Here is a 57,671-nt window from a genome sequence, read left to right as displayed (position 1 = left end):
CGTGGTACAAGGAACGGTGGGGGATTTCCTGGATGATGTACAGCCGGGCCAGGTGGTTGTAATTGACAATGGCGGCCGTGATAACTGTACGGTCTGGGGTGATATTATGGCAAAAACCGCAAAACTCAGAGGGATCGAGGGTACGGTCATAGATGGGGTGTGCCGGGATATACCTGCTGTATTGGAGTGTGGGTATCCGGTGTTTTCAAAAGGCTATTATATGCGCACGGGCAAGGACCGGGTACGGGTGGATGCGGTAAATACACCGGTGCAGCTTTCAGATATCCCCGTGTATCCAGGTGATATCATCCTGGGTGACGATACCGGAGTGGTGGTGATCCCTCAGGACATGGCGGAGGAGGCGGCCCGGATAGCGGAGGAGATCGAGGAAAAAGAGCAGAGTATTTTTAAACTTGTATCCCAGGGCATGGCCTTAAAGGATGCGCGCAGCCAGGTTGGCTACCACCATTTGCAGACAAGGGAATAAGGGAGGATTTGTGATATGAGCAGGTTTAATGAGTTATATGGTGAACGGTTCAGAAAGCTGTCATCCACAAATGTATCAGATGCCCTGGATGCTCTTGGAATCCATGGTTCTACATGCGGTATCCGGCCTATGGCGGAGCGGTGGACAAAGATCGTAGGTCCGGCGGTCACCATGCGGATGACAGCTGCGGGAGAGACAAAACAGAAGACGCACCTGGGAATGAATGCCATTTCTGCAGCGGAAAAAGGCGATGTGATCGTGATTGACAATGGCGGCAGGATGGATACATCCTGTTGGGGCGGTATTCTGGCCAATGCAGCCAAAGTCAAGGGGATTTCCGGTACGGTGATCGATGGCTGCTGCCGTGATCTAAATGATTGCATGGATGCGGATTATATTGTCTATGCCCGCGGAACCGTGGTGTGTACGGCCCGGGGCCGTGTGATGGAGGAGAGTACCAACCAGATGATCCAGTTCGGGGGAGTCCAGGTGCGTCCGGGGGATATTGTGATGGGAGATAACAGCGGTGTGGTCATCATCCCACAGGAACATATGGAAGCAGTCCTTTTAAAAGCAGAGGAACTCTGGCAAAAAGAGGAGGACATGGTGGCGGAGATCCGTTCCGGTGCGGATATTCTGGAGGTTGATGCAAAATACAATTACAATAGAATGCTTCAGAAATGATCACATCAAGTCCTCCGAAAATCAACGGATACCGTGTTGCTTTTCTGCTGCCGGACAGGTACAATTGTTACAGGCTGAAACGTACAGCAAGGTAAAATCCGGGTGTAAGGAGGACTTTTTTGATGAACACAAAGCATTTGATAACCTTTGTTACATTTGCAAAGAAGAAATCTTTTCTGAAAACATCCATGGAACTGCATTATGCTGAATCCACGCTGGCGGAACATATCACATCCCTTGAGCGGGAACTGGGAGTAAAGTTAATAGAGGCAGGTTCCAGGGGCAGCAGGCTTACAAAGGCCGGAGAGGCATTTCTGCCCAGGGCAGAGGAAATCCTGGGAATGTGGCGGGAGGTGCAGCAGCAGATGGCCAAGATGAGCGGTATCCAGAGCATACGCATCATATCGGCTGAATCCCTGGCGCTGAACATGATGCCGCCTATCTATCGGGAATTTTTACAAAAGTATGAGAATATCCCCCTTTCCATATCCAACGGGCTGCCATCCACGTTCTGCGATCAGCTGAAAAACCATGATGTGGATATTGCCTTTGGTTACTATTGGGGGAAACTGCCCAAAGATAAGTATGAGTGCATCCGCATATGCCAGGATGAACTGGTATTTTTTGTATCACCCAGCCACCGGCTTGCACGCAGGTCATTGGTGAAGCTGGAGGACTTTGCGGATGAGATGTTTTTATTTACAAAAAGGGATTCTGTTTACTATGAGGAGGCCAACAAGCTTTTTAAAAGTTCGGGAATGAATCTGAATACCAGCTTTTTTATTGACAGCGCGGAGCTGATCAAAAAATATGTTTCCGACAGCAGGCATATCGGATTTCTGGCCAGGAGCACTCTTAAGAATGAGATCGAGTCGGGAAGCCTGGTCTGCCTGGAATTTGACGGGCCGTCCATGATGATCGACATTGTGGCCGTGACATTGCTGAAAAGCAATCAGGAGCCTATGATACAGGAACTGATACATATTGCCGGGAAGTATGCCCTTTGAGGGTATGATCTGTACGATACCGGAAAACTCGTATGGCAATTTGCTGCAGAAAATGGTATGATATGAATCATTAAGGATAATCCCCTGCAATCTACAGGGGGTTATATAAGAGAGCTAATAAGGAGAAATAAATAAGGAGAATCAAATACTTAATGGATAAATATCAGGTATTAAAGCAGTATTTTGGCTACGATACATTCCGGGAAGGCCAGGAGGCGCTGATCGATGGGATCCTTGCCGGACGGGATGTGTTTGGGATCATGCCGACAGGCTCAGGAAAATCTCTGTGTTTTCAGATACCGGCGCTTATGATGGAGGGGATCACCCTTGTGATCTCACCCCTGATCTCCCTCATGAAGGATCAGGTGTCAACCCTGAATCAGGCAGGTGTCCATGCGGCCTATCTCAACAGTTCACTGACCGCGGGCCAGTATTATAAAGCCCTCAGCCTTGCAAGGGAAGGGCGCTATCCCATTATCTATGTGGCTCCGGAGCGCCTGGAGACGGAAGGGTTCCTGGATTTTGCCCTGCACGCAAAGATCACCATGGTGGCCGTTGACGAGTCCCACTGCGTGTCCCAGTGGGGACAGGATTTCCGCCCCAGCTATCTGAAAATAGTGGATTTCATAAAAAAACTCCCAAAACGCCCGGTGGTCAGCGCGTTTACCGCCACAGCGACCAAAGAGGTGAGGGAGGATATCATAGATATTCTCATGCTTCAGGATCCGGTGGTGGTTACAACCGGATATGACCGCCCCAATCTTTATCTCGGCGTACAGTCCCCCAAGGATAAATATGCAGCCCTTAAGAATTTTGTGGAGATCCATCCAGGACAATGTGGGATCATCTATTGTCTGACCAGGAAACTGGTGGAGGAGGTCAGCGACAGATTGAGGGCGGACGGCATTTCCGTAACCCGGTACCATGCCGGTCTCAGCGACAAAGAGCGCAGGCAGAACCAGGATGATTTCATCTATGACCGGTGTCAGGTGATGGTGGCCACCAATGCGTTCGGCATGGGGATCGACAAATCCAATGTCCGGTATGTCATACATTATAATATGCCCAAGAGCATTGAGGCGTTTTACCAGGAGATAGGACGCTGCTCCCGTGACCAGGAACCGGGGGAATGCATCCTGTTTTACAGCGGCCAGGACGTGGTCACCAATCAGCTGTTTATTGATAACAACCAGGATAACCAGGAACTGGACCCCCTGACCCGCCAGATCGTGCAGGAGAGGGACAGGGACCGCTTGAGAAAGATGACGTTTTACTGTTTCACCAATGAGTGTCTGAGGGATTATATCCTGCGGTATTTTGGGGAGTATGGCTCCAATTACTGCGGCAACTGCCAGAACTGTATTTCCCAGTTTGAAAATGTGGATGTGACGGATATTGCCGGGGCATTGATCGGCTGTGTGTCGTCCTGCCGCCAGCGGTATGGGGTGAATGTGATCATTGACACGGTCCGCGGAGCCAATACGGCCAAGATCCGCCAGTACCGGATGGACTCCAACGCCTATTACAGCGCGCTGGCCAAGGTGCCCGCCCACAGATTGCGGATGGTGATGAACCATCTCATGCTCCAGGATTTTCTCACCGTGACCAATGATGAGTATGCCATTGTAAAGCTGACCGGGAAATCCCTCCAGGTTCTGGAGGAGGGGGAACCGGTTGTGATGAAGATGGCCAAGGAACAGGATCATCCCGCCAAGATAAAAAGTGAGAAAAAGACCAGGAAGAATAAGACCGCAGGTGTTTCCCTGTCGGATGCGGATGAGGGATTATTTGAAAAGCTGCGGACCCTGCGTATGGAGATCGCCAGGGAGGAAAATGTACCGCCTTATATTGTGTTTTCAGATAAGACCCTGGTGTCCATGTGTATGGTAAAGCCAAGGACAAAAGCCGAGATGCTGACCGTGTCCGGGGTTGGGGAATTCAAGTTTGAGAAATACGGAGAACGGTTCCTGGCCTGTGTCATGGAGGAGGCGGGGGCTATTGGCAGTGAGGGTGATCCGGCGGATGAGCCATATGAAACCGGCGGGGATGACCTGTACTTTACCAGTGACAGTGATGAGTTTGACGACTGGAACCTGGAGACGGCCATGGATGCCTGGGAGAATGGAAGCCAGGAAAAGCCGGAGCCGGACAAAAAGAAAAAGGGTAAGAAGACCAAGACCGAGTTCATCATGACACAAGAACTGGCGGAACAGATCCATTATTCAGAGAAGGCATCCCTCAGTGACTTGATAGGCCAGATCAATGATTTAAGGGACGGGGAATCCATGAAGCGCCTGACCATAAAGTCCGTAGAGCAATGGCTGAACGACATTGGGAATTTTGAGATATGGTTCCTTAATGGAACACCCCGGAAGCGGCTGACAGAGGAAGGGGAAGAGTTTGGGATCCAGGCGGAAAAGCGGCTCAGTGATAAGGGAAATGAATATGATGTGTTCTATTATTCCAAGAAGGCACAGAAGCGGATTGTGGAGTGGCTGCTGGGAAATGGCGGCTGACAGGCGGATTTCATTCCGGAGCACGATCCCTTGACATGGCACGGATCTTTATGCTATACTGTCAATACTAAAATTTTGGTGTGGACTTTTCCAGTCTGACTTTTTTCGCCACACAATCATCCCATGGGTGATTGTGTGGCTTTTTGTGTATTTGGGAAAGTGAAATGCCTGAAATAGCTGAATTTTAATATGGAGGGAAAAATGAAAGACAGTTTTATGAAAGAAAAACCCGTGCTGCCGCTGCTGGTATCCATGGCTTTGCCCATGGTCATCTCAATGCTTGTGAATTCCCTGTATAACATAGTGGACAGCTTTTTTGTTGCACGGATCAGCGAACAGGCCATGACGGCGCTGTCCCTTGTCTATCCGGTGCAGAACCTGATCAATGCGGTTGCCATCGGATATGGCGTGGGGATCAATGCGCTGATAGCGTTTTACTCAGGGGCTGGCGACAGGGTAAGCGTGGACACGGCCGCCACCCAGGGCTTTTTGTTTGCCGCCATCCATGGGATTTTGATTACGGTTGGAAGCATTTCCATCATGCCGGCTTTTTTACATATGTTTACATCTGATGAAGGTGTCATTGAATTGGGAATACAGTATTCCACTATTGTGTTTATGTTTTCCCTGGTGATTATGATAGGTCTTTCCTTTGAGAAAATGTTTCAGTCCGTGGGCAGGATGGGGATGACCATGATCAGTATGCTGTGCGGATGCATTTCCAATATCATACTGGATCCCCTGTTGATTTTCGGAATCGGATTCTTCCCCGAAATGGGGATCGCCGGTGCGGCCTGGGCCACCGGGATCGGACAGGTGATCACATTGGCAGTGTACGTTTTCATGTATTTGGCGCGTCCCATTCCCGTGCGTATCAGGCGGAATTATTTGAAGTTCAATAGGAGCATGGATCTAAAGCTTTATTCCATCGGCATACCCGCGATCTTAAACCTTGCCCTTCCCTCTCTGCTGGTTTCGTTTTTGAATGGGATTTTAGCCCTGTATTCACAGAGTTATGTTGTGATTTTGGGGATTTATTATAAATTACAGACATTCCTCTATCTACCGGCCAATGGAATTGTCCAGGGAATGCGCCCTATCATTGGATATAATTACGGTGCCGGAGAACATAAAAGGGTCAGAAGGATATATGACATGACCCTTTGTATGAGCTGTATCATCATGGTTTTGGGAACCGTCCTGTGCCTGACGGCATCGAAACAGCTTATCAGCCTGTTCACCAGTAATCCTGAAACGGTTTTATCCGGACAGAAGGCCCTTCGCATCATCAGTGCCGGTTTTATTGTCTCATCTGTTTCCGTCACGTCCTCGGGAGCGCTGGAGGGACTTGGGAAGGGAACGCAGTCCCTTATTATCTCACTGTTTCGGTATGTGGTGATCATTATTCCTGCCGCCTTTATCCTGTGCAGGATCTGGGGGCCTGTTGGGGTCTGGAGCGCTTTTTGGATCACGGAATTTATCACAGCGGCAATATCAGCGGTTGTTTACCGCTTATCAATTAAATTGAAACAGACAAATTAAAACAAGGATTGAGCACTGGCAGCCCAAACAGCCGGTGCTCAAATTTTTTGCCGGTGCTATTTTTAAATAAAAGAATTTATAGGTTTTTCCAGTTTTCCTCCACATATTTTTGTGCCAGCTTTACCAGATACTTATGGGGCGGTTCCATGATCAAGTCTTTCCTGAACAGGATCGCATGGATCCGGTACATTTTGGGTTCCAGGGAAAAGTAAGTGATCCTGGGGGAATCCACCGCATAGCCCGTGGGAATAAAGCCCACGCCGATGTTGCTGGAAACCATGTCGCAGATGGACTGGGCGTGGCTGGTGCTGCAGGCAATGATGGGATTAAAATCCTTGCCGAAAAATGCATCCACCAGATAACGGATGCAGGAACCTTTGAGCTGCAGGATAAATGGTGTGTTTTCAAAATGTTCCAGAACCTGTCTGCTTGTCAGGCTGTAATGCTTTCCCGGCTCCAGGGACTGGCAGTATGGGTGGCTGATGGGGGCGGCAAAGACCACCTCCTCTTTTTTTAGCTCCAGGCTTTGCCCCTTGTGCTGGTCCAGGGCGTTGGCTGTCACAAATGCAATATCGATCTCACCTTTGGCCGTGGCGTTCCTCATGGCCCTCAGATTATCATCGGACAGGGCCAGCTCTACCCGGGGATAATATTTGCGGAAATCCACCAGGATAGAGGTCAGCATCTGCAGCGCGCGGGAGGCAGAGGTGCCGATCCTGATGCGGCTGGCAGTGGAAATGCGCTGTATGTCTTTTTCCAGAATGTCGGTGAGGGTGAGGACCTTCCGGGCATAATCCGCATACAGATGCCCTACCGGGGTAAGGGTGTATACACCGCCGGTGCGCTGGAACAAAGGGGTGCCCAGTTCCTGTTCCTGCTTGGACAGAAACTGGCTTAAGGTGGGCTGGGAAATATAAAGCTTGCCGGCCGCCCGGGTCATGTTGCCTGTCTCTGCCAGAACCAGTATGTACTCAAGATAACGTATATCCATTGTAAGCCTTCTTTCGTAATGAGTATTATTACTATTATAGTCAATGCTTATAATAATGATAGGAAAGGGTCATTGGAAACTATGCACAATATAATATATAATTAAAACATGCAAATGGTAATAATATACATAATTATGCAAATGGGTCAAAAGATAAAAGGATAAAATAACCATTTCACCATTATAACAGAGTTTGTCAGTAATGAAAATGGCAAAAGTATATAAACCGGAGGAATAGGCATGGAATATAATGTGCGTGATTACGGAGCTGCCGGAGATGGTGCCTCAAAGGATAGGAATGCGATCCAGAAAGCCATAGATGCATGTTCTGAGGCAGGGGGAGGCCGTGTGGTGCTGCCGGGCGGGGGAACCTATATGTCAGGCTCCCTTGTTTTAAGATCCAATGTGGAACTGTATGTGGAAAGCGGAGCGGTGCTAAAGGCAAGTACCGATCCCTCCGATTACCAGCCTTTGGATCCCCAGGACCCTGAAGGTTCCGTGGAGCATGAGGAAAGCCTTCCTTCCTATATTAATTGTGAGTATGACGGAAAGCCGCGCTACTATTTCATCTATGGCCGGGGCGGAGAAAATATCAGGATCACAGGCTTTGGAACCATTGACGGATCGGAGGAGATCTACTATGGAAAGCAGATACGGTACCATATCGAGGGCGCCTATTATCCAAGGATCCCCATGATCCTCATGGAGGATGTAGAGCACCTGACCGTGAGGGACGTCACACTTACACGCTGCGCCTTCTGGACCCTTCATATGGCAGGCTGCCGGGATGTGCTGGTGGATTCGGTCCGCATCCTCAACAACCTGAGAATGGCAAACTGTGACGGGATCGACCCGGATCACTGTCAGGATGTGCGGATTGTGAATTGCCATGTGGAATGCGCGGACGACTGTATTGTCCTGAAAAACACAAAGGGATTTGAAAAATATGGTCCCTGTAAAAATATCCTCATATCCGGGTGTACGCTGATATCCACCAGTTCAGCGGTCAAGATCGGAACAGAGAGCGAGGATGACTTTGAAAACATAATCATTGAGAACTGCTGTATCAGCCGGACCAACCGGGGAATCTCCCTTCATCTAAGGGATAAAGGAAATATAAGAAATGTTCTGGTCTCCAATGTGACCATTGAGACAAGAAGGTTTTCAGAGCAGTGGTGGGGACGGGCAGAGCCTGTTTACATCACGGTCATGGACAGAAAGGAAGGCGTCACGGCCGGACAGATCAGCAATGTCAGATTGAGGGATATAAACTGCAGGGGAGAAAACGGCATCTTTATCTGCGCAAGTCCGGACCATGTTATCAGGGGGCTGAAACTGGAAAATGTTCATGTGACCCTGGAAAAGCAGTCCAAATGGCCGTGTGACAGCTATGATATCCGTCCATGCCGGGAGAATGGGATCCTGCATTCGGGGCTTTATGGGCTGTATGCAGAAATGGTGGACGGCCTGGTATTGTCCGATCTTCAGATTGAATGCTGCAAGAGTATGGAGCCATATGTGGCCGGGGAAAGAAATCTCCGGGGGGTAAACGGTTTGAAGGAAGATTAGCAGATCATAAAACAGATACAGGAAGGGAGGAATATGGCAGGGGGGAGATTCCTGCCGTAGAAACAAGATGAAGACATACATAGTAAAGCGTACAGGACAGATGTTGCTGATCCTCATACTTATTTCCATTTTTACGTTCATGCTGGTGTCGTTCATTCCGGGCGATCCGGTATACGCAATGCTGGGTGAAGAGGTTTCCCAGGAGGAATACGACAGGGTCTATCATGAACTGAAGCTGGACCAGCCTGTGATCAGGCGGTATTTCAGCTGGCTGGGAGGAGCGGTGCAGGGGGACTGGGGGCAGTCCACACAGTTCCATAAAAGTACGCTGGAGGTGCTCAATGAGCGGATCCCCATTACCATGTTCTTTTCCCTCAGCGCATTTGTCATAAGTATCCCTCTGGGGATTCTATTTGGGGTCATCAGCGCTGTTTACCGGGGGCGGCCCGCGGATACGGTGGTGACATTGATCGCCAATATTACGGCCTGTCTTCCCCAGTTCTGGATCGCCCTTTTAGTCATGTATATATTTGCAATGAAGCTTGGATGGCTGCCCTCCTATGGCTTTACCTGGTTTTCACAGGACTTGTCCATGGGTATACGCCAGACCATCATGCCGCTGTTCTGCCTGGCGCTGGGAGGCATTGCCACCACCACAAGGCAGACGCGTTCCAGTATGCTGGAAGTCATCCGCCAGGATTATGTCAGGACAGCTAAAAGCAAGGGACTCTCCAGCCGCAAGGTCATTTACATCCATGCCCTTAAAAATGCCCTGATACCGGTTATCACCATCCTGGGAATGCGCCTGGGCTCCATGCTGGCAGGCTCCATGTTTGTGGAATCCGTATTCAATATCCCGGGCATGGGCTCCCTGTTTGTGAAGGCGATCCAGTCCCGTGACATTCCGGTGGTACAGGCCTGTGTGCTGGTAACCGCTCTTGTATCCTGTATCATCAATCTTTTTACGGATATCCTGTATGCGGTGGTGGACCCCAGAGTCCGCTATGAGTAAGGAGGCAGCGCGATGAAAAATAATGGAAGATGGAAGAAAATAGTTAAGACATTGTTTGCCAGAAAGGTGGCAATGGTCAGCGCGGTTGTGGTAGTTCTGTTTATCGCAGTGGCAATACTGGCGCCTGTAATCTCACCCTACGATCCCAATTATGCTGACTTTGCGTCATTTCTCCAGGGACCCGGCAGCGCCCATTTGCTGGGCACGGATAATTACGGAAGGGATGTGCTGAGCCGTATTATTTACGGCACAAGAGTGAGCCTGATCATTGGTGTGTTTGCCGTTATGATCGCATGTATCATCGGTACCTTTTTCGGCATGATCGCCGGTTACTTCGGAGGGATCGTGGATGATGTGATCAACAGGATCATGGAGGCTATCAGGGCGATCCCGCAGATCATCCTGGCCATGGCGCTGACTGCTGTGTTTGGCAGCGGCATCCGCAACCTGGCGATCATCCTGGGCATCTCATCCATGGCAGGATATGTGCGTATGATGAGAGGCCAGGTGCTGACCATCAAACAGGCGGATTACATTATGGCGGGAAAGCTTCAGGGCAATAAGAATTTCAGGCTGATGTTCAAACACATCCTGCCCAACAGCATTTCCCCTATCATTGTTATGATGACCCAGCAGGTAGGCCAGACCATCCTGGCGGAGGCGGGCTTAAGCTTTTTGGGGCTGGGGATCAGCGCGCCTACTGCTTCCTGGGGAAGCATGGTCAGCGAAGGGCGTCTTTTCCTTTTGCAGAACCCGGTATTTGCCCTGACACCCGGTGTCTGTGTGGCAGTGCTTGTTATCTGTCTGAACATGTTTGGTGACGGTGTCCGCGATGCTCTGGACCCAAGACTCAGAGGCGAAGTTTAGGAGGAGGCCAAGGATGGAACACTTGTTGGAAATAAAAAATATTGAGACCTGTTTTAAGACAGACGGGCAGATGGTAAAGGCAGTGGACGGGGTTTCCCTGTATCTGGATCCCGGCGAGATCATCGGTATTGTCGGGGAGTCGGGGAGCGGAAAATCCGTTACCATGATGAGTATGCTCCAGCTGATCAGTTCTCCGGGAAAGATCACAGGGGGAGAGGTTTATATACAGGGCGAGGAGCAAAACATGCTGGAACTGGGCGTGGACAGCGAAAAGATGCGCCATATGAGGGGCGGAAAAGTCAGTATGATCTTCCAGGAACCCATGACTTCCCTGAATCCGGTGCTGACCATTGGGTATCAGATCCAGGAAAACATTATAGAACACCTTAAGATGAGCAAAGAGGACGCGAAAAAGCGTACCATTGAAATGCTTAAGCTGGTCAATATCCCGGATGCGGAGCAGAGGTTTGATTATTATCCCCAGCAGTTTTCCGGCGGCATGCGCCAGCGCATCATGATCGCCATGGCTATGTCATCGGAGCCAACGGTCCTGGTGGCGGACGAGGCGACCACGGCGCTGGATGTGACGACCCAGGCACAGCTTTTGGAGATGATCCGTGATATTGCGAAAAAGACGAATACGGCGGTCATTATTGTCACCCATAACTTGGGAATCGTAGCGCGGTTTGCGGAGCGGATCTACGTGATGTATTCCGGCAGCGTGGTGGAGATGACGGACGCCAAACGGCTGTTTGCCAATCCGGAACATCCCTACACCAGAGCGCTTTTGCGGGCGATCCCAAGGCTGGATGACCCCAAGGACCGCATTCTGATCCCCATAGAGGGACTGCCGCCAAACCCGGCCACACGCCCGTCCTACTGTCCTTTTTACGAGCGGTGCGAGTACAGGATGGACCGGTGCAGGGAGTGCGCCAAACCGGGGCTTAAGGAGCTGGAAAAGGAGCATTTTGCAGCCTGTCATCTGACTGAGGAGGAAAAGGCTGCCAAGGCAAAGGAGATCGCGGACAAAGAGGTGAAAAAAGCGCCTAAGATCCTTGTAGGGGGTGAACTGTGCCTGAATGTAAAGAATGTAAGAAAATATTTCCCCATTTACAGCGGCATGATGCGCAAAAAGACCGGGGAAGTAAAGGCCATTGAGGATATCAACTTTTACGCAAAAAAAGGTGAGACCCTGGGGATCGTGGGCGAGTCAGGCTGCGGCAAGACGACCCTGGCCCGGTGTATTATGAGGGTCTACAAACCGGAGGAGGGTGAGATCATCTTTAATGGCACGGATATAGCTGGTTTTAATGACAGGCAGATGTATCCGTTCCGGAGAAAGATCTCCATGATTTTCCAGGATCCGTTTTCCTCACTGGATCCAAGACAGACCGCGGAATCTATTGTGGGAGAATCGCTTCTGCTGCACAAGCTGGTTAAGAATAAGGCGGAATACAATGCCAGGGTGGACGAACTGTTCCGTATCGTGGGCTTGGATCCGGCGTTAAAATACAGGGTTCCCCATGAGTTTTCAGGGGGCCAGCGCCAGAGGATCGGTATAGCCAGAGCCCTTTCATCGGAGCCGGATATGATCATCTGCGATGAACCCATATCCGCGCTGGATGTTTCCATACAGGCCCAGATCATCAACCTGCTGGAGGAACTGCAGTCCCAGCTGGGCCTGACTTATCTGTTTATAGCCCATGACCTGGCTGTGGTAAAACATATCAGCAACCGGATTCTGGTAATGTACCTGGGCAGAGTGGTTGAAATCGCGGACTGTGATGAGCTTTACAGCAACACCCTTCACCCCTATACCAAGACGCTGCTCAGCGCGGTTCCTGTGGCTGACCCGGCAGTGGAGGAGTCCAGGGAACGTGTTCCCATCCGCGGTGAGGTGCCCAGCCTGACCAAACGGCCGGAGGGATGCCCCTTCCATGACAGGTGTTCCCATGTGTGCGACAGGTGCCGCAGGGAAGTGCCGGTGCTTAAGGATGTGGGAAAGGGACATGAGGTAGCATGCTTTTTATATGAACAGCAGTTCAACAAATAAAAACTATATAACAGGAGGAATGAATGATGAAGTTATCGAAGAAAGTCTTGGCACTGGCACTGGCCGCTGCAATGACAGCGGGTATGGTATCCGGCTGCGGAGGCGGCAGTAAGACATCCGCCACAGCAGCGCCCTCGGCAGGAAGCCAGGCTGCAGGAAGCGAAGCGGCGGGAAGCCAGGCTGCAGGAAATGATGGGGCAGAGAGCAAGGTTCCGGGTGAGATTGAAGCCGGAGGCAGCCTGACCATTGCCATACCGCAGCTGCACAATACATTTTTTATGCCCCAGTCCACTACCACCAGCGACCGCTTTGGGGCACAGCCCGTTCTGGAATCCCTGGGACGCGCTGATACGGAGGGAAATTATTTCCCATGGCTGGCTGAAGAGTTTGTTACGGATCCCGACAATCTTACGTTTACCATTAAATTAAGGGACGGCGTTAAATTCCACGATGGCTCTGTGTGTGACGGGGAGGCAGTTGCATGGAACATCCAGCAGTACATTGACAACGGCAAGGCAAGTGAGATCGGGACGCCCAGGGAAGTAAAAGTGGTGGATGACCTGACCGTACAGATCCAGTACGATGAGTGGGCCAATAACTGGGACAATGTAATAGGGGACATCTATATCTGCTCCAAGGAAGCCTATGAGAAGAACGGGGTGGAATGGTGCCAGACCCATGCAGTGGGAACCGGTCCATTTATCCTGGAATCCTTTATTGCCGACAACAAGATTACTTACACCAAGAACGAGGACTACAGGATCGAAGGACAGCCCTATATTGACCATCTGGAGATCGACATGATCACAGACACCAACACCATGATGTCCGCCCTTTTGAACAAGGAGGTGGGCGTGGCCATGAAGTTTGAAAATGATGCCATTATCAACGCCATCAAGCAGGCGGGATTTGAATCCGTGGGACGTAAAAACGCCAATGTAGCCGACATCAAGCACATTATCTGGAACAGTAAAAGCGACAAGCATCCAATGGGAGATTTAAAGGTACGTCAGGCCATCATGCATGCGATCCAGTGGGATGATGTTGCAAAAGCATTATCCGGCGGACTGGGAGAGTCAACCCCTCTGTTCTGTACCTCTGACTCCTGGGCATATGCACCGGATGCAAAATTCTATGAGTATGATCCGGACCTTGCAAAGCAGATGCTGGCGGAAGCAGGCTATCCGAACGGATTTGAGACAACCATCTATACAAAGGCGGTTGATAATGACACGGCAACCGCATTCCAGGCCATTTTGGCACAGATCGGTATCAAGGCTGAGGTCAATGTAATGGACAGCTCCGCCCTGGCGGCGATCCAGAAGGAAGATGACATTGACGGATTTATTGCAAACAGGGGAGCCAGCAAGATGGACTTCACAAACAACTATATCCGCCTCTATTCCTCAGAGGGGATCAAGAACCACGGCATCATGCTGCGCCCTGCTGAGTTTGAGGAGCCATTATTTGCAGCAAGGGCAGCTAAGACCATCGAGGAGAAGAAGGCCAACCTTCAGAAAGCTGCCAAGGCGCTGGTGCAGGATTATGTGATGATCACCCCAATGGCGGTGGTATATTATGAAACCTTTGCAGTTCCGGGATTAGAGGACAGCGGCATCTATGATGTGAGTCTGGAGCAGTGGACACCAGAGGCAGTACACTGGACAAAATAAAAATGACTAGAGTTAAAGGGGATTAATTATGCTGGGAGACAAAATCAAGGTTCAGTCAAAAGTAGTGTCTGATTACACGGATGAACAGCTTTTGTTCATCAAACAGATGGGTGTAAAATACGTATATGTGATATTTAAGGATGAGCACACGGACTATGATTCCGTGATGCGGTTCACGGAACGTCTTAGGAAATTTGACCTGACCGTAACGGATGCTGGTAATGTTGGGCTTTACAAGAGCGATAAAATCCACCTGGGATTAGAGGGCAGGGATAAGGCCATTGAGGATTACAACAATTTTAACCGTATCCTGGGAAAAGCCGGGATCCCTGTTGTGTACATGACATGGGAGCCCAACCAGGTACTGACCACCGCGTTTAAGGTGAGCCGGCATACCAGGGGAGGAATCGGGCGTGTGGTTGATATCGGCGAGCTGGAAAAACGTCCGTATACACACGGAAGGCTCTACACAAAGGAGGAAATGTGGGATAACTTTAAGTATTTCCTGGACCGTACCCTTCCTGTTTGTGAGGAGGCAAACGTTAAAATCGCCCTTCATCCCAATGATCCGCCCGTGGACTGCCTGGTTGGGATCTCCAACCTGATCACATCGGCGGAGGATTACAAGCATGCCTTTGAGCTGGCCGGCAACAGCCCCTATCTGGGGATGAAAATGTGTATCGGATGCTGGCTGGAAGGCGGGGACAAGTTCGGCAATGTAATGGAGGACATCCAATATTTTGTGGAGAACAAAAAGGTTCTCCTGGTGCATTTTAGAAATGTAAGCAGTACGATCCCGTATTTTGAGGAGACCCTGCTGGAGGACGGATACATGGATATGTATGAACTGATGAAACAGTTTGTACGCTATGATTATGACGGAGCCATCCATGTGGACCATGTTCCCGTGTGGGGAGAAAGCGTGGGAGGGGAGAACCCGTCCTGGGCCTACTGCACCGGATATATGAAAGCATTGCTGAACTGCGCAAAAGCAGAATTAAACAGATAAAGCAGGTAGGAATATGATCAGGTACAAAATGGATTATAAGACAGAACCCAGGTGGCGTGATACGGATTGGGTGATGGAAAAAGCGCGGGCGGCCTTAAAGGCCCCAGTGCTCCATATCACGGATGTGCAGAGCCCGCGCAGCACAGGCGGACCCCATGATTATTACTCCAACGGCGATTATTGGTGGCCAAATCCCGATACGCCGGATGGACTGCCATACATACAGAGGGACGGACAGACCAATCCGGACAATTTTAACGGACATCGGATCATCATGCGCCAGATGCGTACCAATGTTGTATTCCTCACATCTGCTTATGTTCTCACAGGGGAAGAACAATATGCAGCGCGGGCGGTCCGGCACCTTGGGGAGTTTTTCCTGGACAGGGACACCTATATGGCGCCTCACCTGTCCTATGCCCAGGCCATTCTTGGAATCTGTCCTGGCAGGGGGATCGGGATCATTGATACCCTTCATCTGGTGGATGTGGTGTTTGCCATTGAGCATTTGAGAAAGTCACCTTCCATGGAGCCTGAGGTCTACGAGGGACTGAAAAAATGGTTTGCCAGGTATCTTGGATGGATGCTGACTGATGCCAACGGCATACAGGAAATGAACAAAGACAACAACCATGGGGTGTGCTTTTTTGTACAGGCAGCGGCATTTGCGCGATTTACGGACAATGAACGGATCGTGGATTTCTGCAGGGAATATTACAAGAAGGGCCTTTTAAAACAGGAGGCAGAGGACGGTTCTTTTCCCCGGGAACTGGGAAGGACCAAACCCTACAATTATTCCCTCTTTATTGTGGACAACATGGTGTCGATGTGCCACCTTTTGTCCTCGCCCGGGGACAATCTGTGGGAGTATGAGTCCCCGGATGGAAGAAGCATAAAGAAGGCCCTGGATTTTATAACCCCCTATGTATTGGACAAGAAATGCTGGCCGTATCCCCCGGACGTCATGCATTTTGATGCGTTCCCGGCAAGGTATGGATTTATGATCCTGGCCGGCTGCGCGCTGGGGCGCCGGGAACTTCTGGATCTGTACGACCGGCTTCCGGCGGAATCCACGGATGAGGAGGCCAGGAGAAATATTGCATCACGGCAGCCTATGCTGTGGGTGTGAGAAAAACTGTAAGTGTGGAAATGCAGGTGTGAAAAAATGCAGGTGTGAAAAGGCTGCGGATTGTAAAATAAGGACGTTGTTTTGAACAAATAACGTCCTTATTTTTTACCCGTTTTTACAGTATGATAAGTATAAGGGTCAACAAGGAGGGGACAAAGCATGACCAGGAAAGGATTTAAGATGTTCCTCTATCCGGGTATGGCAGAGGAATATGAGCGCCGCCACAATGAACTGTGGCCGGAGATGAAAGAGATGATCCGCCGGCATGGCGGGAAGAATTATTCCATTTTTCTTGACAGGGAAACCAATGTTTTGTACGGTTACCTGGAGGTGGAGGATGAAGCCCTCTGGGCCGGATCAGCGGACACGCCCATCAACCGCAAATGGTGGGATTACATGGCTGATATTATGGAAACCAACCGGGATAACAGCCCGGTATGCGTGGATTTCCAACCAGTGTTCCATCTGGATTAAGGATACGGGGCTGCCCCATCTCAATAAAATACCTTCCATGAGAGGTGCATGCACCACTCCATGGAAGGTATTTTATTAAAACATTTAATTACTCAACTTCGATATCTATAACAACCGTGTCCATATTATCCGGGCTGGGAAGGCCGTTGGTGTAGGTAACGGAAACCGTATCTCCGGGTTTGATATCCTTATATGTTTCGCTCTGCTTTTCATCCAGGCCAAAAACATAGGATTCTGAATCTTCATCAGAGATAACGGTGATCATAAATCCTTTATTCACATCCACAATACCTGTGAGTACGCCCTCGGACGTATTGGAGGCGTTTTCCTCCTCCGGGTCGGTATCAGTCTGCTCTTTGGATGCCTGCTCTTTGGATGCCTGTTCTTTGGAGGCCTGTTCCCTGGAAGCCTCTGCCATTGGGACAGTGGTTGTCTTGGTAACGCTTGCTGTCTTGCCGGAGCAGGCGGAAGCGGATAGGGCAAAAGCCAAAGTTGCAGCAGCCACTAAGTATCTTTTTTTCATTATGTATTCCTCCATATCATGTCACTAATTTTGATTACCCTCATTAGACGTGGCAGAAATGGAAAAAGTTGCATGGTTTCTAAATTAATTTCTGAATACACTTCCGGCGTGTCCTTTATTTTGGCCGGAGTTTCGGGCGAAGGGGAAGGTGAACGATACTCCAGATAGTCCAAAAGTCGCTTTACTGCTAATGATGCAGTCTTTTTACTCCTTAGAGCAATCCCTATCTTGCGGTATGCAGGCAATTCCAATTCTTATGGAATGATCCGGTAGAGCACCCGTTTCAGAATCAGTTCCGTCAGGATGCTGATGCCGAGCCTGTTCTTCACCATGGACAAGATAGTGTAATCATCCCATGTTGTAAAATGAACCTTTGGGGTTAGGTGGCGGCGTTCAAAGATTTAGCGATAAACGAGGTGATAATGGATTGCCATTATCATCTTTTTGTGTTTCCAGGGGGGCTTTCTTAGCTCTCTTAACTTATTTTTTTAAAAATAAAGAAAAAATTGGAAATAAATCATGTAAAAATTAATTGTTCTAAAGTGGATATAGATGAAAATGGTAAAAAAGCATATAAAAATGAAAATATTTCGTAAAAAATATTGACATTGCACAATGCATGTGGTAAATAATATATATGAGTTACTTAAGGGAATTAAGTTAGTCCGAAAAGCTACTAAATAAATACAAAGGGGGATAAGAATTTGGATTGGGTAATAGGGGTGGATTTCGGGAGTGACTCTGCAAGAGCTGTGGTGGTAGATACAGAGGATGGACATAAAATAGGGGAAGGCATCTGTGATTATCCCCGGTGGATGAAGAATCAATATTGTAATCCATCTAAGGGAATGTTCAGGCAGCATCCCCAGGATTATATTGAGGCGCTTGAACGGTCTGTGGGAGCGGCGCTTAAGGCTGCAGGTCCAAAGGCAGGAGAGCGGATCAGGGCAATTTCTGTGGATACCACAGGGTCTACCCCGTGTCCTGTGGATGAGAACGGTACGCCATTGGCGCTTCTGCCGGAGTGTTCGGATAATCCTAATGCCATGTTCTATCTCTGGAAAGACCACACGGCAATTGCAGAGGCGATAGAAATAAATGATGCGCTCAGAAGCTTTGAGGGCGAGGATTACACAAGATTTCAGGGAACTTACTCTTCGGAATGGTACTGGGCTAAGATACTCCATGGGGTAAGGAACGATGAGACAGTGAAAAGGAAGGCGTATTCTTGGGTGGAGCATTGCGACTGGATACCTGCACTGCTGTCTGGGAGGACAAAACCGGAGACCATGTACCGCTGCAGCTGTGCGGCAGGACACAAGGCTTTGTGGCACAGCGATTTTGACGGGCTTCCCTCAGCGATATGTCTGGGAAGCGTGGACCCATATCTGGCTACCATGGTCAAACGGTATACGAAGGAACCCCAGACATCGGTGCATCCGGTCGGAAAGATCACAAAGGAGTGGGCAAAGCGACTGGGACTGAACGAGAATGTGGTCATTGGGGGCAGCTCCCTGGACGCACATGCAGGCGCGGTAGGCGCGGGGATTAAACCTGGAACCCTTGTCAAGGTGGTTGGCACATCTACGGTGGATATGCTGGTCAATACAAGGGAGGATCTGAGGGGGAGTGATCTGAAGGACTGCTGCGGACAGGCTGAGAATTCCATTATTCCCGGCTACATCGGAATGGAAGCAGGGCAGGCAGCTTTTGGCGATATCTATTCATGGTATCGCAGGATCCTTTTGTGGCCTGTAAAGGAAATGATCCGCCAGATGGGAATGGATAGCAAGGATGAAGAACGATACATATCCATGATGCAGAAGAACTTAATCAATAAATTGTGTCAGGATGCAGTATCCATAAAGGATGATGAGGACTTGATCGTTCTGGATTGGTTTAACGGAAGGCGCTACCCCATGATCAATGAATCGGTGAAGGGGGCGGTCAGCGGCCTGACGCTGGGGACGGATGCTGTGTCATTGTTCCGCTCCATTGTACTTTCCACTGTATTTGGATCCAGAAGGATTTTTGATTCCTTTATCACCCGGGGGATCAAGATCGATGAGGTGATCACAGTGGGAGGAATTGCCAAGCGTTCTCCCCTTGTGATGCAGATGATGGCCGATGTATTAAAGAGGACCATCAAGGTAGCTAGATCAGAGCAGGCCTGTGCCCAGGGCGCAGCCATGTATGGAGCGGTGGCAGCCGGCATTTATCCGGATCTGCTAAAGGCCCAGGAGCATATGGTGGAAGGTTTTGAAAGAATTTATACACCCGATGTGAAAATGTTTGAAAAGTATGATATTCTATATAAAAAATATCTATCATTAGGACGTCATATTGAGCAGATTCAGGGAGATATGTAATCCTTTTGAGGAAAGAGAAGAATACATATGCAAAAGGGTGACAACAATTTAATAAATTTTACTAATAAAGTAAATGTACTCAACTTGTTATGGAGTGAGCCATCAATTTACCGCGCTGAAATTGCAAGATGTACCAGTCTTTCCATCCCCACTGTCATGAAGATCATTGATGATCTGTCTGCCAGAGGATTGGTGAAGGAAGTAGGAAAAGGGGTTTCCAGTGGAGGAAAACCGCCTGTTATGCTGGAGTTTAATAAGTCCGCATACTATGTCATTGGTGTCGATATCAATGAGTCCTGGACCGAAGTAGTGCTTGTGAATCTTCTTCTTGGTATTGAAGAAAAACGTATTCAGGATATACGAATAACCGATACCGTGGATTCCGTGATCCAAAGAGTCATAAAGGAGATCCATACCATATTGGAGCATAACAGCCAGAAGGCTGACCGGATCTTAGGTATCGGCATTGGAATTCCCGGGCTGATCGATCCAAAACGGGGGTATATATCTTACTCACCGGAGATGAACTGGCGTGATGTTAATATGAAGGAACTGTTCTGTAAGAACTTTGACGGAGAAATCGTAATCGAAGAACGGACCCGCGCCATGGCATCTGCTGAGATGCGCATCGGCAGGGCTCAGAATGTGAAGAATTTCCTGTATGTTAATAATAGCTCCGGCATCGGATCCGCCATTGTTATGAACGGCAAGCTGTATTACGGAAATAGCAAGTCCTCCGGACGTCTGGGGCATATGGTGGTTGAGAAGGATGGACTGCCCTGTAATTGCGGAAACCACGGATGCCTGGAGTTATACGCATCCGGCAACGCGATCGCAAGGATTGCAAGGCAGAGGGTTAAGGAGAATCACAATTCCCTTATCTATGATCTGGTATTCGGGGACTTGGATAAAGTGGATGTCTATATTGTGTTTGAGGCAGCCAGAAATGGTGATAGGACAGCTCTTGACGTACTTCGGGATGCGGCTGAGTATCTTGCGATGGCCGTATCCAGTGTCATCAACCTTATGGATCCCCAGTTGATCATATTTGAGGGGAAGGTGTGCCGGATAGGTGACATTTTTATGGGAATGTTTGAACAGGCACTGAATGAGCGGTATGCAAAATACATTGAGAGTGAGATTGAAATTGTCAGTGGAAAAGGAAGCAGCAATATGGCTTCTATTGGAGCGGCCACTTTTATATTGGAACGGTTTCTTGCCACCGGGGGTGAACTTGGCAGGACTCTGGAGCTTGTGGAGAATGGTATGGGAGAATAGGCGCGGGATTGATTAGATAATGCAAAAACTATGTGATGTACTAAAGGAGGTATTTATGAGAAAGAAATTAATTGCCGCAGTATTAAGTATCTGTATGTGCCAGTCACTACTGGCCGGATGCGGACAAAAAGCAGAAAGCAACACCAAAGCAGCGCCTGGCGCCACGGCAGAGATGGCCAGCCAAGAGGCCAAGACAGAGAAGGCGGAAGAAGGTACAGGTGGGAACATAACGCTGAAGTTCGCAACATGGGAGGCCAGTGATCTGGAGCGTCAGGCCATTCAAAGAGCTATTGACGGATTCGAGGAATCACATCCCAATGTATCTGTTGAATATACGGTCAATTCCTTCAGCGAGCACCATGCAAAGCTTAATACACAGATCAATGCAGGGGATGCACCAGATGTATTCTGGGTAAATCCGGAATATATGAGAGATTTTGTGAACCGTGACCAGCTCATGGACGTGACTGGGCTGATGGACGAAAAGGGCGTGGATGTGACGGATTATCTGCCCTCATCACTGGAAAAAATGCAATATGTTGATGAAAATGGTGACAGCCATATCTATGGTGTGGACTGCTGTATCGTAGGGCCGGTTATTTTCTATAATAAAGATCTTTTTGATGAAGCCGGAGTAGAGTATATTCCCACCAAGAAAGAAGACCAGTGGACCTGGGATGAGTTTGTGGAGAATATGAAGAAGCTTACCAAGGTGGAAAATGGCAAAACTGTACAGTATGGAACCTGTAATTTCGAGGAAAAGTTTTCGTTGTACACAACCCTGGAACTGCTTGGTTCTAATGGGGCTACCTGGTTTAATGAGGACTATACACAGGCAGTGGGAATAGATTCAGAGGCGACCCGGGACACGTTATCTAAGATTAAGGATCTGAGGACTGAATACGGTGTTGCGCCAAATCCAACTGCAGTAGGTGTGGATACCAGCCACTCACCCACCCAGATGTTTATGACAGGGCAGGTGGCATCGATCTTTGTCGGTTCATACGCTCTTCAGGAGCTGTCCCAGTCCGGCATTAATTTAGGCGCAGGCCTGCCTCCCAAGATGGCAGAGGGCACAAAACCCATTGGTTCAGCGAACCTGGACTGCATTTGGAAGGACACAAAACATCCGGAGGAAGCATTTGAACTTGTGCAGTACCTGACAAGCGTAGAGGTTTGCTCCGATGTTTATAAAACAGGACTTTGGATGCCCAACAGAGCATCCCTGTACAAAGAAGAAAACCAGGATCTGTGGTACAATCCCGAGGTTTATCCGGAAGGATGGCTGGATATGACATGGCTGTGGACAGAAGCTTCCTTAAGGCCATTTGACCATTTACGCAATACAGATGAAATTTATGATACATGTACCGTGTACATGGAAGACTATTTTTACAATGATGGGGACCTGAATACCATTCTTCCCGAGTGGCAGGAGGAAGTAAACGCATTGCTGGAGGAATAAAGGATCTGGTATCAGTGGACTGCAGGACAGGACGTGGAGGGTGCAATGAGCAAGGGACGAAAAAAAGTTGTGTATAATGACGCCTTTTGGGCAGGTATATTCCTGCTGCCCAGCCTGATCGGGCTGGTAATATTCACAATCTATCCGTTATTTAAATCATTTTATCTGAGTTTTACGGATTGGGATTTTGTGCACAAGGCAAATTTTATAGGAACAGCCAATTATATAAAGATGTTCTCCGATACAAAATTTATCAGAGTACTGCAGAATACCCTTGCCTACACGGCGGTCACGGTTCCTGTCCTGATCATAGTACCGCTGATACTGGCGGTTGCCCTTAACCAGAAGATAAAGGGCATACGGTTTTTCAGGGCTGCCTACTTTGTCCCTGTGATCGCATCCACGGTCTCTGTTTCCCTGATCTGGCAGTGGATGTTCAATGCGGATTTCGGTATGGTCAACTATATTCTGGGATGTCTGGGGATTTCGGGACCTAACTGGCTGACTGATAAGTCCTATGCACTTCCAGCCGTTATGTTTACAAGTATTTGGAAAAATGTGGGATATAATATGATGCTGTTCCTGGCAGGGCTGCAGAATATTCCCGGTGATTACTACGAGGTTGCAGAACTGGAAAAGATAACCATATCACAGAAGTTTCGGTATATTACTGTGCCCCTTTTGAAGCCAACCACATTATTTGTCACGATCATTACAATCATCAACTCCTTCCAGGTATTTGACCAGGTAGTCATTATGACCGGAGGAGGACCGGCCAGACATTCATCCGTGCTGGTACATTACATTTATCAGAATGCTTTTAAATTTTACAATATGGGTTATGCCTGCGCCCTTGGATGGGTATTGGCTGCCATTATATTCATACTTACGCTGGTTATGTTTGTGCTCAATGGCCGCAGCGACAGTTAGGAGGATATTATGAAAAAGAAGACAAAAGAAAGGCTGATCAAAACTTTTTCACTTATCATTCTTCTGTCCGGGGCGTCCCTGATGCTTCTTCCCTTTTTGTGGATGGTATCCACGTCCTTAAAAGATTTAAGTGATGTGTTCATATACCCGCCCAAGTTTATGGGATCATTTATAAAATGGAGCAATTATGCAGATGTCCTCCAGAGATTTGATTTTCTGCCCATGTTCAGAAATACGGTTTTGGTCACCATTGGCGTACTGGCAACGGAGCTGGTCACCAGTACCATGGCAGGATATGCATTTGCCTGCCTTAAGTTTAAGGGTAAAAACGTGCTGTTTATGTTTTATCTAATCTCAATGATGATCCCATTTCATGTAATGCTGGTCCCTACATTTGAACTGTTAAAGGATATGGGACTTTTGAATTCACTGTGGTCGCTGATATGGCCTGTGCTTACACTGCCCTTTGGAGTGTTCCTCATGAGACAGTTCTTCGGGGATCTTCCTACGGATTTAGCGGAATCTGCAAAGATAGACGGATGCACTCCCTGGGGGATTTTTACAAGAATATATCTTCCGCTTTCCAAGCCGTCTGTTGCCACACTTTCCATTTTTATCTTTATTGCCACATGGAATGATTTTTTAAAACCATTGATTTACCTCAGTGACAGTAAAAAGAACACACTGACGCTGGGAATATACCTGATGCAGGGAACTTACTCCACAAACTGGCCCGTGCTCATGGCGACCTGTACGCTGAGCCTGCTTCCGGCGCTGATACTGTTCCTGTGTATGCAGGACTTGTTTGTAGAGGGGATCGCTATGTCCGGAATTAAAGGGTAGGAGGAGACAGTATGCTTGAGACAAAAGAACAATTGGAACAATTACTGGCAAGAGGTGTGGAGGATATCATAAATGCATCTGAGACTGCGAATCAGGATCCGGTAAGGCCTATGTACCATTTCCATTCCCCTTCCCAGTGGATGGATGATCCTAATGGAATCATTTATCATAAGGGGTATTATCACATGATGTACAGCCTGAACCCCAACACATCGGAGCACCGTGCGGGAATGGTATACAAAACCGCCCACCGTGTCTGGGACCCGGAACACGAGGACTGGACCGGGGGTATTACGGTATGGGGCCATGCCAGAAGCAGGGATCTGATACATTGGGAGCATCTTCCTATTGCCCTTTACCCCGTGATAGAAAAAGGAGAGCATTTTATCTGGTTTGGAACAACTGCCCTAAATGAAAATGGAACCCCTGTAGCAATCTATACAAGCGTGGGCCCTGAAAAACGGCCTGAAGACACGGCGGACCAGTGGCTGTGGTTTGGGGATGAGGATCTGCTTACATGGAGTCCCGCCAAGGAGAATCCGGTGCTGGATTATAGCCTTCATGGGGATGAGATACTCACTGAATGGAGAGATCCCTTCGTGGTAAAGCATAATGGGAATGGATATCTGATATTAGGAGCCAAACGAATCGGAAAGCAAAAAAATGATGCGGTGATCGCGTTATATGAGGCTCAGAATCCGGAATATACAAGATGGCTGTATAAAGGTGTTATTTTCAGCCTGGATGACAACAAGATTCCCAGCTGTGAATGCCCCAATCTTGTAAGAGTCAATGGAAAATGGGTTATCTTGGTATCACCCCATGGGATCGTTCGGTACTATACCGGGGAAATGGATTTTGATAATGCCCATTTTACTGTGGAGTCACATGGAATTGTGGATTGGAGCACTAATTTCTATGCCACCAATGTGTTGGAGGACCACGAAGGGCGCAAGATCATGTGGGGAGCAGTGGAGGGCTTTTGCAATACAAAGGGATGGAATGGATGCGTTTCATTGCCCAGACAGCTTACGGTTTCCGAAAAAGGGGTACTGGTGCAGAGACCAGTGGAAGAATTAAAACAGCTAAGAGGAGGACACACCGGATTTAAGGGATGCATCATGCCAGGCAATAGCCGGGAATTGCTGGATATGAAAAATGGAACATCCGAACTTCATATTCTTATCAGGCAGGATGGTGTGAGTAGGATCACGTTCCCTTCCATAAAAGCAGAGATCAAAATTGAAAAAAACCGTATCAGCGTAGGGGGAAAACAGGCTCTGCTGGAGCCGGCGCTAGAGCGTGAACTGACCATTTTCTTGGACAGAACAGTAATTGAGATATTCCTGGATCAAGGTTCGTGCTTGACCGTGGTCCTGCCTGAGCCATTAGTTGATGGCAAGGTACAGATTTTGGCAGAAGAGGGCGAAGTATCTGTTGAGGCCGATGCATATGATTTGGAGTGTGCTGATCTGTTTTCTATGAAATCATTTTGTTGACCATAAATCTTGTCAACATAAGGTAAATGGCTGAATGATAGAGAATGTCATTCAGCCATTTATGATTGGAGGTAAAAACATGAGAGACCTGGAACTTAAGAAAAAAGCGGTGGAAGTGCGCAGGGGACTGATGGAAGCAATTTATGCAGCTCGTACAGGGCATCCGGGAGGGTCGTTGTCTGCCGCAGATGTATTTACATACCTTTATTATGAGGAAATGAATGTATCCCCGGATACGGAGGATGCGGATCAGCGCGACCGGTTTGTGCTGTCAAAGGGGCACACGGCCCCGGGGCTTTATTCCGTACTGGCATCTCGGGGATTTTTTCCTAAGAAGGATCTGCTGACCCTCCGCCATACCGGCTCATACCTGCAGGGACATCCGGATATGAAACATACCCCGGGAATTGATATGTCTACAGGTTCGCTGGGACAGGGAATATCCGCAGCGGTTGGGATGGCACTGTCCGCCAAATTACGCAACAAGGATTACCGCACGTACGTACTGGTGGGGGACGGTGAATTGCAAGAGGGACAGGTATGGGAGGCGGCTATGTTCGCAGCTTCCAGAAAACTGGATAATCTGGTTGTAATTGTGGATAACAATGGACTTCAGATTGACGGAAGAGTGGAGGATGTTTGTAGTCCCTATCCGATTAATGATAAGTTTCAGGCTTTCGGATTTCATACGGTTTGTATTGACGGTCATGATTTCTCTCAGATGCGGAATGCATTTCATCAAGCAAGGCAAATAAAAGGAAAACCCACGGCAATTATCATGAAGACAGTAAAGGGAAAAGGGATTAACTTTATGGAGCGCCGGGCAGAGTGGCATGGGAAAGCGCCCGGTTATGAGGAGTATCAGCTGGCAATGCAGGAACTTGTACAGGCGGAGGCGAAATTATGCAGGATGTAAAGCAGATCGCGACCAGGGAAAGTTATGGAAATACCCTGGTGGAATTAGGAAGGGAAAACGACAGGATCGTGGTTTTGGATGCAGATCTGGCCGGTGCAACCAGAACCGCTTATTTTAAGGAAGCGTTTCCGGGCCGCCATATTGACTGCGGCATAGCGGAAGCCAATATGATGGGGATTGCAGCAGGACTTGCATCAACAGGTATGATCCCTTTTGTCAGCAGTTTTGCTATGTTTGCGGCCGGCAGGGCGTTTGAACAGGTGAGGAATTCCATAGGTTATCCGCATTTGAATGTAAAAATAGGGGCAACCCACGCAGGGATTTCCGTGGGGGAGGACGGAGCCACCCACCAATGCAATGAAGATATGGCTTTAATGCGCATGATCCCGGGCATGGTTGTGTTAAATCCATCGGACGCAGTGGAGGCTAGGGAGGCAGTCCGGGCCGCTGCATCTTATGAAGGACCGGTATACCTTCGCTTCGGCCGTCTGGCAGTGCCTGTCATCAATGACAGACCGGGCTATCAGTTTGAAATAGGCAAGGGAATTGAGTTCTCCCAGGGGGATGACATTACACTGATCGCAACCGGCTTGATGGTGGCCAAGGCATTGGAGGCGGTGCCTCTTCTGGCTGAAAGTGGGATTCATGCAGGGGTAATCAATATGCACACCATCAAACCACTGGACCAGGAAATGATTCTCAAGGCTGCGAAAAGAACAGGGAAAATAGCCGTGTTGGAGGAACATTCCGTCATAGGGGGATTGGGCGGTGCAGTGACGGAATTCCTTTCAGAACACTATCCTGTTCCTGTGAAGCGGATTGGAATCAATGATGTATACGGGCAATCAGGACCTGCCTGCGACCTGCTGCGGCTGTATGGATTGGATACACTGGGAATATACGTTCAAGTGAAAGAATTTGTGATGGGTTGGTGTCCGCTGCAATGATATAATTTGTAATGGAAACGCCTTTGCAATTACGCTGCCCGCCCTGTCACCGTCCCAGCTCCCGGCCGCAATAATCCCAGAACTGCCCCATGGCTTTTGTAACATGCCTTCCCTTCATCCGGCCCAATACCACGGGAATGGGGATCCCTGGTTCCAATGGCACCACGGCTATCTCCTCCGGTTTGAAGATACGGACGCTGTTTCCGGCCAGCAGGCTGATGCCCTCGCCGATCTGGACCGCGCTGAGAATGGATTCCACCCTGGCTGTGCGCAGGATGTTGGGAGTAAACCCAGCTTGGGAGCACAGCCTGGAACACAGCTGGTGAATGGATGTATAAGGATTCATGAAGATAAAATCCTCATTCCGCAGCTCCTCCAGACGGACAGAGGACCGGGAGGACAGAGGATGGCTGCGGGGAAGCACGGCATCCAGTTCATCATCCCCGATGAGCTGCCACACATGGTGCACCCTGTCCAGCATGGCGCACCTTGCAATGACTAAATCGTAAGCGCCCCGGTCAAACCCTTCCATCAGATCCTCCTCCTCCACCTCGTGAAGGGACAGGTGCAGCCGGGGGTGGGTTTCACGGAAATGAGTGAACACAGGTGTGAGCTGATATTGGGATAAAATGGGAAGCGTACCGATGGACAGGGTATATTGCGCCTGGCTCCGATACCTGTTAAGCTTGTTTTTCGCGTCCGTATATTGCTTGATCAGGATCCGGGCGTCCTGATAGAAGAGCAGCCCGGCTTTTGTAAGAACTGCTTCCTTTTTTTTCTGTCCCACAGCTCAACTTCCAGTTCCTGCTCCAGTTTCATGATCTGTTTGGAAAGGGAGGACTGAGATATATGCAGGGATTCCGCTGCATCCAGAAATGTATGCTCCTCCACTGAGGCAATAAAACACTGCAGCTGTTCAAATGTCATAATACACCTCCGGCCAGTCTGATAATCATTCCAATCTGGAAACAATTATACCACAACTTGAATTGATTCCATAGGTAAAAAAATATAAACTATGGGTAGGAATAATGACATTGATCGGATCAAGGAGGAATAAAGCGGTGGAGATGACAAAGATGGAAAAGAAAAAGGCGGACACAAAAAATGGAAAGCATCCTGTAAAGGATCTGCGTTCGGCCCTGGAGCTGCTAAAAACAATCCCGGGACAGTATGCCGAGACAGATGTGGAGGTGGATCCAAGGGCGGAGCTTTCCGGCGTATACCGCCATATTGGGGCAGGCGGTACGGTGATGCGCCCCACCAAAGAGGGACCGGCCATGGTGTTTCATAAGATCAAGGGACATCCGGATGCAAGAGTTGCCATTGGTGTCCTGGCTTCCAGGACACGGGTGGCCGCGCTTCTTGACTGTGAGCCCCAGAATCTGGGGAAACGGCTTTGGGAATGTGCATCCAACCCCATACAGCCCGTGCTGATAGAAGGGGACGCTCCCTGCCAGGAGGTGGTGCACCGGTCTGATGAACCAGGGTTTGACCTTGCAAAGCTGGTGCCTGCGCCCACTAACACACCGGATGACGCGGGACCTTATATCACTTTGGGAATGTGCTATGCCAGCCATCCGGACACAGGTGTCAGTGATGTGACCATCCACAGGCTGTGCATCCAGGGAAAGGATGAGCTGTCCATCTTTTTCACCCCGGGTGCCCGCCACATAGGGGCAATGGCGGAGAGAGCGGAGGAATTGGGCCGCAGCCTGCCCATATCGGTGAGCATCGGGGTGGATCCGGCCATTGAGATCGGTTCCTGCTTTGAGCCGCCCACCACGCCCCTGGGCTATGATGAGCTTTCCATTGCCGGAGCACTCAGGGGAGAGCCGGTAAAACTGTGCCGCTGTCTGACCGTGGACCAGCGCGCCATTGCAAATGCGGAGTATGTCATTGAGGGGGAAGTGTGTCCAGGCGTAAGGGTACAGGAGGACCAGAACAGCCATACCGGGTATGCCATGCCTGAATTCCCCGGATACACAGGGCCTGCCAGCAGCCAGTGCTGGATTATTAAGGTAAAGGCAGTGACCCACAGGCTCCATCCCGTGATGCAGACCTGTATTGGCCCCAGCGAGGAGCATGTCTCCATGGCGGGCATCCCCACCGAGGCCAGCATTTACGGAATGGTGGAAAAGGCCATGCCGGGCAGGCTGCAAAATGTATACTGCCCATCGGCCGGTGGAGGAAAATATATGGCGGTGCTGCAGTTTGAGAAAAAGACGGAGAGCGATGAGGGGCGCCAGCGCCAGGCTGCCCTGCTGGCCTTTTCCGCCTTCAGCGAGCTTAAGCATGTATTCCTGGTGGATGAGGATGTGGACTGTTTTGATATGAGTGATGTGCTGTGGGCCATGAATACGAGGTTCCAGGGAGATACGGATATCATAACCATTCCGGGAGTGCGATGCCATCCCCTGGATCCATCCAATTCCCCGGAATACAGCGTTAGCATACGGGGCAAAGGAATTGCATGCAAAACAATCTTTGACTGTACCGTGCCCTTTGGACTTAAGGAAACGTTTAAGCGGGCACGCTTTATGGAGGTGAACCCTGACATATGGCTGAAAAATTAGTTATTGGGATCAGCGGAGCATCGGGGGCACCCATTGCCATTGCCCTGTTAAAGGAACTGAGAAGATCCGGCATCGGAACTCATCTGGTTATATCCAGGGGAGGGGAACTGACCATTGACCAGGAGACCGGATACGGGCTGGAGGAGGTGAAGCGGCTGGCCGGCACAGTGTATGACAACCAGGACCTGGGCGCTTCACTGGCCAGCGGAAGCTTCAAAACCCTGGGGATGGCAGTGGTGCCCTGCAGCATGAAGACCCTGGCGGGAATCCACAGCGGATACAGCGACAGCCTTCTTCTCAGAGCCGCGGACGTAACCATAAAGGAGCGGCGAAGGCTGGTTCTGGTCACCAGGGAATGTCCCCTGAGCCCCATCCATTTGCGCAACATGTATGAACTGTCCCAGATGGGCGCCGTCATCCTTCCTCCGGTGATGAGCTATTACCAGAGGCCGGAGACCATTGAGGAGATGACCGTCCATGTTGTGGGAAAGATAATGGATCAGTTTGGCCTGGAATGCCAGTCCTTCCGGCGCTGGGAAGGATAGGTCCTGTATGGAAAAAAATATGGAAAGAGAACTGACCATTACAAAGACCATTACATTTTCCCACGTCCGGGGCACCATCACGGCCCGCGCCTTCCGGCTGGACGAGGGCGCCGTCATACTGGTTACAGGAGGCACCAGGACCCATGTGGGGGCGTTCAGCCGGGCTGTTCCGGGCCAGGAAACCATGACCATCCAGTTTCCGGGACACAGGGACGGCGTCATCAGCGGACACTGGGCGGAGGAGATCAGCCGGCTGCTTAAAGAACCGGTGACCGTGGAATGCGGAATCCATTTTGATGATCTTTCCGGAGATGAGATCCAAATGATCCTGGGGCTTTGCGGGGAAATGCTGGAAAGCCTGTGCAGGTGCTGGAATCCGTAGTATAATAAAGTAATACGGCAGCATCCTATTAGCAGGAGGAACGATATGAAATATTATATGGTAGAGGGAATCATACAAAATGCGGAAAATATGAATGATCATATTATGAAACAGCACATGGCCTACACCCAGAAAGCCATGGACCGGGGAATGATACTGATCTCCGGGCTGAAGGCTGATATGAGCGGGGGCATGTTCATCATGAGAGCAGAGACCCTGGAAGAGACAGAACACTATCTGGCCAATGAACCGTTTTGTCTGAACGGGATCCAGGAGTATAAGGTGATTGAATTTAATCCCCATTACCTGAACCCATCGACAGAAAGCTGGATAGAATCCACAAAATGAATCCATAAACCATTGCCCGGACTAAAACATAAAGATCCTCTCCGGCATACCTTAATCTATAAGGTATGTAAACCGGAGGGGATTTTTTATGGAATATGGCCTGGCCCTGGCGGGCGGCGGCACCAGAGGTGCGGCACATGTGGGCGTGTTAAAGGCCCTGGAGGAAGCACGGATACTGCCCCCGGTAGTGGCGGGGACCAGCGCGGGCAGTATCGTGGCAGGGCTGTACGCTTCAGGAATGCCGGTCTCCGAGATGGAGAAGGTGGTAAAGCATTTGTCCAAACATGGAAATGACTATCTGGACCCGGATTATGCCGGACTTCTGGGATTTATGCCCCAGCTGCTGGCCGGCATGAATGTAAGCCTGTCCGGCCTTATAAAGGGAAAAAAGCTGCTGGCCTATTTTAATGAGCTGACAGGTGGGAAACAGCTGGATGAGTCCATTGTAAAGCTTGTGATCCCGGCAGTTGACCTGATGAGCGGCAGGACCCTGTGCTTTACCAATATAGATGAGGTCAGGGACCGGAAGGATCTGCACTGGGTGTGGGATGGGTATCTGTGCGAAGTGATGATGGCCAGCTCCAGCGTTCCGGCCATTTTCTCTCCCCTGGAGATGGGAAATTACAGACTGGTGGACGGAGGTGTTACCGACAATCTGCCTGAAAATCTTTTACAGAAAGCCGGAATCCAAACAGTCATATCAGTGGACATAGGAGGGCGGTACTGCGCCCCCTCGGATGATTCCATCCTGGAAACAGCCACCCATTCCTTTTCCATTATGAGCGAACGGCTGAAGGCATGCGGCTCCAACAGCGGAGCGCTTTTACTTAAGCCTCCCCTTCCGGAAAAGGCCGGTCTTCTCACCTTTGACCAGATGATGGCGTGTATGGAAGCCGGATATCAATATACGAGAAAAATGATTCCGGAAATAAAGATGTGTCTATTCAAAAGAAGTTAAACCTTAAGTTCCTTCAACTTTGGAGGTACTTTGTCTATAATTTAAGTACAGCTAGTGAAATGGGGATATACCGTCCTTACTGCGGCCGGAATCCACACCGGGAGACTGAACCTGCAGATATGTGGTTTATGCCCCTGAGGCGGATTCGTGGACAGAGAGCGGTTAAGGTATATCTGAGGGAAGAGGTCTTAATACTGGGAAAAAGGGCCGGAGGGTTTTTCACAGTGACCAAACAGGGGGTATGCTAAAAAGCTTGGCAGCAATCGCTTTTTTATGTTATGATAATAATCAGTAAATCTAAGGAAAAGCGTGACAGCCGGACAGGAGCCACAATTATGCGGATCACAGAGAACAAATGTCCCTGGTGCGGCAGGGACATTGAAAAACCCAGTTTCTACCGGGGCAGGTGCGGACATTGCAGCAAAACCTATGAAAGTTTTTTATTCCTCTATAACCGGGACCGTTTTACGGGAAGATCCAACAGCCGCAGTGAGATGAGCCTTCCCGTATATTATCTCATCATACTGCTCCCCCTTGCATTTCTGGTGAAGTACAGCTTCAGGGCATTTCAAAGCAGCTTTGGCAGCGGTATCATCAGTCTTGTGATGTGCGTTCTCTATGTATATTTGGCCTATATGAGGCGTGTACACGTGTATCTTAAAAAGGTGGAAAAGAGTGGGGAACAGGACGCCCAGGAGAACGGCGGAGAGAGGGAGCAGAAGAACAACGGGGACCGGGCGCAGGGGGATTCCCATGAAGAAGCTGACGTGAGAGGGAGGGATGACATAGAGCCCGTTGTGGTGAGAAAGGTGTTCTTATCAGATGATCTCAGCTGCGGGTTCTACCACACGGAGATGGAGATAGAGATGTTCCATCCAGAGGACGGTTCCTCTAAGGGGCGTCAGGCAGTTGTATTTCACATGACAGAGAATCTGGATATTCTCATGGAGGTGCCGGAGAATGCGCCCTTGATTTTCAAACAGCCGGGCATTCCCTTTAAACTGTATGACCGGGAAGGCATATGGGTAAATCATGGGATCACCCTGGAACTTGCCGGTGACCATCCCGATCTTTTCCAGGTACAGCTGTCCCTTCCAAGTGAGGCGGGTAAACTGAGCCGGGATGTGTATTATACGGCAATTGTCCGAATGGGCGAGGAGAAGGAACTGTTTTACGCAGTCCTGGACTGCCGGGACGGACTGGAGAGCCTGAAGACCGGAAAGGAGGTCTATGAGGTGAGGCTGTACCACCAGGATCAGGTCCAGAAGAAGCTGGCTATACCAGCGGACCTGCGCCTGTATCATGAGGACCGGACCCTGGTGTGTAACGGAACGGTTACATACTATTTTGCAAAGCGTTATTTGTTTGAATATCCGGGATGAAAAAGAAACACGTAGGATTCTGAGGGATGACACCCTTTGGGATCCTACGTTTTATGTTGCGGGAAATAGATTGACTCTTTCTCAGGCATCCCATATACTTAGGCTAGAATGAATTTGGTTTTCATAGACCTGTAGTGTATAGATTCTGGAAGGAGCGCATGATCATGATGGAGCAGATGTCGTTGTTTGACGACCGTGAAGTATACAACCCCCTGGCCAGCCGGCTGAGGCCGGAGGATCTGGATGGATTTGTGGGACAGGAGCATCTTTTGGGGAAGGGGAAGCTTCTTCGCCAGCTCATAGAGCAGGATAAGATCCCTTCCATGATCTTTTGGGGACCGCCGGGAGTGGGGAAGACAACCCTGGCCGGCATTATCGCTCACAAAACACATGCCCAGTTCATCAATTTCAGCGCTGTTACCAGCGGTATCAAAGAGATCAAGGACGTGATGGCCCAGGCTGAGAACAGCCGCAGAATGGGGATCAAAACCGTTGTTTTCGTGGACGAGATCCACCGTTTCAACAAGGCCCAGCAGGATGCCTTTTTGCCCTATGTGGAAAAGGGAAGCATCATACTCATCGGAGCCACCACGGAGAATCCCTCCTTTGAGATTAACGGGGCTCTTCTTTCCCGGTGCAGGGTATTTGTACTTCAGGCACTGACCCAGGAGGACCTGACAAACCTTTTAAAGATTGCCATCCGCAGTGAGAAGGGACTGGGTTATCTGAATGTGGATATTGATGACCATATGCTGGATATGATCGCGATGTTTGCTGCCGGAGATGCCAGAACCGCGCTGAACACATTGGAGATGGCAGTGACCAACGGAGAGATCGGCGCAGATAAGACAACGGTCACCATGGAAGTGCTGAAACAGTGTATTGGAAAGAAAAGCTTTTTGTACGATAAAAAGGGTGAGGAGCATTATAACATTATATCAGCCCTCCACAAATCCATGCGCAACACGGACCCGGATGCGGCCGTGTACTGGCTGGCCCGGATGCTGGAGGCAGGGGAGGATCCCTTATACGTGGCCCGCCGCCTGATACGCTTTGCCAGCGAGGATATAGGGATGGCTGACAGCCATGCCCTTCCCCTGGCAGTGGCAGCCTATGAGGCATGTCATTTTCTGGGCATGCCAGAGTGCAATGTGCATCTGAGCCACGCGGTGATCTATCTGTCCATGGCCCCTAAATCCAATTCCGCCTATGTGGCCTATAATGCGGCCAAAGAGGATGCCCAGGCCACAATGGCGGAAACCGTTCCGCTGAATATAAGGAACGCTCCCACAAAGCTGATGGAAGAGCTGCACTACGGCAGCGGATATGTGTATGCCCATGACACCGAACAAAAGGTGGCGCGTATGCAGTGCCTGCCGGACGGGCTTTTGGGCAGGACATACTATCATCCCCATGGACAGGGGGATGAACCTGAGGTAAAGAAGCGGCTGGATGAAATAAAGGCGTGGAAAGCAGGGCAATAAGGCCCCTTATGCGTTCCGTATATTTTCTCCAAGTACCTTTAGCAGATAATCCATATCCACTGGTTTTGACACAAACCCGGTCATGCCCGCTTTGGCAGCTGCATCGGAGTCTTCCTTAAAGGAGTTGGCAGTCATTGCAATGATCGGCACTGAGGCGCTGTCCGGATGGGAGCTGGAGCGGATGTTTACGGTTGCGTCCAGTCCGTCCATGACAGGCATCCGGATATCCATCAATATGGCCTGGTATTGTCCGGCAGGGCCGCCGGTGAACAGGTCCAGGGCCTCCTGGCCATTGCAGGCCCTGTCCACCTGTGCTCCCCACATCTGAAGCAGCTCAACGGCGATCTCTGCATTCAGGTCATTGTCCTCAGCCAGCAGGATGCGTACTCCCTTAAGGCTTACTGTCTCCGCGTGTCCCGTCTCCATATGGTCAGGGGCCGGAGATAACTTCGGGGTCTCCTGGGCGCATTGGGAGAGGGGGAAGCGGAGAAGGAAAAAGAATTCAGATCCCTTATCGGGAATGCTGCGTAATTCCAGTTTACCGCCCATGGCCTGGACAATGCTGCTGCTGATAGGAAGGCCCAGTCCCGTGCCTTCACTTCTGGATACCGAGGATCCCAGCTGTTCAAAGGAATCAAAGATCCGTTTCTGGTATTCCAGGGGGATTCCCACTCCATTATCCTTTACAGAGAACAGGAAGGATGCGGTTCCCATGTCTGAATCCGTCTCATGGACCAGTATCTGAACCAGGCCCCCTTTTGGGGTGAATTTGATCGCGTTGGAGAGCAGGTTTACAAGCACCTGGCGCAGCCGCACCGGATCCCCGTCTATGCTGGAATGAGAAAGCTTAAAATCCACTTCAAACCGAAGCTGCCTGGCTTCCGCCTGGGTGCGCATCATGCTTTCCAGATCATCCAGAAGGTTCCTGAGTGAAAACGTCTCCGGAGAGATCTGCAATTTTCCGTTTTCAATCCTGGACATATCCAGTATGTCATTGATCAGGGACAGAAGGTACTGGGAGGAGGAGAGTATCTTTTTTAAATTGGTCTCCACCTGGGCTGGGAGATGTTCTTCCATGCAGGTCAGGTTTGCCAGTCCCATGATGGCATTCATGGGGGTCCGTATCTCGTGGCTCATCCTGGACAAAAATTCTCCCTTGGCTTTACTCTTGGCCTCTGCTTTTTCCAGCTCACTTTGGATCATGGAATTTTTAAGGCGTGCCCTCATGATCATGACCAGGGAAGCGGCTGCCATGAGCACAAATGCGCTGAAGATGCTTATAAAGGCCAGCGGATTGGCGTAGATCAGTTCAGACATGGACATGGAGGAATATCCCATGGATACCATGTTGCGGTTTGTCAGGGCATTCCTTTCACCCGTGGACAGGTTGCCGATCGCTTTGTTCAGGATCGTCATAAGGTCGGGATTGATGGGGCGGTCCATGGCAAAACATATTTCAGTGCTGTTGTTAATACTGCTGATAGGAACCACATTGGCGTACCGGTGATTCTGCATCTCCTGTTCAATGGAGGAGGAAAGGCCATAAGCAAAATCCACTTCATTGCTGTTGACAGCCCGCAGGCAATCCTCCGGGCTGTCATAATACCGGATCTGGGAGCAGGGGATTCCGGCGGGCATAAAACGTCCGTTCATGATACCTGCAGTAAGTCCATCCGATGGATAGTTGGCAGATTTATTCTTGACAATAATATTGTTAAGGTTCATGTAGGACCGGGATAGGGCAAGGCCGTTCTGAGCAGCATATTCCTGTGGATCCAGATAATTTCCCAGCATGTCGGCCTTTCTGGCCTTTACCAGTTCCACTGCCTCCTCATAGGTCTTTGTAAATACATAATTAAATGTAAGGCCTGAGTAATCAGAAATATTTGCAAGCAGGTCAGGCAATATGCCGCTGTGATGGTCTGAGTTATTATTCAGACAATAAAAAGGATGCCAGTTTTCCACGGCAGCCACTGTGACCGTTTTCTTTTGTGCAACATAATCCAGTTCCTCCTGGCTCAACTGGATTTTGGAAGTGTCCACATTCTGAAAATTCTTTTCATATCTTTCATCTGAGAATCTAGGTTCGGAATCCAGGATCTTTTCCAATCCCAGATTCAGCCCGTCCAGGATCTCCTGATTCCCCGGTCTGGTTACAATATAATATGGCTGGGCGGTAAATTCAGCAGCGATCCTGAAGTCAGTGCCCGCCTCTGTTTCATTGCCCAGAAGGAGATCCACATCCCCGTTTTCCAGAAAACGATACAGATCCCCTTCTGAGGACAGATCTTCTATGGAATAGATCCGGACTCCGCACTGGATGCTGTTGAGCTGGAGGAAGTCTCTGAGCCGGCGGATTTTTTCATCAGCCTGTCCGTATACGCCGATTATCTTTCCGTTTAGGGTATTGAGTTCATAGCTTTTTATATCAGGATCATCTTTGCGGCACAGGAGGACCGCTTTGCTGTTGCCCATGCTGTATTTGGGATATGCCATGTATTGCTCAAGGGATGGGAGATAATAAGCGCCTCCCACAAGATCGAATTTCCCCTCAATGAATTCATCGATCAGATCATTGGGGTCCGCCTCCACGTATGTATAATCCCAATTATTATATTTGGCGATCTCGTTTAGATAATCGATCATCAGCCCCTGGAGATTTCCGAAGGCGTCCACGGTGCAGATGCCGGGAATGGGGGAATAACCAACGGTCAGGACCTTGGGCTCAGAGTCAGGTATGTCCTGTATGTACTCCTGGCTGTCCGGTTTTTGGGAAGCATAAAAAGGGGCTGTCCAAACCGGGAGCAGGATAGCCAGGGCAAGTACGATATATATGGTTGTGCTGCGAACATATTTCTTCATGGTTGTGCTGCTTCCTTTCAACTTGGTTCCGGAAAACTACGCTTCCATTCTACCACGCTTTTCACTCCATAAGCAACAGAATGGCGGTTATTTGCCAGAAAATATTAAGGAAACCGTTATATGTATTTAACAGGCCCCATGCTATACTGAATATAGTTCATAAAAAGGAGGTTTTGTGGGATGCGGGAGTACAGATCAGTGATCATTGCCCTGATCGCAGCGGTCAGTGCAGTTGCCTGCGTGATGATCTTTACCAGTGGGCTGGTAGACTACAAGAAAAGCGCAGGAGGCAGCGGTATTACGGCCACGGGCTCGGCCAGCTGTGATTTTGAGTCGGACCTGATCGTGTGGAGAGGCAGTTTTTCCGTGCGGGGCAACACGCCCAAGGAGGCGTACAGCGTGATCAAGAAGGATGCCGGGCTGGTAAAGAAGTATCTGGAGGATAACCAGGTGTCGGAGGATGAGATGGTATTCAGTTCCATTAACATTTCCCAGAAATACACATCCAGATATGATGATGAGGGAAGGTATCTGGGAGATGAACCGGACGGATATGAACTGACCCAGACCATGACGGTATCTTCCTACGATATCGATAAGGTGGAGGCGATCTCCAGGGATATCTCCACATTGATCGAGGCAGGGGTGGAACTGGAATCCAATCAGCCGGAGTATTATTATACAAAGCTGGATGAGATGAAACTGGACCTGATTGAGAAGGCAACCGCCAATGCCAAGAAGCGGGTGGATATCATAGCATCGGGAACAGGGGGCACACCAGGGACGCTTCTCAGCGCCAATCTGGGAGTATTCCAGATCACGGCCAGGAATTCCAGTTCCGAGTCCTACAGCTATGACGGAGCCCTGGATACCAGCTCACGGCTTAAAACGGCCATGATCACGGTGCGGCTGAATTACAGCGCGCGGTAAGGAGCCAGGGATCTGAGGCGCCCTTGTCCATTGAGGGTATAGATAAGATGACAGACAAAAAGTGCTGTACCGGGTATGATTGGAAAATCATAAACGGGGCAGCACTTTTCTAATGAGACAGATTATTTTAGGAGAGCTTATCCAGTCCTGCTTTTTTCATCGCAGCAGTCAATTTATCAGGAAAATTGATCGTCATTCCTCCGTCCACCCCATAGGCGATACATTTTCCCATCCTGTTCTCATCCGTGATTCCCCATGCCCTGACAGAAAAGCCTTCTTTTTTCAGCTGCTTTACGTTATCTGCATTAAGCATATCCACATGGGGACAGACCTGAAAGCAATTTATTGCCTTGGCCTCCCCTATAACCTGGGAGGTTGGATTCCGGAACAGGTATCCAATACGTACATCTGCGTCATGTTTTCTTAAACAGACCAGGGAACTGTAATTAAATGATGTGAAAATACATTTATCCGCAGCCCCGTGGCTTTTAATGATATCCAGGGCATCTGCTTCAACCCCGTTTTCCTTTAGTTCAATGGCAAAGGTCAGTTGACGGTAGCCGAAATAGTACATGAATTCATCCAAAGTTACGATGTGATCCGGAATAAATCCCGGTCTTCCGTAGATCATCACCTTCCTCAGCTCCTGAAGCGTGTAACGGTCCACTCCACCCTGAAGACCTGATGCCTGCTCAAGGGTGGCATCATGAAAGAGAACAAGCTGTCCATCCTTTGTCCTTCTGATGTCTGTCTCGATTCCGTTTGCCCCCATTTCCAGCCCCAGATAAAATGCGGAAAGGGTGTTTTCAGGAGCATAAGCGCTGGCTCCTCTGTGCGCGTAATTTATAAACATGATCATTTACCTGCATATTCATTTAGATATTTTTCTATTTTACCATCTATTTCTGCCAAACGTCCATCCAGATCCACATCGGGTTCTGCTTCCACGGAATCTACCAGGCTCATGACCTCACTCCATACCAAAGAGTCGGCCGGATTCACTGCGGCACCGCCCAGATACGGAAGCTGTTCATTAACCACCTGGCGGTTTGGATCCTCCAGATATTTCCTGTAGGTTTCTGTATCAGTGGCACCATTGGTTACAGGTATATAGCCTGAGGTCAGACAGTTTGAGGCAACCCTCTCATCATCCAGCATAAATTCCACAAACATAGTGGCTGCTTTTTGTTTTTCAGGGGTTGTCTTAAACAGTCCAAGTCCGTTTCCGCCCATGGTAATATCCATTGTATTGACCCGGGGAAAGGATGCCAGAGCAATCTCAAATTTACCATCCACCAGTTTTTCTACTTTGGCATAGCTTGCACAGGAAGTCATGAGCATTCCGATCTTCCCATTACAGAAGTCTTCCTGAGCGGTGGAATGCTGATTTTTAGGCATGCTTCCATCCACATTGGCCATCTGGGATACTTGTTCAAAAATCTTTTTTACAGGCTCTGTATTCATCTGTGGTTTGTTGCCTGCAATAGGCGCCGTAGAGCTGTTGTACATTAACGCCATTATATACCAGGGATAATCGCTGTGAAAAGTAAACCCATAATTGCCGGTCACATCCTTGATTTCCTTTGCGGCAGAAACCACATCTTCCATGGTCTTGGGAACGGGAATGCCTGCCTGGTCAAACATGGTTTTGTTGTAATACAGCATAGGCATGCTGTTCTGGAAGGGAAGGATCACTTTTTTATCCTTGTAGGTAAAACGTTTCCAAAAGCCCGGAAGAATGTCATCCATGATATCCTTTGAAATATAATCCTCCACTGGAAGAAGATAACCGCTGTCATACATCTGAGCAAGCCCGTGACGCTGTCCCAGCTGTGCCACATCCGGAAGCTTTTTTCCTGCAATTCCCGCCATCACTTTATTTACCATATCGTCATAGCCGCCCATGTAGGTTGCGTTTACTTTGATTCCTGTCTCCCTGGTGAACTCCTCACAAAGTTCAGCAAAGCAGTCCTCCTTGGTAGACCAGAATGTGATTTCATCCGCAGGCTCAATATCTGTCCCTGAAGACAGTGATTCCTGGGTCGTCCCCTGGGGATTCTGCGGTGAACTGGTTTGAGCGTCTGCAGATTCAGCCCCACTTTTTTCCTGAACAGCAGGGGTCTGCCCGCAGCCTGTCATTATAAGGGCTGCGGCCATACTGATTACCAGGCCATACATTTTTCTTTTCATGTTCGTTCTCTCCTTTTTATTTTATTCCTGATGTAAGCATTCCTTCCACAAAATACTTTTGAAGGAAAACAAACAGCATCATTACAGGTATCAGGATCATAGTGGAAGCAGCCATGATCATGGGCCATTGGGGACCCAAATCAGGTCTGATCAGATATCGCAGACCGATCTGCAGGGTCCGGAAACGGTTCTCATCCGTTACCATATAAGGCCACATATAGTTATTCCATGAATTTAGGAATGACAGCAGTGCCACCGTTGCTATACTGCTTTTGGCATTTGGAAGAATGATATGCCAGAATACCTGGATACTGCCGCATCCGTCCAGACTGGCTGATTGGATCAGGTCATCGGGCACGGTCATAAAAATCTGGCGCATCAGGAAAATATTAAATACATTTACCAGCTGCATCATAGCCACCCCAAAAGAGGTATTTACCAGGTTCAGCTTTTGAGCCAGAAGATAATTTGAAATAATGGCTGCCTCCTCGGGCAGGATGAGCATGGCCAGCATAAGAGAAAAAAGCGTTTTTTTAAACGGAAATTGCAGTTTGGCAAAGGCATATGCCGCCATGGAGCAGAATGTGGTCTGGCAGACAACGGAAATGGCTGCCGCTTTCATGCTGTTGATGAAAAATGCTCCAAAGGGTGCTGCATTCCAGGCATCCACATAATTTTCAAATTTCCAACTGCTGGGGAAAAGGTGAAAGTTTTCAACAAACACATCCTGTTCCTCCTTAAAGGAAGCACATATCATCCACAGGAAAGGAAACAATATGACTGCAGCAAAGGAGATCAGGATTAAATGCCTTATAAAGTCATAGACCGTAAATCGTTTCTTCATAACCTGTTTTCCTCTCTTATATGTCATAATTTACATATTTCTCAAAAGCCATCTGAACAAAATTAATGATAAGGACTGTTAAAAGCATAATAACTGCCACTGCTCCACCATATCCTACCCGAAATTGCTCAAATGCCTGTACAAACATGTAGGTGAGCATATTTGTGGTAGCGGAATCCGGCCCTCCTGATGTCATGACATTGATCTGTGTAAATACTTTAAATGCCTCGATCGTCACTGTGATCACCAGCATAAAGGTAGTGGGGGAAACCAAAGGCGCTTCTATGAGCCAAAGTTTCTGCAGTCTGCTGGCGCCATCGATCTCAGCTGCCTCCTTCAACTCATCTGACACATTTAACAGTGCTCCCAAATAAACCACGGCGCAAAAACCGGTTGTTTTCCAGCAATTCATCGCAACAAGGGATGGAAGCGCCGTCTTTTTGCTGTTTAGCCACTGCAGGGGTTCAATTCCCAGGGATTTCAGCAGCGTATTCAGTGTTCCGTACTGAGGATGATATATAAAAAGGAAGACGGCTGACATGGCTACCATGGATGTTACATAGGGGGCAAAAAAGATGGTTCTGTACAGCACATTGACCGCGCTTTTTCTGGCCAAAAGGGATGCAAGGAGAAATCCCAGGGCTATGGTTAGGGGAACAAACATTAGTGCATAGCGGACTGTAACGATCACGCTGTTTCTAAAATCCTGGCTGGTGAATAGCTCCTTATAATTATTGAGACCCACAAATTTCGGATCCCCCACAACCATATTCCAGGACGTAAAGCTTAAAAGTACGTTTCTTATGACTGGAAGAAAATTAAACAAGGTCAAACAGGCAAATGCCGGAAATAAAAGCAGCCCTGCGGCGATGACATCTGATCGTTTCATGCTGATGCCTCCTTATAAATAAATTTTATAAATCCTGACGAAATTCCCTCAATCTGTGTAATGATTGTCACATTTGGAATTATAAGATGAATATTGTCAAAAATGAAATACTTGTTTATAATAGATTTATAAAATAAATTTATAAGTAAAACTTATGAAAAAAACCTGTAAAACCTTGTCCTCTTTCTTGTAAAAAGGAGTTAAAATCATGCAGCTAAAGGATATTGAGTATATACGTACCATCGCAGAGGAGGGGAGCTTTTCTGCCGCTGCCGCCAAATGCTTCATAAGCCAGCCGGCCCTCAGCCTGGCGGTAAAACGGTTGGAACAGGAGTTGGGCGTAAGCCTGTTTGAGAGAAGTACGCATTCCGTGAAATTGAGCTCTGCCGGGGAATTGTTTGTGTCAGAGGGAGAAAATATTTTAAGACTCAGCCATCAGCTGAAAGAACATATGGTAAATATTGCGCTCATGAAAAGAGGCAATATTCGGATGGGTATATCAACATTTTACAGTTCCTATTATCTGATCAAGATCCTTCCGTCCTTTTACAGGCTTTATCCGGGAATCCATATTGATATTGTGGAGGGGACTTCACTGGCTCTGGAGGAGATGGTATTAAAAGATGAGGTGGATTTTAGTTTGATCCCACTGCCTCTGCGAAGTGAAGGCTCCCTGGAATATCAGGTTTTGCAGCAGGAACAGATCCTGTTTGCTATTCCATCCTCCAGCCCTTTGCGCTCCAAACTGAAATCTTCCCTTGCCAGAGACTTCCCTTTTATTGACCTGTCTGATGCAAAGGATGAATCCTTTATCTTTTTAAAGCCGGAGCAGCGTTTTTACCGAATGGGGATGGATTTATGTAAGGCAGCCGGATTTCGGCCGAACATTCTGTATGAGCTTACCAATTGGGATGCCATCAATACTTTGATCGGGGTTGGAATGGGAGTTGGCTTTGTACCGGAATTAGTGACGGAACGAATCCATAAAAATATCCGGCAGCCTATATACTGCCGGATTCTCAACCAAACTGCCATCCGCTCCTATGCGGTGGTTTATAAAAAACATAAGGATCTTTCCCTGGAGGCAATGGACTTTATTAAATTTTTACCCCATCTTTTCCATAATTAGGATTACTTTTCCCCAAGAGGCCGTACCTTCTCCACATAGATCTTCCGAAACAGGATGGAACTGAGCACTACCGAGGTGATCTCAGCCAGGGGGATGGAGTACCATACCATGTGGAGCCCAAAGGTCCTGGCAAAAAAGTACGCCAGGGGAAGGATACATACCAGCTGCCTGGCTACGGATACCATCAGGCTGTAGACACCGTTGCCCATGGCCTGGAACACGGAACCTACGATGATGCAGTATCCGGCAAACAGGAAGCTGAGGCTGATGATGCGCAGGGCCGGGACGCCGATGGACAGCATGTCCGCGTCCGCCTGGAAGAGCATGAGCAGCTGCGGGGTCATGAGCTGGAACACGGTCAGTCCGATGAACATGATCCCCACCGCGATCCCAATGCTTAAACGCACGGTTTCCATGATACGCTTCCGGTTCCTGGCTCCATAGTTGTAGGCAATAATAGGGATCATGCCGTTGTTGAGGCCGAAGATGGGCATGAATATAAAGCTCTGAAGCTTAAAGTAAACGCCGAACACAGCCACCGCTGTCTCTGAAAAGGTGATAAGGATCTTGTTCAGGCCAAAGGTCATGACCGAACTGATGGACTGCATTATAATGGAAGGAACGCCCACCTGGTAGATGACAGATATGGTCCTTCCATGGGGACGAAAGCCCTTAAAACTGATGCGCACATCCTTATTCTTGGCGTGATTCAGGCATCCGGCCAGCACCATGGCCACGATCTGCCCAAACACGGTGGCAGCGGCAGCGCCCTGGATCCCCATCTTGGGCATACCCGCCAGACCAAAGATCAGGATGGGGTCCAGAATGATGTTGATAATGGCCCCTGTTCCCTGGGTGATCATGCAGTAGAAGGTTTGCCCCGTGGACTGGAGGATCCTCTCGAACATCATTTCCCCAAACAGGCCAAAGCTGAAAATGCAGACGATCTGCAGGTATTGAACGCCGTATTCAATGATAACGGGATTATCTGTCTGGCTTTCAAAGAACAGCCTTGCCCCAAACAGGCCAAAGACTGCAAATACCAGAAAGCTTAGAAATGCCAGAAACAGTCCGTTGGCAGCCGCCAGATTGGCATTCTTGGCATTTTTTTCGCCCAGGGAGCGGGACAGCAGGGCATTGACGCCCACGCATGTTCCAGCGGAAACCGCGATCAGCAGGTTTTGGATGGGGAACGCCATGGAGACCGCGGTGAGGGCCGCCTGATTGATCATGGAAACAAAGACACTGTCCACGATATTATACAGGGCCTGGACCAGCATGGAAATGATCATGGGCAGGGACATGGAGATCAGTAATCTGCGGACGGGCATGGTGCCCATCTTGTTTTCTTGTGACATGTAATAACATCCTTTCTCATTTGTGCATAGTGGTTATTGTAACATTATCCATATAGTAAAGTCAATGGGCGCAGGTATTATGAAGGCAGGCGGGGGATCTGCTTTTTAATGTTTGCTGAATATTGTCTGGACAGACGGTGGGATTTATGGTATATTTAAAATAGTAACGATTACTATTATTGCAAGACGGATAAGAAAGGGGTAAAGTTATGGCAATATACCGCTGCAGGTTCTGTGGTTCCATGTATGATGAAGAAAAAGAGGGGGTTCCGGTCCGTGAATTAAAGGTCTGTCCGGTTTGCAGAGTTGCCTCCGATAAGCTGGTGCCGGCCGGGGGTGTCCCCAGCGTGTCCGGGAATGAGAGCCGTCTGTCCGGGTCTGTGTCCGCCCCGGCCGCCCCCGTATCTGCTGCCCCGGCCTCGGCCGCATCCGCCCCGGCTTCCCCGGAGAAAAGGGAAGCCCTTCCCTATGATCCGGAATACGCAAGGTTAGGCACGGACAGCCGGTATATGGATGAAATCCATGAGATGGCTGTCAAGGGCAAGTCCATCATAGCTGCCATGGGCACACAGATGAGTATGCCGGGATGGGATGACATCCTGTTTTTAGGCGCCCAGTTAAATCCCATGCCGTTAGATGAGCACGCGCCGGTGAAGACGGAGACCATCATTGGCAAAAAGGCCAGGAAGCCTATGGTATTGGAGCATCCGGTCTACATTTCCCATATGTCCTTTGGCGCCCTGTCAAAGGAGACAAAGACAGCCCTGGCAATGGGCAGCGCAATGGCGCGCACTGCCATGTGTTCCGGTGAAGGGGGGATCCTCCCGCAGGAGAGGGAGGCCGCATACAAGTATATATTTGAATACGTACCAAACCTGTACAGTGTGTCGGAGGAGAACCTGCGGCGTGCAGATGCAATTGAGATTAAGATCGGACAGGGCACAAAGCCGGGAATGGGCGGTCATCTGCCCGGCAGCAAGGTGACACCGGAGATTGCGGCTGTGCGCGGCAAGCCCTTGGGCCGGGATGTGATCAGTCCCTCCCGTTTCCCGGGGATCGACTCCAAGGAAGACCTGAAGGCTCTTGTGGACAGGCTCAGGGAGGAGTCTGAAGGCAGGCCCATTGGAATTAAGATCGCGGCAGGCAGGATCGAAAAGGATCTGGAGTTCTGCGTGTATGCAGGACCGGATTTTATTACCATAGACGGCCGGGGCGGAGCCACAGGGGCCAGCCCCAAGCTGATCAGGGACTCCGCCAGCGTACCTACCATCTATGCCCTGTACCGGGCAAGAAAATATCTGGATGAGGTGGGAGCGGACATGGAACTGGTGATCACAGGCGGGCTCAGGGTGTCCTCCGACTTTGCAAAGGCTCTGGCAATGGGTGCCGATGCGGTGGCCATCGCATCAGCGGCCCTGATCGCAGCGGCCTGCCAGCAGTACCGCATCTGCGGGACCGGTATGTGCCCGGTTGGGGTGGCTACCCAGGATGAGGCTCTGCGCCGCCGCCTGCCTATGGATGCGGCAGCGCAGAGGGTGGCAAACTTTTTAAATGTCTCTCTGGAGGAGATAAAGACCTTTGCAAGGATCACGGGCCACCACAATATTCATGACATGGATGTGGATGACCTGTGCACCATCAGCAGGGAGATCTCTGAGTTCACAAATATCAGACATGCATAGAGCAGCTGGAAGCATAGACCTGTTCCAGGATTTCCACATGAAGCCGTTCATCCATGATGATACGGCGCAGGTTTTCCGTGATATTTTCATCCCGTATGTATGATATCTGGTGCTGATACTTGCTGATGGCCGCCTTCTCACTGTCGATGGCATTGCGCATCAGGGCAGGAAGTTCCCGGGGATACTGGTTGTAGCTGGGAGACCAGTAAGTCCTTTTGCATCCGTACTGGGTCCACATCCTGGGATCTTCTCCCAGCTGCAATGCTAATTTTCCAAAAATTTCCAAATGATGCATTTCCACAATGCTGATCCTGCGGAAAACATCGGCAATCTCCTTATTTGATTCCGTCATCAGATTGTTATAAACATAAAGGCTTATGGCTGACATCTCAGAATTGGCGCCGCCTACATTGTCCAGTATGACCCTGGCATAGGCCGGATTCTTTTCCTCAGCCTTTACTGGCGGGTACGGCATGTCTGAGGAAAAATGGAAATGATCCAAGGATAACATGGTGAGCTCCTTTATAATATAAAGTTTTCATAGTGTAATGTATGAAATATGACTATGGAATATACAAATTTTCTAAAAATCAAAAGTTGTAAATTTTGGTTCTTGACTTTAGCGGATGAATGTACTATTTTATTAGATAAATAATTAAAAGCAATGAAAGAGACTCTTGCCTGAGAAATGTAACAGGAAGGAAGGCGTCACCGACTGAGAGCGCCTCCGCGCAGGACTGGGCAAAGGGAACACTCCGGAGCTGATATATTGAAGCGGTTAAGGCCGGCAGTAGGTATATCCGTTGTACACGTTACGTACAAAGAGAGGGGAACTGACACCGTATGATGTGCTCTGACTGTATTAGCGTACAGGAAGGCAGGCATACAGGCCCGGATCCCAATGCGGGTGGTACCGCGGGAATATCATATGAATGAAATCCCGTCCCGGAATGCAGTTACTGTGTTCCGGGGCGTTTTTGTTGTATTGGAAAAGCCGTTTGCATTTTCCTGGAAATGTTCCGGAACCGGATGTCAAAGTATACCAAACACGTTCCGAAAGGAGAAACAACCATGGATTTTGTAAGCGGAGTTAAGGAGAAGGCTGTCCTGGGTATCCGGGATATACGAAGCGGGGATTATGACGGGAAGACGGTTCATATGAATGGCGCTGTCCACACCATACGTCAGATGGGGGAGATTTCATTCATTGTTTTGAGAAAGGCGGAAGGGCTGGTACAGTGTGTATACGAGGGAAGGGAATCAGGGTTTGATATCAGGGAACTGAAGGAGGAGAGCACGGTGGAGGTGACGGGAACGGTCCGTGGGGAGGAGAGAGCGCCCCAGGGCTTTGAGATCCGCCTGCAGGGCATCCGTGTCCTGTCCAAGCCTGCACAGCCCATGCCCATTGCCATCAGCAAATGGAAGCTGAACACTTCCCTGGAGACCAAACTGGCCCTGCGTCCCATTTCACTGAGAAATATCAGGGAGCGGGCAAAGTTTAAGATACAGGAAGGGATCGTAAGAGGATTCAGGGACTATCTGTTCAGCCAGGGCTTTACGGAGATCCATACGCCCAAAATCGTGGCCAGAGGCGCGGAGGGCGGTTCCAATGTGTTCCGTCTGGATTACTTCAATAAAAAAGCAGAGCTGGGCCAGAGTCCCCAGTTTTATAAACAGACCATGGTGGGAGTCTATGACAGGGTATTTGAGGCAGCCCCTGTGTTCCGGGCAGAAAAGCACAATACCACCCGCCATCTGAACGAATATACCAGCCTGGATTTTGAGATGGGGTATATCGATGGATTTGAGGATGTGATGGAGATGGAGACAGGTATGCTCCAGTACGTCATGGCTTTGCTGGAACAGGATTACAAAAAGGAGCTGGATCTGCTAAAGGTAACCCTGCCGGATGTGAGCCGCATCCCTGCTGTGCGCTTTGATGAGGCAAAACGGCTGGTATCTGAAGCATATAACAGGAAGATCCGCAACCCATATGACCTGGAGCCGGAGGAGGAACTGCTGATCGGCCGCTACTTTAAGGAAAAGTCAGGCAGTGATTTTGTGTTTGTGACCCACTACCCCTCCAAAAAGCGTCCCTTTTATGCCATGGATGACCCGCAGGATCCCAAGTTCACACTGAGCTTTGACCTGTTGCTGCGCGGGCTGGAGGTGACCACAGGAGGACAGAGGATCCACGACTATGACCGGATCATTGAGAAAATGACCAGGCGGGGCATGGATCCCCAGGATATCCAGTCCTATCTCATGATCTTCAAGTACGGAATGCCGCCCCACGGCGGCCTGGGAATCGGCCTGGAGCGCCTGACCATGCGGCTATTGGATGAACAGAATGTAAGGGAGACCTGCATGTTCCCAAGGGATGTGACAAGGCTGGAACCATAGGACGCGGGAGAGACATATCTGGAAAGAGACATGATCGGAATCAGAGAGGAGTATTACCATGGCAAACATTATAAGCGATGAAACCATCGAGTATGTGGGCATTCTGGCAAAGCTGGAGCTTTCCGATGAGGAAAAGGAAGCTGCCAAAAAGGATATGGGCCGCATGCTGGATTATATTGATAAACTGAATGAACTGGACACATCCGGCGTGGAACCCATGTCCCATGTGTTCCCGGTGACCAATGTGTTCCGGGAGGATGTGGTGACCAACAGGGATGAGCGTGACAGTATCCTTGCAAATGCGCCTGAGCAAAAGGATGGCGCGTTCAAGGTTCCGAAAACAGTGGAATAGGAGGGCGAAGACAATGGATATACTTGATTTAACTGCCCTGGAACTGGGGAAAAAGATACAGGCAGGGGAAGTCACTGCCATGGAGGCGGCCAGGGCTGCCTTAAAACAGATCCGCGCATGGGAGGCGTCCATCCACGCATACGTGACAGTGGATGAGGAAGGCGCACTAAAAAGGGCGGCCGCGGTACAGGCTAAGATCGAGGACGGAGCCCTTACAGGGCCGCTGGCAGGCGTGCCCATGGCCGTAAAGGATAATATGTGCACCAAAGGGCTGAGGACCACCTGCAGTTCCAATATCCTCAGAAACTTTATCCCCACCTATACGGCCCAGGCTGTCTCAAACCTGGAACAGGCGGGAGCCGTTATTCTGGGAAAGACAAATATGGATGAATTTGCCATGGGAAGCACCACGGAGACCTCTGCTTTTGGCGTTACCAGGAATCCGTGGAACACGGAACATGTGCCCGGGGGATCATCAGGCGGTTCCTGTGCGGCCGTGGCAGCAGGGGAGTGCTTCTATGCCTTAGGATCTGATACGGGCGGATCCATCCGCCAGCCCAGCTCCTTCTGCGGTGTTGCGGGGATCAAGCCCACCTACGGCACCGTGTCCCGGTACGGCCTGATCGCCTACGGTTCATCCCTGGACCAGATCGGCCCTGTTGCCAAGGATGTGGCGGACTGTGCAGCCATACTGGAGGTTCTGGCATCCCATGATACAAAAGACAGCACTTCCCTTGAACGGAAGGACTGTGATTTTACCGCCGCTCTTAAAGAGGACGTAAAGGGAATGAGAATCGGTATACCGGAACCCTATCTGGGGCAGGGCCTGGACCGTGAGGTGAAGGACGCAGTGCTCCGGGCAGCGGATGTGCTAAAGGAAAAAGGCGCTGTGGTGGAAACCTTTGACCTGCAGCTGGTGGATTACGCGATCCCGGCCTATTATGTCATCGCTTCCGCGGAGGCCAGCTCCAACCTGTCCCGTTTTGACGGGGTGAAATACGGATACCGGACCCCTGAGTATGAGGGGCTTCACAGCATGTATAAGAAGAGCCGCTCCGAAGGGTTTGGCCCGGAGGTAAAACGCCGCATCATGCTGGGGTCCTTTGTTCTCAGCTCCGGCTACTATGACGCCTACTATCTGAAGGCGCTGCGCACCAAGGCTCTGATCAAAAAGGAATTTGACCAGGCGTTTTCAAACTATGATGTGATCCTGGCCCCCGCGTCCCCGGGCACGGCGCCTCGGCTGGGTGAATCCCTTAAGGACCCGTTAAAAATGTACCTGGGGGACATCTATACCATATCCGTAAACCTGGCGGGACTCCCGGGCATCACCGTACCCTGCGGGATGGATTCAAAAGGGCTTCCCATCGGCCTTCAGCTGATCGGAGACTGCTTTAAGGAGAAGAATATCATCCGCGCAGCCTATGCCTATGAGAGCGCACACGACTTTACGGCTCCGTCCCTGACAGCGGGAGGAGCAAGGGAGGAGGGAACATTATGAGTAAACAGTATGAAACCGTCATTGGTTTGGAGGTCCATGTGGAGCTGGCCACCAAAACCAAGATCTTCTGCTCCTGTTCCACTGAATTCGGCGGCGCCCCCAACACCCACACCTGTCCGGTGTGCACCGGTATGCCGGGTTCCCTTCCCGTGCTGAACCGCCAGGTGGTGGAATATGCGCTGGCCGTGGGCCTTGCCACCAACTGTGAGATCAACCAGTACTGTAAATTTGACCGGAAGAACTACTTTTATCCGGATAATCCCCAAAACTATCAGATATCCCAGCTGTACCTGCCCATATGCCGCCACGGCTGGGTGGAGATAGAGACGCCCTCAGGGGTGGCAAAAAAGGTGGGGATCCATGAGATCCATATGGAGGAGGACGCGGGAAAGCTGATCCATGATGAGTGGGAGGACTGCTCTCTGGTGGACTACAACCGAAGCGGCGTGCCCCTGATCGAGATCGTATCAGAGCCGGATATGAGAAATGCACAGGAGGTCATTGCCTACCTTGAAAAGCTGCGCCTGATCATCCAGTACCTGGGCGCCTCCGACTGCAAATTGCAGGAGGGGTCCATGCGCGCGGATGTGAACCTGTCTGTCCGCGAAGCGGGAACCCGTGAACTGGGGACCAGGACGGAAATGAAGAACCTTAACTCCTTTAAAGCCATTGCAAGGGCCATTGAGGGGGAGAGAAAGCGTCAGATCGAGCGTTTGGAGGAGGGGAAAAGGGTCATCCAGGAGACACGCCGCTGGGATGACAACAAAGAGAGCTCCAGGGCCATGCGCTCCAAGGAGGATGCCCAGGATTACCGGTATTTTCCGGACCCGGACCTGGCGCCTGTTGTCATTAGCGATGAGTGGATCGCCCGCGTCAGGGCACAGCAGCCGGAGCTGCGCACTGAAAAGATCAGCCGTTACATGGCGGAGTACGGTCTGCCCGCATATGACGCGGATCTGATCACCAGTTCCAAGCATATGGCTGACCTGTTTGAGGAGACCGTGGCGCTGTGTAACAGGCCCAAGGAGGTGTCCAACTGGCTGATGGTGGAGGCCATGAGGCTGTTAAAGGAGCAGGGGATGGATGTAGATGACATCCGGTTCTCACCTTCCAATCTGGCAGCCCTGATCGCCATGGTGGAAGGATCAGAGATCAACAGGACCGTGGCCAAATCCGTGTTTGAGGAAATATTCATGAATGACGTGGATCCCCGGGCTTACGTGACGGAGCACGGGCTTAAGGTGGTCAATGATGAGGGCGCCTTAAAACGCGCAGTGGAGGATGTGATCGCAGCCAACCCCCAGTCCGTGGAGGACTATAAGAACGGAAAGGAAAGGGCCATGGGCTTTTTGGTGGGCCAGACCATGCGGGCCATGAAAGGCAAGGCGGACCCGGCCATGGTCAACCGGATCGTAAAAGAATTTCTTTCAGTACAATAGCTTTATAAGCGTAACTTTTATTAGTAATAAGAAAATTTTGTATTGACGGAACGCTCCAGTTGGTGTATGCTTGTGTACAATGCACGAATGTGTAAACCACTGGCTGACAGATGTGTGCCTGGTAACTACAAAACCATATGGCAAACCACCGGCAGCCGGACGAATTTTGAGGCACGGTTCAGATACGGGCCGATTAATGAAAAAAGAATATGATGGGTATCAAGGAGGATATTATGAAGCCATATGCAGAGATGACCAAAGAAGAACTTCTGGCACTGCGCAAGGAACTGAAAGCACAGTACCGCGAACTGCAGGGAAAGGACCTGAAGCTGGATATGTCCAGAGGCAAGCCCTGCGTGGAGCAGCTGGACCTTTCCATGGGTCTGATGGATGTTTTAAGCAGCAATGATGACCTGACCTGCGAAGACGGAACAGACTGCCGCAACTATGGTGTGCTCACCGGTATTGATGAGGCCAAAGAACTGATCGCGGACATGATGGAGGTGAATCCTTCCACTGTTATCCTGTATGGCAACTCCAGCCTGAACGTTATGTATGATACGGTATCACGGGCCATGACCCACGGTATCATGGGGAATACCCCCTGGTGCAAACTGGATAAGGTGAAATTCCTCTGCCCCGTTCCCGGATATGACCGGCATTTTGCTATTACAGAATATTTTGGCATTGAGATGATCAATGTGCCCATGACTCCCCAGGGCCCTGATATGGATATGGTGGAGGAGCTGGTGTCTTCCGATGACACTATTAAGGGAATCTGGTGTGTGCCCAAGTACTCCAATCCTCAGGGCTATTCCTATTCAGACGAGACTGTGCGCCGCTTTGCAAGGCTGGAGCCGGCTGCGCCTGATTTCAGGATCTTCTGGGATAATGCCTACGGCGTACACCATCTGTACGACCATGACCAGGACCATCTGATTGAAATCCTGGCAGAGTGCAAGCGGTCAGGCAACCCTGATATGGTTTATAAATTTGCTTCCACCTCCAAGATCAGCTTCCCCGGCTCGGGCATCGCGGCCCTTGCCACCTCCCACAACAACCTGGAGGATATCAAGGCACAGTTAAAGAACCAGACCATTGGCCATGACAAGGTAAACCAGCTGCGCCATGTACGCTTTTTCGGAGATATCCACGGCATGGTGGAGCACATGAGAAAGCATGCCGACATTGTGCGCCCTAAGTTCGAGGCTGTTGAGGAGATCCTGGAAAGAGAGCTGGGAGGACTGGGAATCGGACAGTGGTCACAGCCCAAGGGCGGTTACTTTATCTCCTTTGATTCCATGGACGGATGTGCCAAGGAGATTGTTGCCAGGTGTAAGAAGGCAGGCGTTGTGATGACCCCTGCAGGGGCAACCTATCCATATGGAAAGGATCCCCATGACAGCAATATCCGTATTGCTCCCACCTATCCTCCTTTAGGCGACCTGATTACCGCATCTGAGCTGTTTGCCCTGTGCGTAAAGCTGACCAGCGTGGAGAGACTTCTGAAGGGTATGGATTAAGGCATCCTTTTCAGGAAAATGATTCAAGTGTAAAATGAAAGGCTTTATCAGATAATGATAGGGAGCGGATCATTCGTGAGAACGAGTCCGCTCCCTATTGCCGTTTTGGAAGACTGTGCACCGCAGCTCCCCTATAGGCAAGGGAAAATCCTATAAGGAGGCAAAGGCCATGAGAGGCGCTGCAGGGCGGTTTAAAGGAAAATACGATCTCTTTACCATCTATTTAGTACCGGGCGCCACGGTACTGCTGGCATCCCTTGACAGCTGGACCGCCACGAACCTGTCCGTGCTGGGCAACACCTCAGGCAACAAGCTGCTCTTTGCCCTTTGGGGCTTTATCACCGGCATTTATTACTGTATCTATATCCTGTACCTGTTTCATATAGGAAGATACAGGAATATGGCAGGAAAATGCTTTGTGTACACAGCTGCGGCATTTCTGCTCACTGCTGTTATGATTCCCTATACTCCGCAGCAGTATCCAATAAAAGCCCATCTTCATGTGCTGCTGGCATTTTTATCCCCCATACTTCTGACATTGGGTATTGTTTGCTTTCTCCGTTTTTTAAGCAGCAGGGACAGACCGCGCTACCGCAGGGCCTGGAATATCATGTGGATCCTGGCGGCATGTTCCCTGGTGCTGATCCTGATGGCGGGTTTTATTACCAGCTTCCTGGAGGTGTTTTTAGTGGTGGGGCTGTGCGGATATCTGCGCTATATGGAACGTCTGCTGGTGAGCCGGGACCATGGCCGGGCCGGTTGGTAACAATGTAAAAAACAACGTGAAAAGAGGCGGAAAGGTCGAATCCCTTCCGCCTCTTTTCGGGCAGTAAAAACAAACCGTTTATATGGAGTGTATTAGAGATATCTCTAACACGTTGGGGGGCATTAGAATGTAACTTCCTCATCATAGAAGCAGCATGTAAGCAGCTTCTCCATCTGGGCCGGGGTAATGGACCTTGGGTTGGAACCTGTACATGCATCTCCCACAGCCAACTCGGCAACGGCGGGAAGCTTTTCCATAAATTCCTTCTCATCAATGATGCCGCCTTCGTAATCCCTGATACAGGTGGGGATATCCAGCTCCTTGTTCATTTCACGGATACGTGCAATGAGGGCATCGGTCAGCTCCTGGTCAGTTGTACCAGGAAGGTTGATAAATTTGGCGATCTTTGCATATCTTGCAGCGGCCTCAGGTTCTTTGGAGTTATATTTAATAACCTTTGGCAGGTACATTGCATTTGCACAACCGTGAACAATGTGGCCGCCTGAATATGCTGCACCTGTCTTGTGAGCCATGGAGTGGACGATTCCAAGCAAAGCATTGGAAAATGCCATTCCGGCAAGACACTGTGCATTGTGCATCTTATCACGGGCTTCCATATCTCCGTTATAAGAAGGTATCAGATACTCGTTAATCATCTCGATGGCATGGAGAGCTAACGGGTCCGTATACTCGCAGTTAAGGGTTGACACATATGCCTCAATGGCATGTGTCATGGCATCCATGCCTGTGTGGGCTGTCAGTTTCTTTGGCATGGTCTCAGCCAGTGCCGGGTCAACGATGGCCACATCAGGGGTGATGTTAAAGTCTGCAAGAGGATATTTGATTCCCTTGCTGTAATCAGTGATAACGGAAAATGCGGTTACTTCCGTGGCAGTACCGGATGTGGAAGGAATCGCACAGAATTTAGCCTTGGTGCGCAGGGTGGGGAAGTTAAACGGTATGATCAGATCCTCAAAGGATGTATCCGGGTACTCATAGAATGCCCACATAGCCTTGGCCGCATCAATTGGGGAACCGCCGCCCATGGCCACGATCCAGTCAGGATTAAATTCCTCCATGGCCTTTGCGCCCTTCATTACGGTTTCAACAGAAGGATCCGGTTCAACGCCTTCAAAAAGCTGAACCTCCATGCCTGCTTCCTTCAGGTAGTCCACAACCTTATCCAGAAAGCCGAAGCGTTTCATGGAACCGCCGCCAACTACTACAAATGCTTTCTTTCCGGTTAAAGTCTTTAATGCATCCAATGCATGTTCGCCGTGATATAAATCTCTGGGTAATGTAAATCTCATGATAAAACCTCCCTTTTACGAGAAATAGTGTTGTTAATTAATGTTATTTATTTAACAACTATATGATAGCATGGCGTGGCATAAATGAGTAGGTATGAAAAAGGAATACCGGTATTCCTAAAGGGACATTCCAGGTATTATCCCATGAGTAAATTGGATATTCCGTAATTTGTAATATTTGTAAAGACAAAATATCTATTCCATGGGGGAAACCTATGATATACTGAAACTACTTTGTTGCAATTAATGGAGTAGAGCAATGTTCCAACACGCTCTGGTAAAAGAGAGGAGATACATATGAGTTTTTTCATGGGAAAAAAGTTTGTGGGCTTTGGAGGAAAAGGCTCACAGAAAGGACCGCAGAAAGGACCGGAGGTGGTCTTTGACAGCGGGGAGGACGGCAACCGGAAGATGAAGCGTATGCTGCGTCCCATTAAGTTTGGTATTTTAGTGGTATTTGTGGCAATTGCGGCCCTGGATTCCTTCTATACCCTGTCTGAGAACGAGATGGCGGTGCTCACCACCTTTGGCAGGCCCTCCAGCGTTATGACCTCGGGACCTAAGTTTAAGTACCCATTTATCCAAAAGGTTTATAAGATGTCCAAGGAGATCAAAGGGATGCCCATTGGATATGACCCTGATTATAATACGGAGTATCCGGCTGACAGCGAGAACAATCCTGTCTCCCTGCCCTCTGAGTCCGAGATGATCACAAAGGATTTCAACTTTGTAAATGTGGATTTTTACATTGAGTACCAGATCGTGGATCCCATCAAGGCATATATCAACAGCGATACGGCCATTTCCATTCTAAAGAACCTGGCCCAGTCCTATATAAGGGATACGGTGGGATCCTACAGCGTGGATGAGGTGATCACCACGGGCAAGTCCGAGATACAGGCCAAGGTAAAGTCCCTCTTATCAGAACGCCTGGAGCAGGAGGACATAGGGATCGGCATTGTCAATGTGACCATACAGGATGCGGAACCGCCCACCGAGGCGGTGAACAATGCCTTTAAGGCAGTGGAGGACGCA

Annotated in this window: 50 protein-coding genes (2 of these 50 only partly in view); 38 read left to right on the top strand and 12 right to left on the bottom strand. The window is 49.6% G+C overall.

Going from position 1 to position 57,671, the window contains the following annotated elements; genetic code table 11:
• From HMPREF9469_RS08300 to HMPREF9469_RS08280, 5 genes are all read left to right on the top strand, one after another.
• Positions 1–487: the 3' portion of an RraA family protein gene (locus HMPREF9469_RS08300; RefSeq protein WP_007860900.1), read on the top strand. Its footprint begins 167 nt before the window's first position; only the last 487 of its 654 coding nucleotides appear in the window; its start codon lies off the left edge, out of view; it ends in the stop codon at positions 485–487.
• Positions 488–502: 15 nt separating this feature from the next.
• Positions 503–1,171: an RraA family protein gene (locus tag HMPREF9469_RS08295; protein WP_007860899.1), complete on the top strand. Its 669-nt coding sequence runs from the start codon at positions 503–505 to the stop codon at positions 1,169–1,171.
• Between the two features lie 122 nt (positions 1,172–1,293).
• Positions 1,294–2,178 carry a LysR family transcriptional regulator gene (locus HMPREF9469_RS08290; RefSeq protein ID WP_007860898.1) on the top strand — a complete coding sequence of 295 codons (885 nt, stop codon included), beginning with the start codon at positions 1,294–1,296 and terminating at the stop codon, positions 2,176–2,178.
• 152 nt (positions 2,179–2,330) lie between these two features.
• Positions 2,331–4,694 (top strand): DNA helicase RecQ, encoded by a 2,364-nt coding sequence (gene recQ / locus HMPREF9469_RS08285; protein WP_007860897.1) that lies wholly within the window; start codon positions 2,331–2,333, stop codon positions 4,692–4,694.
• Positions 4,695–4,895: 201 nt separating this feature from the next.
• Positions 4,896–6,236, top strand: a complete 1,341-nt coding sequence (locus HMPREF9469_RS08280; protein WP_007860896.1) for an MATE family efflux transporter — start codon at positions 4,896–4,898, stop codon at positions 6,234–6,236.
• A 76-nt stretch (positions 6,237–6,312) separates the two neighbouring features.
• Here the strand turns inward: HMPREF9469_RS08280 and HMPREF9469_RS08275 are convergent, their stop codons facing one another.
• Positions 6,313–7,227, bottom strand: coding sequence for a LysR family transcriptional regulator (locus HMPREF9469_RS08275; RefSeq protein ID WP_007860895.1), 915 nt, complete (start codon positions 7,225–7,227; stop codon positions 6,313–6,315).
• Between the two features lie 240 nt (positions 7,228–7,467).
• On the opposite strand from HMPREF9469_RS08275, the gene HMPREF9469_RS08270 reads away from it, so the two are divergent.
• From HMPREF9469_RS08270 to rhaM, 8 genes are all read left to right on the top strand, one after another.
• Positions 7,468–8,796: a glycoside hydrolase family 28 protein gene (locus tag HMPREF9469_RS08270; RefSeq protein WP_007860894.1), complete on the top strand. Its 1,329-nt coding sequence runs from the start codon at positions 7,468–7,470 to the stop codon at positions 8,794–8,796.
• A 67-nt stretch (positions 8,797–8,863) separates the two neighbouring features.
• On the top strand, positions 8,864–9,808 hold the full coding sequence (locus tag HMPREF9469_RS08265; RefSeq protein ID WP_040415195.1) for an ABC transporter permease: 945 nt from the start codon (positions 8,864–8,866) through the stop codon (positions 9,806–9,808).
• Between the two features lie 12 nt (positions 9,809–9,820).
• Positions 9,821–10,675, top strand: a complete 855-nt coding sequence (locus tag HMPREF9469_RS08260) for an ABC transporter permease (protein WP_007860892.1) — start codon at positions 9,821–9,823, stop codon at positions 10,673–10,675.
• A 13-nt stretch (positions 10,676–10,688) separates the two neighbouring features.
• Positions 10,689–12,728, top strand: coding sequence for an ABC transporter ATP-binding protein (locus HMPREF9469_RS08255; RefSeq protein WP_007860891.1), 2,040 nt, complete (start codon positions 10,689–10,691; stop codon positions 12,726–12,728).
• A 23-nt stretch (positions 12,729–12,751) separates the two neighbouring features.
• Entirely contained in the window at positions 12,752–14,401 is a 1,650-nt protein-coding gene (locus HMPREF9469_RS08250; protein WP_007860890.1) for an ABC transporter substrate-binding protein, read from the top strand.
• Positions 14,402–14,429: 28 nt separating this feature from the next.
• Positions 14,430–15,410 (top strand): mannonate dehydratase, encoded by a 981-nt coding sequence (locus HMPREF9469_RS08245; protein WP_007860888.1) that lies wholly within the window; start codon positions 14,430–14,432, stop codon positions 15,408–15,410.
• Positions 15,411–15,423: 13 nt separating this feature from the next.
• Positions 15,424–16,539, top strand: coding sequence for an alginate lyase family protein (locus HMPREF9469_RS08240; protein ID WP_007860887.1), 1,116 nt, complete (start codon positions 15,424–15,426; stop codon positions 16,537–16,539).
• A gap of 159 nt (positions 16,540–16,698) precedes the next feature.
• On the top strand, positions 16,699–17,013 hold the full coding sequence (gene rhaM, locus HMPREF9469_RS08235; protein ID WP_007860886.1) for an L-rhamnose mutarotase: 315 nt from the start codon (positions 16,699–16,701) through the stop codon (positions 17,011–17,013).
• An 88-nt stretch (positions 17,014–17,101) separates the two neighbouring features.
• On the opposite strand, the gene HMPREF9469_RS08230 is transcribed toward rhaM, so the two are convergent.
• Positions 17,102–17,536 (bottom strand): hypothetical protein, encoded by a 435-nt coding sequence (locus HMPREF9469_RS08230; protein WP_007860885.1) that lies wholly within the window; start codon positions 17,534–17,536, stop codon positions 17,102–17,104.
• A gap of 704 nt (positions 17,537–18,240) precedes the next feature.
• Here HMPREF9469_RS08230 and HMPREF9469_RS08225 point away from each other — a divergent pair.
• From HMPREF9469_RS08225 to HMPREF9469_RS08190, 8 genes are all read left to right on the top strand, one after another.
• The gene (locus HMPREF9469_RS08225) at positions 18,241–19,905 is read left to right on the top strand and encodes a ribulokinase (protein ID WP_007860884.1); all 1,665 of its coding nucleotides are present in this window, start codon (positions 18,241–18,243) and stop codon (positions 19,903–19,905) included.
• Positions 19,906–19,932: 27 nt separating this feature from the next.
• Entirely contained in the window at positions 19,933–21,183 is a 1,251-nt protein-coding gene (locus tag HMPREF9469_RS08220) for an ROK family transcriptional regulator (RefSeq protein ID WP_007860883.1), read from the top strand.
• A 55-nt stretch (positions 21,184–21,238) separates the two neighbouring features.
• The gene (locus HMPREF9469_RS08215; protein WP_007860882.1) at positions 21,239–22,648 is read left to right on the top strand and encodes an ABC transporter substrate-binding protein; all 1,410 of its coding nucleotides are present in this window, start codon (positions 21,239–21,241) and stop codon (positions 22,646–22,648) included.
• 45 nt (positions 22,649–22,693) lie between these two features.
• Complete coding sequence (locus HMPREF9469_RS08210; RefSeq protein WP_007860881.1) at positions 22,694–23,578, top strand: carbohydrate ABC transporter permease; 885 nt, start codon at positions 22,694–22,696, stop codon at positions 23,576–23,578.
• A 9-nt stretch (positions 23,579–23,587) separates the two neighbouring features.
• Positions 23,588–24,421 carry a carbohydrate ABC transporter permease gene (locus HMPREF9469_RS08205; RefSeq protein ID WP_007860880.1) on the top strand — a complete coding sequence of 278 codons (834 nt, stop codon included), beginning with the start codon at positions 23,588–23,590 and terminating at the stop codon, positions 24,419–24,421.
• An 11-nt stretch (positions 24,422–24,432) separates the two neighbouring features.
• Positions 24,433–25,920: a glycoside hydrolase family 32 protein gene (locus tag HMPREF9469_RS08200; protein ID WP_007860873.1), complete on the top strand. Its 1,488-nt coding sequence runs from the start codon at positions 24,433–24,435 to the stop codon at positions 25,918–25,920.
• Between the two features lie 79 nt (positions 25,921–25,999).
• Positions 26,000–26,836 (top strand): transketolase, encoded by an 837-nt coding sequence (locus HMPREF9469_RS08195; RefSeq protein ID WP_007860870.1) that lies wholly within the window; start codon positions 26,000–26,002, stop codon positions 26,834–26,836.
• Positions 26,824–27,783, top strand: coding sequence for a transketolase family protein (locus tag HMPREF9469_RS08190; RefSeq protein WP_007860867.1), 960 nt, complete (start codon positions 26,824–26,826; stop codon positions 27,781–27,783). Before HMPREF9469_RS08195 ends, HMPREF9469_RS08190 begins: the two co-directional genes overlap by 13 nt.
• 46 nt (positions 27,784–27,829) lie before the next feature.
• On the opposite strand, the gene HMPREF9469_RS08185 is transcribed toward HMPREF9469_RS08190, so the two are convergent.
• Positions 27,830–28,570: a LysR family transcriptional regulator substrate-binding protein gene (locus HMPREF9469_RS08185; protein ID WP_007860865.1), complete on the bottom strand. Its 741-nt coding sequence runs from the start codon at positions 28,568–28,570 to the stop codon at positions 27,830–27,832.
• Entirely contained in the window at positions 28,498–28,710 is a 213-nt protein-coding gene (locus HMPREF9469_RS30595) for a helix-turn-helix domain-containing protein (RefSeq protein ID WP_050814443.1), read from the bottom strand. The genes HMPREF9469_RS08185 and HMPREF9469_RS30595 overlap by 73 nt, the downstream gene beginning before the upstream one ends.
• Before the next feature lie 143 nt (positions 28,711–28,853).
• On the opposite strand from HMPREF9469_RS30595, the gene HMPREF9469_RS08180 reads away from it, so the two are divergent.
• The 7 genes from HMPREF9469_RS08180 to HMPREF9469_RS08145 all read left to right on the top strand — a co-directional run bounded on the left by HMPREF9469_RS08180 (position 28,854) and on the right by HMPREF9469_RS08145 (position 35,458).
• Positions 28,854–30,359: a UbiD family decarboxylase gene (locus HMPREF9469_RS08180; RefSeq protein WP_227161788.1), complete on the top strand. Its 1,506-nt coding sequence runs from the start codon at positions 28,854–28,856 to the stop codon at positions 30,357–30,359.
• Positions 30,344–30,904 (top strand): UbiX family flavin prenyltransferase, encoded by a 561-nt coding sequence (locus HMPREF9469_RS08175; RefSeq protein WP_007860861.1) that lies wholly within the window; start codon positions 30,344–30,346, stop codon positions 30,902–30,904. The genes HMPREF9469_RS08180 and HMPREF9469_RS08175 overlap by 16 nt, the downstream gene beginning before the upstream one ends.
• Positions 30,905–30,911: 7 nt before the next feature.
• Positions 30,912–31,286, top strand: coding sequence for a prenylated flavin chaperone LpdD (lpdD, locus tag HMPREF9469_RS08170; RefSeq protein WP_007860857.1), 375 nt, complete (start codon positions 30,912–30,914; stop codon positions 31,284–31,286).
• Positions 31,287–31,331: 45 nt separating this feature from the next.
• Positions 31,332–31,634 (top strand): YciI family protein, encoded by a 303-nt coding sequence (locus tag HMPREF9469_RS08165; RefSeq protein WP_007860855.1) that lies wholly within the window; start codon positions 31,332–31,334, stop codon positions 31,632–31,634.
• An 88-nt stretch (positions 31,635–31,722) separates the two neighbouring features.
• Positions 31,723–32,592, top strand: coding sequence for a patatin-like phospholipase family protein (locus tag HMPREF9469_RS08160; protein WP_007860853.1), 870 nt, complete (start codon positions 31,723–31,725; stop codon positions 32,590–32,592).
• A 335-nt stretch (positions 32,593–32,927) separates the two neighbouring features.
• Positions 32,928–33,974 carry a hypothetical protein gene (locus tag HMPREF9469_RS08150; RefSeq protein ID WP_007860851.1) on the top strand — a complete coding sequence of 349 codons (1,047 nt, stop codon included), beginning with the start codon at positions 32,928–32,930 and terminating at the stop codon, positions 33,972–33,974.
• Positions 33,975–34,141: 167 nt separating this feature from the next.
• Positions 34,142–35,458 (top strand): replication-associated recombination protein A, encoded by a 1,317-nt coding sequence (locus HMPREF9469_RS08145; protein ID WP_040415734.1) that lies wholly within the window; start codon positions 34,142–34,144, stop codon positions 35,456–35,458.
• A gap of 6 nt (positions 35,459–35,464) precedes the next feature.
• Here HMPREF9469_RS08145 and HMPREF9469_RS08140 read toward each other — a convergent pair whose 3' ends face one another.
• Positions 35,465–38,320: an ATP-binding protein gene (locus HMPREF9469_RS08140; RefSeq protein WP_007860848.1), complete on the bottom strand. Its 2,856-nt coding sequence runs from the start codon at positions 38,318–38,320 to the stop codon at positions 35,465–35,467.
• A gap of 180 nt (positions 38,321–38,500) precedes the next feature.
• On the opposite strand from HMPREF9469_RS08140, the gene HMPREF9469_RS08135 reads away from it, so the two are divergent.
• Positions 38,501–39,250 carry an SIMPL domain-containing protein gene (locus HMPREF9469_RS08135; protein ID WP_007860847.1) on the top strand — a complete coding sequence of 250 codons (750 nt, stop codon included), beginning with the start codon at positions 38,501–38,503 and terminating at the stop codon, positions 39,248–39,250.
• A gap of 127 nt (positions 39,251–39,377) precedes the next feature.
• On the opposite strand, the gene HMPREF9469_RS30590 is transcribed toward HMPREF9469_RS08135, so the two are convergent.
• Genes HMPREF9469_RS30590 through HMPREF9469_RS08115 form a run of 4 tightly spaced genes read right to left on the bottom strand, consistent with a single transcriptional unit; the run spans position 39,378 to position 43,173 of the window.
• A complete protein-coding gene (locus HMPREF9469_RS30590; RefSeq protein ID WP_050814442.1) occupies positions 39,378–40,103 on the bottom strand; it encodes a glycerophosphodiester phosphodiesterase in 726 nt (241 codons plus the stop codon).
• Positions 40,104–40,105: 2 nt separating this feature from the next.
• Complete coding sequence (locus HMPREF9469_RS08125; protein ID WP_007860844.1) at positions 40,106–41,440, bottom strand: ABC transporter substrate-binding protein; 1,335 nt, start codon at positions 41,438–41,440, stop codon at positions 40,106–40,108.
• A 16-nt stretch (positions 41,441–41,456) separates the two neighbouring features.
• A complete protein-coding gene (locus tag HMPREF9469_RS08120) occupies positions 41,457–42,284 on the bottom strand; it encodes a carbohydrate ABC transporter permease (RefSeq protein WP_007860842.1) in 828 nt (275 codons plus the stop codon).
• A gap of 16 nt (positions 42,285–42,300) precedes the next feature.
• Complete coding sequence (locus HMPREF9469_RS08115) at positions 42,301–43,173, bottom strand: carbohydrate ABC transporter permease (protein ID WP_007860841.1); 873 nt, start codon at positions 43,171–43,173, stop codon at positions 42,301–42,303.
• Between the two features lie 208 nt (positions 43,174–43,381).
• Here HMPREF9469_RS08115 and HMPREF9469_RS08110 point away from each other — a divergent pair, with 208 nt between their 5' ends.
• Positions 43,382–44,302 carry a LysR family transcriptional regulator gene (locus tag HMPREF9469_RS08110; protein WP_007860840.1) on the top strand — a complete coding sequence of 307 codons (921 nt, stop codon included), beginning with the start codon at positions 43,382–43,384 and terminating at the stop codon, positions 44,300–44,302.
• 2 nt (positions 44,303–44,304) lie between these two features.
• On the opposite strand, the gene HMPREF9469_RS08105 is transcribed toward HMPREF9469_RS08110, so the two are convergent.
• Positions 44,305–45,660, bottom strand: a complete 1,356-nt coding sequence (locus tag HMPREF9469_RS08105; RefSeq protein WP_007860839.1) for an MATE family efflux transporter — start codon at positions 45,658–45,660, stop codon at positions 44,305–44,307.
• Between the two features lie 209 nt (positions 45,661–45,869).
• Here HMPREF9469_RS08105 and HMPREF9469_RS08100 point away from each other — a divergent pair, with 209 nt between their 5' ends.
• Positions 45,870–47,342 carry a glutamate synthase-related protein gene (locus HMPREF9469_RS08100; protein ID WP_007860838.1) on the top strand — a complete coding sequence of 491 codons (1,473 nt, stop codon included), beginning with the start codon at positions 45,870–45,872 and terminating at the stop codon, positions 47,340–47,342.
• On the opposite strand, the gene HMPREF9469_RS08095 is transcribed toward HMPREF9469_RS08100, so the two are convergent.
• Positions 47,329–47,853 carry a ferritin-like domain-containing protein gene (locus tag HMPREF9469_RS08095; RefSeq protein ID WP_007860836.1) on the bottom strand — a complete coding sequence of 175 codons (525 nt, stop codon included), beginning with the start codon at positions 47,851–47,853 and terminating at the stop codon, positions 47,329–47,331. The two genes, HMPREF9469_RS08100 and HMPREF9469_RS08095, sit on opposite strands and share 14 nt — an antisense overlap.
• Positions 47,854–48,413: 560 nt before the next feature.
• Between HMPREF9469_RS08095 and aspS the strand changes: the two genes are divergently transcribed.
• The 6 genes from aspS to HMPREF9469_RS08060 all read left to right on the top strand — a co-directional run bounded on the left by aspS (position 48,414) and on the right by HMPREF9469_RS08060 (position 55,326).
• Positions 48,414–49,745, top strand: a complete 1,332-nt coding sequence (gene aspS / locus HMPREF9469_RS08085) for an aspartate--tRNA(Asn) ligase (protein ID WP_007860834.1) — start codon at positions 48,414–48,416, stop codon at positions 49,743–49,745.
• 58 nt (positions 49,746–49,803) lie between these two features.
• Positions 49,804–50,097 carry an Asp-tRNA(Asn)/Glu-tRNA(Gln) amidotransferase subunit GatC gene (gatC, locus tag HMPREF9469_RS08080; protein ID WP_007860832.1) on the top strand — a complete coding sequence of 98 codons (294 nt, stop codon included), beginning with the start codon at positions 49,804–49,806 and terminating at the stop codon, positions 50,095–50,097.
• Positions 50,098–50,110: 13 nt separating this feature from the next.
• Positions 50,111–51,598, top strand: a complete 1,488-nt coding sequence (gene gatA, locus HMPREF9469_RS08075; protein WP_007860830.1) for an Asp-tRNA(Asn)/Glu-tRNA(Gln) amidotransferase subunit GatA — start codon at positions 50,111–50,113, stop codon at positions 51,596–51,598.
• Entirely contained in the window at positions 51,595–53,037 is a 1,443-nt protein-coding gene (gene gatB, locus HMPREF9469_RS08070; RefSeq protein WP_007860829.1) for an Asp-tRNA(Asn)/Glu-tRNA(Gln) amidotransferase subunit GatB, read from the top strand. The genes gatA and gatB overlap by 4 nt, the downstream gene beginning before the upstream one ends.
• A 233-nt stretch (positions 53,038–53,270) precedes the next feature.
• Positions 53,271–54,560, top strand: coding sequence for an aspartate aminotransferase type Ic (locus HMPREF9469_RS08065; protein ID WP_007860828.1), 1,290 nt, complete (start codon positions 53,271–53,273; stop codon positions 54,558–54,560).
• Between the two features lie 169 nt (positions 54,561–54,729).
• The gene (locus HMPREF9469_RS08060; RefSeq protein WP_007860826.1) at positions 54,730–55,326 is read left to right on the top strand and encodes a DUF998 domain-containing protein; all 597 of its coding nucleotides are present in this window, start codon (positions 54,730–54,732) and stop codon (positions 55,324–55,326) included.
• Positions 55,327–55,448: 122 nt separating this feature from the next.
• On the opposite strand, the gene HMPREF9469_RS08055 is transcribed toward HMPREF9469_RS08060, so the two are convergent.
• Positions 55,449–56,636, bottom strand: a complete 1,188-nt coding sequence (locus tag HMPREF9469_RS08055) for an iron-containing alcohol dehydrogenase (protein ID WP_007860825.1) — start codon at positions 56,634–56,636, stop codon at positions 55,449–55,451.
• Between the two features lie 297 nt (positions 56,637–56,933).
• Between HMPREF9469_RS08055 and hflK the strand changes: the two genes are divergently transcribed.
• Positions 56,934–57,671, top strand: the 5' portion of a protein-coding gene (gene hflK / locus HMPREF9469_RS08050; RefSeq protein ID WP_007860824.1) for an FtsH protease activity modulator HflK. It continues 333 nt past the right edge of the window; only the first 738 of its 1,071 coding nucleotides appear in the window; it begins with the start codon at positions 56,934–56,936; its stop codon lies beyond the right edge, outside the window.

Origin of the sequence: [Clostridium] citroniae WAL-17108 (assembly GCF_000233455.1) — a bacterium.
GTDB lineage: Bacteria > Bacillota > Clostridia > Lachnospirales > Lachnospiraceae > Enterocloster > Enterocloster citroniae.
This window is presented reverse-complemented; position numbering and strand designations above follow the sequence as displayed.

Coding starts and splice junctions, on each gene's coding strand:
- HMPREF9469_RS08065 (WP_007860828.1), top strand. CDS start 53,271: ATGAAGCCATATGCAGAGATGACCAAAGAAGAACTTCTGGCACTGCGC.
- HMPREF9469_RS08055 (WP_007860825.1), bottom strand. CDS start 56,636: ATGAGATTTACATTACCCAGAGATTTATATCACGGCGAACATGCATTG.
- HMPREF9469_RS08255 (WP_007860891.1), top strand. CDS start 10,689: ATGGAACACTTGTTGGAAATAAAAAATATTGAGACCTGTTTTAAGACA.
- rhaM (WP_007860886.1), top strand. CDS start 16,699: ATGACCAGGAAAGGATTTAAGATGTTCCTCTATCCGGGTATGGCAGAG.
- gatC (WP_007860832.1), top strand. CDS start 49,804: ATGGCAAACATTATAAGCGATGAAACCATCGAGTATGTGGGCATTCTG.
- HMPREF9469_RS08295 (WP_007860899.1), top strand. CDS start 503: ATGAGCAGGTTTAATGAGTTATATGGTGAACGGTTCAGAAAGCTGTCA.
- HMPREF9469_RS08220 (WP_007860883.1), top strand. CDS start 19,933: ATGCAAAAGGGTGACAACAATTTAATAAATTTTACTAATAAAGTAAAT.
- HMPREF9469_RS08245 (WP_007860888.1), top strand. CDS start 14,430: ATGCTGGGAGACAAAATCAAGGTTCAGTCAAAAGTAGTGTCTGATTAC.
- HMPREF9469_RS08260 (WP_007860892.1), top strand. CDS start 9,821: ATGAAAAATAATGGAAGATGGAAGAAAATAGTTAAGACATTGTTTGCC.
- gatA (WP_007860830.1), top strand. CDS start 50,111: ATGGATATACTTGATTTAACTGCCCTGGAACTGGGGAAAAAGATACAG.
- HMPREF9469_RS08060 (WP_007860826.1), top strand. CDS start 54,730: ATGAGAGGCGCTGCAGGGCGGTTTAAAGGAAAATACGATCTCTTTACC.
- HMPREF9469_RS08195 (WP_007860870.1), top strand. CDS start 26,000: ATGAGAGACCTGGAACTTAAGAAAAAAGCGGTGGAAGTGCGCAGGGGA.
- HMPREF9469_RS08115 (WP_007860841.1), bottom strand. CDS start 43,173: ATGAAACGATCAGATGTCATCGCCGCAGGGCTGCTTTTATTTCCGGCA.
- HMPREF9469_RS08180 (WP_227161788.1), top strand. CDS start 28,854: ATGACAAAGATGGAAAAGAAAAAGGCGGACACAAAAAATGGAAAGCAT.
- HMPREF9469_RS08190 (WP_007860867.1), top strand. CDS start 26,824: ATGCAGGATGTAAAGCAGATCGCGACCAGGGAAAGTTATGGAAATACC.
- HMPREF9469_RS08290 (WP_007860898.1), top strand. CDS start 1,294: ATGAACACAAAGCATTTGATAACCTTTGTTACATTTGCAAAGAAGAAA.
- HMPREF9469_RS08095 (WP_007860836.1), bottom strand. CDS start 47,853: ATGTTATCCTTGGATCATTTCCATTTTTCCTCAGACATGCCGTACCCG.
- HMPREF9469_RS30595 (WP_050814443.1), bottom strand. CDS start 28,710: ATGACATTTGAACAGCTGCAGTGTTTTATTGCCTCAGTGGAGGAGCAT.
- HMPREF9469_RS08205 (WP_007860880.1), top strand. CDS start 23,588: ATGAAAAAGAAGACAAAAGAAAGGCTGATCAAAACTTTTTCACTTATC.
- gatB (WP_007860829.1), top strand. CDS start 51,595: ATGAGTAAACAGTATGAAACCGTCATTGGTTTGGAGGTCCATGTGGAG.
- HMPREF9469_RS08125 (WP_007860844.1), bottom strand. CDS start 41,440: ATGAAAAGAAAAATGTATGGCCTGGTAATCAGTATGGCCGCAGCCCTT.
- aspS (WP_007860834.1), top strand. CDS start 48,414: ATGGATTTTGTAAGCGGAGTTAAGGAGAAGGCTGTCCTGGGTATCCGG.
- HMPREF9469_RS08215 (WP_007860882.1), top strand. CDS start 21,239: ATGAGAAAGAAATTAATTGCCGCAGTATTAAGTATCTGTATGTGCCAG.
- HMPREF9469_RS08280 (WP_007860896.1), top strand. CDS start 4,896: ATGAAAGACAGTTTTATGAAAGAAAAACCCGTGCTGCCGCTGCTGGTA.
- HMPREF9469_RS08265 (WP_040415195.1), top strand. CDS start 8,864: ATGAAGACATACATAGTAAAGCGTACAGGACAGATGTTGCTGATCCTC.
- HMPREF9469_RS08200 (WP_007860873.1), top strand. CDS start 24,433: ATGCTTGAGACAAAAGAACAATTGGAACAATTACTGGCAAGAGGTGTG.
- HMPREF9469_RS08210 (WP_007860881.1), top strand. CDS start 22,694: ATGAGCAAGGGACGAAAAAAAGTTGTGTATAATGACGCCTTTTGGGCA.
- HMPREF9469_RS08230 (WP_007860885.1), bottom strand. CDS start 17,536: ATGAAAAAAAGATACTTAGTGGCTGCTGCAACTTTGGCTTTTGCCCTA.
- HMPREF9469_RS08100 (WP_007860838.1), top strand. CDS start 45,870: ATGGCAATATACCGCTGCAGGTTCTGTGGTTCCATGTATGATGAAGAA.
- HMPREF9469_RS08270 (WP_007860894.1), top strand. CDS start 7,468: ATGGAATATAATGTGCGTGATTACGGAGCTGCCGGAGATGGTGCCTCA.
- HMPREF9469_RS08160 (WP_007860853.1), top strand. CDS start 31,723: ATGGAATATGGCCTGGCCCTGGCGGGCGGCGGCACCAGAGGTGCGGCA.
- HMPREF9469_RS08140 (WP_007860848.1), bottom strand. CDS start 38,320: ATGAAGAAATATGTTCGCAGCACAACCATATATATCGTACTTGCCCTG.
- recQ (WP_007860897.1), top strand. CDS start 2,331: ATGGATAAATATCAGGTATTAAAGCAGTATTTTGGCTACGATACATTC.
- HMPREF9469_RS08105 (WP_007860839.1), bottom strand. CDS start 45,660: ATGTCACAAGAAAACAAGATGGGCACCATGCCCGTCCGCAGATTACTG.
- HMPREF9469_RS08250 (WP_007860890.1), top strand. CDS start 12,752: ATGATGAAGTTATCGAAGAAAGTCTTGGCACTGGCACTGGCCGCTGCA.
- HMPREF9469_RS08150 (WP_007860851.1), top strand. CDS start 32,928: ATGCGGATCACAGAGAACAAATGTCCCTGGTGCGGCAGGGACATTGAA.
- HMPREF9469_RS08275 (WP_007860895.1), bottom strand. CDS start 7,227: ATGGATATACGTTATCTTGAGTACATACTGGTTCTGGCAGAGACAGGC.
- HMPREF9469_RS30590 (WP_050814442.1), bottom strand. CDS start 40,103: ATGTTTATAAATTACGCGCACAGAGGAGCCAGCGCTTATGCTCCTGAA.
- HMPREF9469_RS08135 (WP_007860847.1), top strand. CDS start 38,501: ATGCGGGAGTACAGATCAGTGATCATTGCCCTGATCGCAGCGGTCAGT.
- HMPREF9469_RS08240 (WP_007860887.1), top strand. CDS start 15,424: ATGATCAGGTACAAAATGGATTATAAGACAGAACCCAGGTGGCGTGAT.
- HMPREF9469_RS08110 (WP_007860840.1), top strand. CDS start 43,382: ATGCAGCTAAAGGATATTGAGTATATACGTACCATCGCAGAGGAGGGG.
- HMPREF9469_RS08120 (WP_007860842.1), bottom strand. CDS start 42,284: ATGAAGAAACGATTTACGGTCTATGACTTTATAAGGCATTTAATCCTG.
- HMPREF9469_RS08165 (WP_007860855.1), top strand. CDS start 31,332: ATGAAATATTATATGGTAGAGGGAATCATACAAAATGCGGAAAATATG.
- HMPREF9469_RS08145 (WP_040415734.1), top strand. CDS start 34,142: ATGGAGCAGATGTCGTTGTTTGACGACCGTGAAGTATACAACCCCCTG.
- lpdD (WP_007860857.1), top strand. CDS start 30,912: ATGGAAAAAAATATGGAAAGAGAACTGACCATTACAAAGACCATTACA.
- HMPREF9469_RS08175 (WP_007860861.1), top strand. CDS start 30,344: ATGGCTGAAAAATTAGTTATTGGGATCAGCGGAGCATCGGGGGCACCC.